Here is a 56020-nt window from a genome sequence, read left to right as displayed (position 1 = left end):
AAAATCAGAAATTTCCACGATTGCGGAAAGTATGATATAATCCAGTTAAGCGGCAGTAATGAAACCGCCGGAAAGGAGCGTGCGCCCATGAAAGGAGCGACAAGCATACAGGAACGCCTTTGGGAACTCCGCAAGGACAAAGGCTTAAATCTGGAAGAATTATCAGAGCTGACGGGCATTTCCAAATCAGCTCTTGGCAGTTATGAAAAAGAGGATTATAAGGAAATCAATCATGGCAACCTTATCACGCTGGCAGACTTCTATGGGGTTTCCGTTGATTATCTGCTGTGCCGGACAGAGAACCGGGAGCAGATCAACACGCCACTAACAGAGCTGCATTTGAATGATGAGATGGTGGCACTTCTGAAAGGCGGTCGGATTAACAACCGTCTGCTCTGTGAGCTTGCCACTCATAAGGACTTTATCAAGTTTCTTGCGGACATTGAGATTTATGTAGATGGGATTGCCACCATGCAGATTCAAAACCTCAACGCCCTTGTCGATACTGTCCGGCATGAAATCATTGAACGGTATCGCCCCGGCGAAGACGACCCGCATTTGAAAGTGCTGCAAGCCGCCCATATCAGCGATGATGAATATTTCAGCCACATGGTTCTTGATGACCTCAATCTCATTATCCGGGATATTCGGGAAGCCCACAAAAAGGACAGCGAGAGTGCGCCCCAGACCACCGTTGCCGATGAATTGAAAGAAAATTTGGAAGCGGTTGAAAATTTCAAGGGCAGTCGGGATGAAAAGCTGGTTGTCCTTTACTGCAAGCAGCTCGGCATCAACTATAAAAATCTGTCAGACGAAGAATTTCGCTGGCTCATTCGGATTCTACAAAAATCAAAGAAAACAGGAACTCCTATCAGTCAAAGGAAAAAACGGTAAAGAAAAACCGCTGTTGCATGGTTGTGTTTGCTTCCATGTAGCAGCGGTTGGTGCTATACTTATTCAGTTAAAATTTCAAAGCGATAAAGTGGAATTTATCTTAGAAATTACAGCAATGTTATTTTGATAAACTTTCAAGAATTGAAATATCATGCTTATCTTTATCTCTTAATTCATAACCTGAATGGAAAACTCTTTGGCCTTTTAAGGATATACAAGGAATTGTTTTTCCTTCAAAAAAAGCACTACCAAAGTAATCTTTTTCAAACTCATACCAGCCACCCTCTAAATCAGCTTGTTTTGAAGTTCCGTCCTCACTTAAAACGAACGGGTGAATGTCTAAGTAACCAAGTTCATCACTATATAACTCTATTCTAACCGGTTTCCAGTCTGTATCAATTTTATAGCCCAGATTCAAAAGCACATTTAACAATTTTTCCGTATGTTGAGCATCAAAATTTATATCTATATCTCTATGAATTCTTGTTTGTTTACCAGCTAAAATATCTACACCCCATCCGCCATCCAACCAGTATGTAATTCCAGTATTTTCGAATAATTCTATTACTTTCATTAAATCTTCTTTTGTTGTTATTTCTTTTCTACCCATACAAAGTCTCCTTTACAACTTCTAATTTGTAATAATCATTCTACCATACCGTTATGAATAAATCATCTCATGTAAAACAATTTCTTCTGCCCGGTTGTGAATGTTATTGCAACGCTGCACCCATTCCATTTGACGGGTACGCTTCAATTCCTCGGTCACGCCCTCGGCAGCTTTCATCTGCTCCATGATGGTGTCTAACCGTTTCTGTGCCTGTTCGTTCAGGTCTGCAAGATATGTCCACAATTCCCCGGTCAGGGTCAATGTGTGTAATCTGGCTGGGCAGACTTCTCTTAAATATTCCCGGTGCATCCGTCCGTACTTTCCGATGGGGCGGTGTTCCTCCGGCAACTTCAAGTCCGGGATGTAGTAATCTCCAACAAGGATATAATCAATTCCGTTTTCTTTTATTCTTGGTTTCAATTCGCTCATGTTCCTTACCTCCTGTGGAAGCAGGCTCGTCTGGTACTAACTCAATCACATCGGTAATCTCACAATTCAGCGTTTCGCAGATACGGGCTAATGTATCCATGCTGATGTGCTTTCCCTCTTTGCTCATGTTGGCAATCATATTTGTTGTCATACCAGCAGCAAGCCTTAAATCCTCTTTCCTCATATCACGCTCTAACAGTGTGTGCCAGAGTGGTTTATAGCTGATGGGCATATTGTTTTCCTGCCTTTCTATCCATACCACCGGGGCGGCTGCCCCGGCAGGAACTTTTCTCTTATTATAGCACCAATCTTGTGAAATCACAATTTATTCTTGTATCCTGCCGCTGATACCGTCTGGATTGGTTTTCCTTTCTTTTTTGTTCCCTTTAATTAGCCATGAACTGCTTCATGCCCTGGCTCTTGGCGCCGGGGTTGTCGTTGCCGTAACCTTCCAGCAGGTTGATAACGCCCCAGATACCGAGACCGGCACCGAGCGCGATAACGAGGGTCTGAAGAACGGTGATTGCCTGTTCAAAAAATGCCATATAGTTTGTTAGCCGGAATCTGATTAAAAAATAGGTTTGTCATGTTTCATAGGCATACAAAAGCCGGAACAATCTGCCGCCCGGTTTCCGGGGGCCTGATTCCGGCTGTCCTCCTTTTTCATTATTTTTTCTCGCGATTGTCCGCTTTGTACGCCAATGGCCCATAGAGGGCAGGTGCGGCGAATAGATAAGATCACTCCCTTCTAAAGCGGAACGAAATTAAGTGCCCTTTGTGTCTACTTCATATACATCGCAGACCTCATTGGGCTTGAGTTTCAGCCTTGCAGACAAGAATGCTTCAATGTCAAAAGCGTTCTTATCATCCGCGTCGGCAGTGTACTTGAAATTGGGGTGCTTGGTGATGTCGTACTTATCCGAAAGGAAAGGACGCACACCGCGCAGCTGGAGGATACACTTGCCTCCATCCATAACAGCAAGCTCATCCTGGCTCATCAGCTCTTTCCCCAATTTTTGATAGTTGAGTGAATGGGAGGTTTCCCTCCCACGGCTCTCTCCGGTATTGTAGGTGTCGATGGTTTCCTTGCCCAGCACGGCAGCCAGCTCTTTGAGGGTAGTCGGCTCTTTACCGCCCAGGAAGATGGATGTATCCATGTTACCGATGATGGTATCTGCGTTATCCTTATAGATCGCCTTGAGCTGACTCTGTGCCTGCAACACCAGACAGGCAGAGATTTCACGGCTTCGGATGGTGGCCACCAGCTTTTCCAGTTTCGGAATCTGCCCGATGTTAGCACACTCATCAATCAAACAGCGCACATGAACCGGAAGCCTGCCGCCATACACATCGTCGGCTTTTTCGCAGAGCAGATTGAAAAGCTGGGTATAACACATGGAGATCAGGAAGTTAAAGCTGTCATCCGTATCACTCATAATGAGGAACAGAGCAGTTTTCCTGTCTCCCAGAGTATCCAGCTCCAGCTCATCATAAGCCGTGACCTCACGCAACTCTGCAATGTCGAACACGGCAAGGCGAGCGCCGCAGGAAATCAAAATCGACTTGGCTGTTTTTCCGGCGGCCAGCTTATATTTCTTATACTGGCGCACCGCAAAGTGGTTTGGCTTCTCGGCTTCTAATGCGTCAAACATCAGGTCTACGGGGTTTTTGAACTCCTCGTCATCCTCACGGACTTCCATAGCGTTGATGAACTCAATGAGGGTGGAGAAGTTTTGTTCCTCCACCGGAGCCTCATAATGGATATAGCCAATAAGCGCGCAGTACAACAAGGTTTCTGCTTTTACCCAGAAATCGTCTCCGGCCTTGCCTTCGCCTTTGGTGTTGGCGATCAGCGTTGTTACCAGCTTCAAGATGTCCTTTTCGCTATGGATATAGGCGAAAGGGTTATAGTGCATGGACTTCTTGAAGTTGATGGTATTCAGGATCTTGATTCGGTACGGCTCATAAATGATCTTGCCGTGCTTATCCTTCATGGGCTTTCCGTCTTTCCCCAACTTGGGTGCGCCCCTTTGGAGCATTTTTCCGCACTCCACCAAAATGGTTCCCTTCGGGTCTGTGACCACATAGGAACTGTGCATCTGCATCAGGTTGGGTTTCAGCCAGAAGCGGGTCTTACCGGAACCGGAGCCGCCAATCACCAGCACATTTTTGTTTCTGGCGGTCTTTGGGTCCTTGGGGCGGCTGTTCATTGTCAGGCTCTCCGTTTTCGTCAGAATCACATTGTTCTGAAATACAGGATCAACGTAAGGTGCAATATCCTCACGGGTTCCCCACCGGGCGGAACCGTATTCCATGCCGTGCCTGTACTTCTTGGCGTTCTTGCTTTTCAGGTACACAGCCAGCCGCAGGCCGCCACCGCAGCACAGGCCCACCAGCAGGTCCAGCGGGTGCAGGCTGGGCCACCAGCTGGTCAGCGCCATCGGCAGCGTGGAGAAGAACGAGAGCATTTTTGCCGAAGCGTCCGCACCCACGGCCATCCGCCACGCTTCACCGAAGTTGGTGGAGAAAAGCCCCATCAGGATATACGGCAGGTTCAGCAAAATGAGCTTTTTGATGTTCAGCTGCTTTTTCATCGTTCCAGCTCCTTCCGCTTGTTCCGGTCCACGACGGCGTGTTTTACCAGTTCTTTGAACTGGCTCAGCTTTGCCAACACAGACGGACGCTCGGATTTCTCCGCCTTCCTGACCTTTTTCCCGGTGTACTCGGTAAAAGCAGCGGTCAGGGCATCCGCATCCCGACCCTTGAAAAAGATCAGGTACTTGGGTGGGGAGCTGCTGCGGTCCTTCTTCACCGCATAGTCCACGCCGTATTTCCGCGCGATCTTCTCAAACTCCTTGATGGAGGGGTCGGTGATCTCGATGTTGGAAACCCCTTGATTCTGACCAATCAGCTGTTTCACCGTCTGCTTGCCCTGGGGCTTCACAGGCGCGTCACGGCTTCTCTGCTTTTGCAGCTTCTTTTCCTTGCGGTGGGCAAGGTACTTGGTGATGGCGGCTTTCATCAACCGCCCGGTAAATTTTGTTCCGCTGACTACCAGCGTCAAAGTCCTGTTTTCCACTTCCTCCTGCATAGGTCATCGCCTCCTTTCCACGGATTTTGCAGGGGTGGCGCTTGATACTAAGGCGGGACCACCAGCCGCCGCAGCAGGTATTTCAGCATGGCAGGCTCCTTTCAGCGCAGCTGGTCGGAGCGTTCATAGTACAGATGGCCCTGGCGCACTTTGGCATGGCTGAGAATCTTGATGTGTCCCTTTTCCTGGTTCTCCAGGCTTTTCTGGTATCCGGCCTCCGTCAGAAACAGGCGGGTTCGTTCACCTTTCCAGCCCACCGGGGAATCGTCGGTCAGCACATCGAAGATAATCATGTGCCGGGTGTCCTCGGCAAACCGCTCCAAATCCATGTACTCATGGCCGTGGTAGTTCTGCGCCCCGGCTTTGAGGCGCATTTCCTCCATCAGCTGGCCCACGGTCTTACGCTCAGGCATGGCGTGCGCCTCCTTTCCTGCGTCCCTGGCCCTTCACGGCCAGGATACCGTCCAGGGTGGTGGCGGTGATCCGCAGGCGCTCGGCGGTGGCAATGTCATTCTTCACGGTCTCGTCGATGCCGTGGCCGCAGACCACCAGCACATGGGACCGGCGCAGGTAGTCCCGCGCCATATCCAGCCCGTCCTTGTGTTCCTGGGGAATCTCGTCTTTGAGGAAGGTAGGCAGGAACAGCACCGGGCAGATGGGCGAATACCCGGCATCGTACACCTGACGGCAGTAGGCCGCAGCGTTCTCGGCGTTCTCATACTGGCTGTTGCTCCAGGGAGCCGTAATGTAGGCAAGAGGTCGTTTCATGGCAAAATCCTTTCTCCCGGTGTTTTCGGGCAGCAGAAAAGCGGCTGTTTACCAGCCGCCTGCGTACATATCGTGGTTAACTTGTGCGGTGTAGTGGTTGCTGATCGTGGTCGGCGCATTAAACAGCACCGCAAGCAGATACTGCTTCATGTTGCGGATTTCGGTGGTATTGTTCCGCAGGCATTCCATGACAAACTCGATGTGGGAGCAATCCAGCTTCAAAAAACGGGAGCGGACCACCTCATGGGGGAAGTCGCTGCCAGCGATCCGGGTGGTTTTCCGCTTGGCGCAGACGGTCTCCACCATCAGCTCCACAATCTCGTCCAGGTCCTCCCGATAGGTGGTAAACTCCCGGCACAGGTGGTCATACTCGATGTTCTCCAGAATCAAATCCCGATAACTTTCCATCTCTGAGACAGACATCGCATCCCTTCCTTTCCGTTCCGGCAGCTGTGCTGCCGCTGGCTCCCGGAAGGGAATAGAATCGGTACTTGATCCATAAGTAATTGTTTTTTCTGTATTTGATTTCTCTATATTTAATTCTGCGGGCTTTTCCGTATCCGGTTTTACCATATCCGGGTTTTCCGTATCTGGTGAAGCCGTATCCGGCTGGGGCGTATCCGGGTTCTTCGGCTGTGGTTGCTCGTAGATAACATACTCGGTATCGCTGATCCGACCCTGCCGGTCTCGCAGCTGATGGCGGACAATGTACCCGGCAGTTTCCAGCTCCCGCAGCGCGCCGCCGATAGCGTCCACGCCCTCTTTGCAGATGGCGGCAAGCCCTCTGGTGGTATAGTTCCAGTCCTCCGGTAAGGACAGCATCATGGAAAGCAGCCCCTTGGCTTTCAGGGACAGTTTCCCGTTGCGTAAATGGTGATTGCTCATCACGGTATAATCTCTGGTTCGTTCAATGCGAAATACGGCCATTGACCTCACTCCTTCCAAATTTCTCAGGGTATGAAAAAAGCCACAATCCTGTAAAAAGAATTGTGGCAGTCAGCTGTTTTGTTCACTTTTTCTGCGCCGGTAGGGGCGCTTGGGAATGGGCGGTCTGTCCAACAGGTCATTTCCCTGAGAGAATGGCAGAGTTTGCAGAACACGGTCAATCTCTATAAATTCCATACCATGCTGGGAATGGCAATCCTCCCGGATTGCTTCCCGGATTTCCTTTACAGTACACATTTCAATCCTTTCCTTTCGCAGTAATGATTTGTTTATGAGTGGCGGCGGTGTTTTCCCGGTTTGAAATCGAGGATATGTCCCTCAATCACACGAGCGTAACGCTTGATCTTGATCTCCCGACGCTGCTGGCTTTGCAGGGCGGCCTGATACCCGTCCTCAGTCAAAAACAGTCGTATTTCCTCTCCGGGGCTACCGTAAGCTGTGCTGGGACGCAGGACGGAAAACTCAATCATCCAGCGGGTGTTATCCCAAAACCTCTCTACGGCGAGAATGTTGTGTCCTTTCAGCTCACGGGCTGAAATATCCCTCATAGGCGGCTCCTTTCATCGTTCCTGGTCTCTCTGACGCTTTTTCTGCCATGCCTCCAGCAGCTTGATGATGGTTTCCTGCATCCGCTGGGGCGTATAGCTTTTAGGGAAATACTTCCGCAAGGTGTCAGAGGTAAATGTCACTCGGTCCAGATCGCTTTTCTTTTCCTCACCCATGATGACGCGCATCATATCGAGGGTCAGATGCCCCTCCTGACTGTATTTCTTGAGCCGCTGGGCTTGAGAAAGAGAAGGGGTAGCCTGTTCGCTGTCCATCGCGTCCAACAGGTCTACCTGTTCCTCCTTTTTGAGAAAGGACAGCTCATAGGCAGGGTTCAGGGCAATCTTCTTTTCATCCACCATATCCAGCAGTTCGGGGATAAGCTCCGTCAGGCGGATAAATCTCTGAATTTGATTTTTACTCTGCCCAACCTGTTCAGCTAAAACATCTCTGGATTTCCTACCATCGGACTTGTGCCCAAGTTGGGCACAAGTTAAATCCACTCGCTCTCCTTGATGTTTCATGGCATCCAGTTTCATTTTATAAGCAAATGCTCTTTCACTGGGGAGCAGACTTTCTCGTTGTAAGTTGCTGTCAACCATAATGATCGTGGCGGCATCATCATCCAAATCCCGAACAATGACCGGCATAGTCTCCTTTTCTGCCAGCTCACTGGCTCTGTGCCGCCTGTGTCCGGCTACCAGCTCATAACCGCCCTCCGGGTCCGGTCGAGCAATCGCCGGAACCAGAACGCCATACTGCTTGATACTGTCAGCGGTCTCCATCATGGCTTCGTCATCCTTGACTTTGAATGGGTGGTTCTTAAAGGGATGCAGTTCAGACAGCGGAATCTCCTGAATCTTTTCCAGCTTTGCATCCTGACGGCCTTCTTCGGTGGAGAACAGATCATCTACCGAGGCCAGCTCTATTTTTTTCGCGCTGCTTTTCAAGTTTCAACACCTCCTTCGTCAGATTTCGATACCCCTCTGCCACCTTGCCGCCAGGGTCATGGGCAAAAATACTTTTTCCCTCGGCGCTGATTTCCTTTGCCCGGACAGAATGGGGAATCTCTGTGCCGAATACTTTGATCTTGCTGCCATAGGTCTCACGCAGGAGCGCGGAGATCTCTTTGGCAAAGTTGGTTCGGCTGTCCACCATCGTCAGCAGGATACCGTCTATCTGGAGCTTGGGGTTGATCTGCCGCTTTACCTTGTTTACCGTGGAGAGCAGCTGTTCCAACCCTTTGGCGGGCAGATACTCCGCCTGAACGGGAATGATGATCCTGTTCGCAGCGGCCAGCGCATTGACCGTGAGCATCCCCAGGGAGGGCTGACAGTCGATGAGAATATGGGAGTATTGCCCCTTCAGCGTGTCCAGATATTGCCGCAAGATAGTCTCACGGCTCATGGCATTTACCAGGGATACCTCCATACCGGATAACTGGATGTCCGCAGGCATCAGGTCAATGCCTTCCGCATGATGCAGAATACCTTCTCCAGTGCGTATAGGCTGATCCATCAGAATTTTGCCCATTGCATCGGACAATGTAAATGGCAACTTGTCCGGTTGCGGATTTCCCAGGCTGATTGTCAGGCTCCCTTGTGGGTCCCCGTCGATCAGAAGGACTTTCTTTCCGGCCTGCGCCAGCCCGATTCCCAAGTTGGCACAGGTCGTTGTCTTGCCAACGCCGCCTTTCTGGTTGGCAATGGCGATGATTTGCGTGTTCATTGACTTCACCTCATTTCTAATTATTGCTGTTGCTTCTGGAAATAGAAAAAGCCGCCACTTCAAAATTAACAGTGAAGTGACGGCTCTTTCTATCGCCGGAATACGAGTTCCTGAAATGAAAAAAGCACCCAGCATTTATACTGTGTGCTACATCAAATTCATATTCAATTATTCAAATTAGCTCAAACTATGCCAAACTGCCACAGCCAAAAAACGAGGGAAAGGAGGGCTGAAAAGCACCCCAAAAATCGGCTCTCGGTTAACCACTTTGGGAACCACTTCCCCCTCTTTTCGCCCTCTTTTTGGCCAGTTAACCACTTGCGGACCACTAAAAATTGGATGAAATCGGCTCTCGTTTTGCCAAATTTGGTCAAACCATATCAGCCCGTTTAGATATAGCAAAAGCCCGGAAAACCTTGATTTTCCGGGCTTTTTGAACCATTTTGATATAGTCTGAGCAGTCGATTATCGCTTGCTGAACTGCGGAGCGCGACGAGCTGCTTTGAGACCGTATTTCTTACGTTCCTTCATACGCGGATCGCGGGTCAGGAAGCCAGCAGCCTTCAGAGCTGCGCGGTACTGGTCGGAATCAGCCTGCAGCAGAGCACGAGCGATGCCGTGACGGATTGCGCCAGCCTGGCCGGTGAAGCCGCCGCCGGTTACGGTGCACTCTACGTCGAACTTGCCCTCGGTGCCGGTTACTTCGAACGGCTGACGGCAAACCATCTTCAGGGTCTCGAGACCGAAGTAGTTGTCGATGGTGCGGTTGTTGATCTTGATCTCACCGGTGCCGCCCGGGAAAAGACGAACGCGGGCAACAGAGGACTTTCTTCTGCCGGTGCCATAGAAATATGCCTTCTTAGGTGTATACATCAGTTAATCCTCCCTTACTTTTCCCAGTTCTCGGGCTTCTGAGCCTGATGATTGTGGTTCTCGCCAGCAAATACCTTCAGACGGGTAGCGGACTGACGGCCGATGGAATTCTTCGGCAGCATGCCCTTAACTGCGAGCTGCATAGCGAACTCCGGCTTCTCAGCCATCAGGGTCTTGTACTGAACTTCCTTCAGACCGCCGACCCAGCCGGTGTGATGACGATAGTACTTCTGGGTGAGCTTCTTACCGGTCAGAACCGCCTTGTCAGCGTTGACGATGATTACGAAATCGCCGCAGTCAACATGGGGAGTGAACGTGGTCTTGTGCTTGCCGCGAAGCAGCATTGCAGCGGTTGCAGCAGTACGACCCAGCGGCTTGCCAGCTGCGTCCAGTACATACCACTTACGCTCGACATTTTCTGCCTTAGCCATAAAAGTAGACATGGTTTTTTCCTCCGTTTATATATATCAAAAATACTTTGACAACTGATCAATCGCTCGAAACGAGCATATTTATTAAAACACATCATTTTGCGCAAGTCAAGCGAAATTTTGAAAAAATATCTTCAATCCAATACATTCTCTTGTTTTCTCTTTTAATCTCTCTTATACTCTCGAATACTCACTTCGCATTTCATTTTTTGCATTTGCGATTTTTGGCGTTTTCTGATAAATTTTAATATGTACGATCAAAAAGGAGACTGTTATGCAGAAAATGCTTTCCTATGTCCGCCGTGCGGTGGACCATTACCATATGATAGATGAGGGCGACAGGATTGCGGTCGGCGTTTCCGGCGGCAAGGACTCGCTCGCGCTGCTCGTGGCGCTCAGCCAACTGAGTCGCTTTTATCCGCACCGTTTTACAGTTGTAGCTATTACATTGGAGATGGGCTATGATGAGATGGACTTCTCCCCTGTACAGACGCTGTGCGACAAGCTGGGCGTCGAGTACATCCGCGTCCCCACCCAGATCGGCCCTATCGTGTTTGATATCCGCCACGAGGAAAACCCCTGCTCGCTCTGTGCCAAGCTACGCCGCGGCGCTCTGCACGATGCCGCCCGCAAGGCAGGCTGCAGCAAGGTTGCGCTCGGCCATCACTTTGACGATGTAGTCGAGACCTACATGCTTTCCTTATTCTATGAAGGCCGCATTTCGTGCTTTTCGCCGGTAACCTACCTCGACCGCGCCGACATCACGCTCATTCGTCCGCTGCTGTATGTGCCGGAGCATTATGTGCGCTCGTTCGCCAAACGGCATGAGCTGCCTATCGTGCACAATCCGTGTCCGGCGGACGGCAACACCAAGCGGCAGGAGATCAAGGATTTGCTGAAAAGTCTCGAAAAGACCATGCCCGGTGTGCGCGAGCGCATTTTCGGCGCCATGCAGCGCTACCCGCTCGAGGGCTGGGAACCGGACAAGACCCGCCGCGATTACAAATGATCTGTTCCCTGTATAAAAAGAAAGGAGATGAGAACCATGATCCAGATTGGCTTCTGCGCGACGATCTCAGTGTGCTCGATGAACTGCACGAGCTGCTCGGCAGCTACCGTGCGGAACACAACGCCGATATCGCCCCGACAGCCTTCCAAAGCCCGTTCGAGCTGCTGGCGTCCATCGAAAAGGGCGCACGCTTTGATATTCTGCTGCTCGATGTGCTCATGCCCGGCGAAAACGGCATCGAAGCCGCCCGCGAGATCCGTCAGTACGACTCCAACGTGAAGATCATCTTTCTCACCTCATCCGCAGAGTTTGCCGTGCAGTCGTATACGGTGGGCGCGTATTTCTATCAGCTCAAGCCGATCTGGCCGGAAAGCTTCTTCCGGCTGATGGATTCGGTCATTGCCGCCTGCTCGCGTGAGAGCAGCGCCAGCCTGATTCTGCGCTGCAGAACCGGCATCACACGCGTTGAACTGGATAAGCTGGAATACTGCGAGGTCATCCGCCGTTCCCTGCTGCTGCACAAGACTGACGGCACTGTGCTCGAGGCCGCCGGCAGCATGGACAGCCTGTGCGAAAGCCTTGCCGAACACAGGAATTTTCTGCGCATTCACCGCTCCTACCTTGTAAATTTAGAGCATATCCAGATGATCACGCCGAAAACGCTTGTTATGTCCAGCCGCGCCGAGCTGCCCATTCCGCGCGGACGCTACAACGACATCAAGGATGCGTACCTTGAACACGCCTTTCAGAAAGAGCAGGTGTTCCTGACATGATCGCACTCGCTGTTGACCTTTGCAACTCCGTTGCCGTTACGCTGTTCGGCATCGCACTCTCTGCAGCATTCTGCAATATCCACTGGACGCCCAAGGCGAAAAAGCGCATGCTGCTGTACACACTGATGATCTTCTGCCTGTCCGGCATCGCCTACCTCGGTGTGGACCCGGGCTTCGGACGCTATCTGTATCCGCTGCACACCCACCTGCCGCTTGTGCTCGCGCTGTGCTCGCTCAGTCATGAACGCCTGTGGCCGGTGATTTCCGTGCTGACGGCGTACCTGTGCTGTCAGCTGCGGCGCTGGCTGGCGCTGATCGCGGTCGCTATCTTCTCCGGCGGAGACACCATGCAGTACGCTGTGGAAATGATCGTCACCGTGCCGCTGCTCATTCTGCTGCTCAAGACCGCACCTGCCATCCGGTCGGTGTCGCAGTATTCGCTGGCGGTGCAGTGTCAGTTCGGCATTGTGCCCGCGGTGTACTATGCGTTTGACTATGCCACCCGCGTTTACACCGACCTGCTGTTCTCCGGTTCGGCCGTAGTCGTGGAGTTCATGCCGTTCGTATGCAGTGCGGCGTACCTGCTGTTCCTGATTCACATTTCCAGAGAGCAGCACGCGCGGCTGCGTTTGGAGGAGCTGAAAAGCAATCTTGACCTGCAGGTGCATCAAGCCGTCCGTGAGATTGAAGCACTGCGTATCTCTCAGCAGAAAACCCGCACCTACCGGCATGATCTGCGGCATCATCTGCAGTACATCACCGCCTGCATCGAGAATGAGCAGTATGAGCAGGCACTGCAGTACATTCACTCCATCAGCGAGGAAATCGAAGCCAGCCGCGTGACCGTTTACTGCGAAAACGAGGCCGCAAACCTGATTCTCTCATCGTTTGCCGACCGCGCCAAGGCGCAGAGCATCCTGCTTGCGGTGCATGCCGTGCTGCCCAATCAGCTGCCGCTTGCCGAGAGCGACCTGTGCGTGCTGCTCTCCAACGCGCTTGAGAATGCGATTCACGCATGCAGCGAGCGCGCGGACGGCATTCCCGGACACATCGAGGTGCAGACATACGAAAAAGCCGGAAAGTTCTTCCTGCAGGTTGTCAACGACTGCACGCAGCCGGTGCAGTTCAGCCACGGCGTGCCGGTCTCCGACTGCGCCGGACACGGCATCGGCGTGCACAGCATTTGCAGCATTGTCGAGCGCTACGGCGGCGTATACAGCTTTTCGGTCAGGAATCAGCAGTTTATCCTGCGAATTTCACTTTAATAATTGCATAAGAAAAAACGCTCTGTTTTCACAGAGCGTTTTCTTATAAACAGTAGCAAACACCGTGCAGAACTGTAGTTCCGCCGACAGCATTTTATCTCTTATTGGAGCGCTTCCAGATACGCATCTTCTCCGCTTCCTGAATCAGCTGCTCACGGAAATCCGGATGCGCAACCGAGATCAGAGCCTCCGCACGCTGCCATGCAGTCAGACCCTTGAGGTTTACCTTGCCGTACTCGGTGACAAACCAGTGCGCGCACGGACGGGCATCGGTAACGACCGAGCCGTTCTCGAGCGTCGGACGAATACGGCTCTCGAGCGTGCCGTCCTTCTTCTTAAAGGTGGACGAGCAGCAGATGAAGCTCTTGCCGCCCTTGGACAGATACGCGCCCAGAACGAAGTCCAGCTGGCCGCCTGCACCGGAAATCTGCTTGATACCGGCACTTTCTGCGTTCATCTGGCCGAACAGATCCACATCCACGATATTGTTGATGGAAATGAAGTTGTCGATCTGTGCGATGGTGCGCGCATCGTTAGTATAGGATACCGGTGCAGACATGCACTCCGGATTATCATTTACAAAATCGTACAGCTTCTGGGTGCCTGCGCCGAACGCGAACACCTGACGGCCGCGGTCGATGGCCTTCTTCGAGCCGTTGATCTTGCCTGCACGGGAGATGTCAACGAATGCGTCAACGTACATTTCAGTATGAACGCCGAGGTCCTTCAGGTCAGACTCCGCGATCATCGAGCCTACGGTATTCGGCATGCCGCCGATGCCCAGCTGCAGGCAGGCGCCGTTCGGGATTTCCTCCACGATCAGCTTTGCAACCGCCTTATCAACCTCGGTCGGCTCGCCGCCTGCGCCCATCTGCGGCATTTCGGTGTCGCTCTCAACGATCATATCCACCTGCGAAATGTGAATGCCGTCCTCAAAGCCGCCGAGGCAGCGCGGCATATACTTGTTAACCTCAACGATGATAACATCGGATACATCGCAGATGGCTTTGAGGTGCGAAGCCTGCGGACCGAAGCTGAACCAGCCATGTGCGTCCATCGGCGCCACCTGAATCATGGCTACATTGACATGACGGACGTTCTCGCGGTACCAGCGCGGCATCTCGGAGTAGCGCAGTGCGCTGTAAAAGCCGAAGCCCTCCATGCATGCCTTGCGCTCAATGCCGGACATGTGCCACGAGTTCCAGGTGATCTTGTCAGCTGCATCCGGAATATCGAATACCGCCGGTCGGCGCATGAGTACACCGCCGCGGAAGTTTACGTCCTCCAGCTCGCCCATGCGGGCAGCAAGTGCCTTGTCCAGTGCAACAGGCGTACCCGTACACCAGCCGTAGTCTACCCAGTCACCCGATTTAACAACTTTAACGGCTTCGTCCGCCGTTGTCAGCTTCTGCTGATACAGTGCAGTATAATCCACGCTGATTCCCTCCGTCTTACTTGTTCTTCATTGTTTATTCTTTAACAATCATGCTTACTTATGATTATAATCTCTTTTGGGGTACAGGTCAACACAGGTTCGCAAAAAAGAGTGAGAATCCATTCAAACCGCTCCCCGCCCTCTTTTCCTTATATTTCACCCTGTTATTTTAATTTTTGCACAAAATACCGCCCGCTTACCCTTCAAAAATACTGAAAATCCGCATGAAAATCAGGGGTTGATTTTCTGCGCTAAAGTGTTATAATAGTAAACAAGATATGAACTGAATTACAGGAGGTTTTCTAAAAATGAAGACGAAGAAACTTCTTGCACTGCTGATGGCAGGCGCAATGAGTGTATCCATGCTGTCCGGCTGCGGCGGCTCTGCTGCCAAGACCGACGACTCGAGCGCCGATGCGGCTGACACCTCAACTTCCGCTGAGAGCGATATTGATTATGTAAAGAGCAACGGCAAGCTGGTCATCGGCATCACGGATTTCGCACCGATGGATTATAAGGAAGACGGCTCGGACGAGTGGGTCGGCTTTGACGCGGACATGGCAAAGGCTTTCGCAGAGAGCCTGGGCGTAAAAGCTGAGTTCATCGAGATCAACTGGGACAACAAGATCATGGAGCTGGATTCCAAGGGCGTTGACGCTGTTTGGAACGGCATGACCCTGACCGATGAGGTCAAGACCTCCATGAACTGCTCCGACCCGTATGCAACCAACGCACAGGTTGTTGTTGTTCCGTCCGACAAGGCTGACGCTGCCAAGGACATCGAGTCCATCAAGGATATGACCTTCGCTGTTGAGTCTGGTTCCGCCGGTGAGGCTGCTGCACAGGCTGCCGGTCTGAATGCAACTGCAGTTCAGTCTCAGGCTGACGCACTGATGGAGGTTGCCGCAGGCACCTCTGATGCCTGCGTGATCGACCTGCTGATGGCAGGCGCTATGATCGGCGAGGGCACCAGCTACCCGAACCTGACCTACACCGTAAACCTCAACGAGGCCAACGGCGAGGAGGACGAGAACTACGTTGTAGGCTTCCGCAAGGGTTCTGATCTGACCGAAGCATTCAACAACTTCTACAAGGGCGCCCACAAGGACGGCGTTGTTCTTTCCTTCGCCCAGAAGTACGGCGTACAGGAAGCAATCGTAGATCCGGAGGCTTAATCTCCCATCCCCCAGTTAATATAAGGCAGAAGGCGGACTACCGTCTTCTGCCTTATGTGTCAAAGGAAATAAAGTAAAAAAGAGGTAAAGAGGAAACGACATGTTTGCCAATGTAACACTCAGCCTGATGGGCGGCTTTGTTACCACCGTACAGCTTTTCTGCCTGACGCTGGTATTCGCTCTGCCGCTCGGCCTGCTTATCAGCTTCGGCTCGATGAGCCGCATTACACCGCTGCGCGCACTCATTAAAATCATCGTCTGGATCGTCCGCGGCACGCCGCTTATGCTCCAGATCATCATCATTTTCTACGGTCCTGCCCTGCTGTGGGATATTTCCCTGCCGCGCTTCACCGCTGCGCTGGTGGCGTTCGTCATCAACTACGCCTGCTACTTCTCGGAAATCTTCCGCGGCGGCATTCAGGGTATCCCGAGTGGTCAGTATGAGGCCGGTCAGGTGCTCGGCATGACCAAGAGCCAGATCTTCTTCAAGGTAACGCTGCTGCAGGTCATCAAGCGCGTTATCCCGCCGATGGGCAACGAGTTTATCAACCTTGTTAAAGATACCGCTCTGGCGCGTACCATCGCGGTATACGAGGTGCTGTGGATGGGCGAAAAGTTCATCAAGAGCGCCGGTATCATCTGGCCGCTGTTCTACACCGCCGTATTCTACCTGCTGTTCAACGGTATTCTGACCCTGCTGTTCGGCTGGATCGAAAAGAAAATGGATTACTTTAAATAAGGAGGAGCCGTTATGCCTATTCTGGAGGTACAGCACCTTTATAAGAACTTCGGCTCTACCAAGGTGCTTAAAGACATCAGTTTTACATTGGAGCGCGGCAAGGCGCTTGCCATCATCGGCTCGTCCGGTTCGGGCAAGACCACGCTGCTGCGCTGCCTGAATTTTCTCGAAACCCCGAATGAGGGTAAGATCATCGTAAACGGCGAGACACTGCTCGACGCTGCCGACCATGCCGCCAAGAGCGATGCGCAGATTCGCAAGAACCGTCTGCACTTCGGCATGGTGTTCCAGTCGTTCAATCTGTTCCCGCAGTACACCGCACTCGAGAACGTCATGCTCGCTCCCCTGCTGCAGGCCAAGGAACGCCCGGACTACAAGCAGAGAAAACGCGAGATTCACGAGCAGATCGAGCACCGCGCCATCGAGCTGCTCGAGATGATGAGCCTCGAGGGCCGCATGAGCCACTATCCGCACCAGCTGTCCGGCGGTCAGCAGCAGCGCGTTGCCATTGCGCGTGCGCTCGCGCTCAAGCCCGATATCCTGTGCTTCGACGAGCCAACCTCGGCGCTCGACCCCGAGCTGACCGGCGAGGTGCTGCGCGTTATCCGCTCACTGGCGGACCAGCACACCACCATGATCATCGTCACCCACGAGATGGCGTTTGCCCGCGATGTGGCCGATCATGTCGTGTTCATGGACGGCGGCACCATCGTTGAGGAGGGCACGCCGACAGAGGTATTTGAAAATACACATAACGAGCGAACCCGCGCATTTTTGAGCCGTTTTTCGCAAAACAGCTAAAGAACGGAAATTTATACAAAAACTTTTCGGTACTTTTCACCATTACCCCATTTACAAATCACAATAAATACGTTAAAATAGTCCCGTAATAAGATTGCGGGACTTTTTATTGTCTTTTTGTACAGGTTTAGTTGGTCAATTTTTGATGAAATTATTGTTTGTTTGTGTTGAAGTTTTGGCGCAAATTTGCTACAATAAGAACACAGGAAAAAACCACCCTGTAAAATCATGTAATAAAAAGCCGCACGGCCTTTTATAAAATTTTTGATTGGAGATGTTTCTACTATGGCTATGGATGCTTTCAGCGCCTCCCTGATGAAGGACAAGAGAGAGATCGTCATTGCCCCGACTATTTACAAGTTTGACACCTTTGGTGCTTTCGCTGAGGAGTTCAAGCTGGGCGAGCGCGACGTCGTTCTGACCAACGAATTCATCTACAAGCCCTTCATGGAAGAGCTTGGCCTCAAGAGCAAGTTCGTATTCCAGGAGAAGTTCGGCGCAGGCGAGCCTTCCGAGGCTATGATCGAGACCATGTACGAGGCTATTCCGTACGATTCCTACGACCGCGTAATCGCAGTAGGCGGCGGTGCTATCATGGACCTTTGCAAGCTGCTCGGCTGCAAGCGCCCGACCTCCGTACATGAGCTGTACTTCAAGCGCGAGCCTGTTGTACATGAGAAGGAAGTTATCGCTATCCCGACCACCTGCGGTACCGGTTCTGAGGTTACCAACATTTCTGTTGCTATCGTTAAGGACGAGAAGGACGGCAAGCTGACCGGCGGCGATACCAAGCTCGGCCTGGTTTCCGACGACATCATCCCGAACAAGGTTTGCCTGGTTCCGGATCTGCTTAAGACCCTGCCGTACAAGCCGTTCGCAGCATCCGCTATCGATGCTCTGATCCACGCTACCGAGTCTTTCCTGTCCCCGCACCGCAAGACTGTTACCTCCGAGATGTTCTCCGTTAAGGCTATGGAGATGATCCTCGAGGGCTTCCGCCGCATCGCTCTGGAAGGCCCGGACGCTCGTATGGATTACCTCGGCGAGTTCGTTCACGCTTCCCTGTTCGCAGGCATCGCATTCCTGAAGGCTGGCTGCGCTACCGTTCACGGTATGTCCTTCCCGCTCGGCGGCACCTACCACGTTCCGCACGGCGAGTCCAACTACGCTCTGTTCGGCAAGATCCTCGAGATGTACGACGAGTACGAGCCGGCTGGCGAGCTGGGCAAGTTCAAGGAGATCGTTGCTCGCTGCCTGGGCTGCACCAAGGAAGACGCTCTGCGCACCCTGAACGTAACCCTGGAGAAGGTTCTGCACCTGAAGCCGCTGCATGAGTACGGCTTCAAGGAAGAGGACGTTAAGGCATTTGCACTGTCTGTTGATGCAAACCAGCAGCGTCTGATCACCAACTCTTACCGTCCGTGGAGCATCGAGCTCAGCGAGCGCGTATACAAAGAGTGCTTCTAATTTCCGTATGTAACGCCTGAATAGGGCGGGGAGTCCCGTCTCCCCGCCCTGTTTTCTTTATTCATGTTATGTGCACCAAATTGTAATGAGAAAGGATACTTGATCACTTATGATGACCAAAGACCAGTACATTGAATCCTTGCGCAAGCTGAACCTCAACCTGTATATGTTCGGCAAGAAGGTAGAGAATCCGGTTGACGACCCGGTTATCCGTCCTTCCCTGAACTCCTTCGCCGCTACCTACGAGCTGGCTGAGGACCCGCAGTATCAGGATCTGATGACTGCTACCTCCCACATCTCCGGCAAGAAGATCAACCGCTTCACCCACATGCATCAGTCCACCGACGACCTGATCAAGAAGGTTAAGATGCAGCGTCTGCTCGGTCAGAAGACTGCAGCTTGCTTCCAGCGCTGCGTAGGCATGGACGCTATGAACGCTGTATTCTCCTCCACCTACGAGATCGACGAGGCTTGCGGCACCAAGTACCACGAGAACTTCCTCAAGTTCCTGACCCGCGTACAGGACGAGGACCTCGCAGTTGACGGCGCTATGACCGACGTTAAGGGCGACCGTTCCCTCGCTCCGTCCAAGCAGGCTGACCCGGATCTGTTCCTGCACGTTGTAGAGCGCACCGCTGACGGCGTATACGTTACCGGCGCCAAGGCTCACCAGACCGGCTTCGTAAACTCTCACGAGGTTCTGGTAATGCCGACCATCTCCATGCGCGAGGGCGACGAGGACTACGCGATCTCCTTCGCTGTACCGACCGATTCCAAGGGCATCACCCTGATCTACGGCCGTCAGTCCTGCGACACCCGCAAGATGGAAGAGTACAACGACATCGACGTTGGCAACAAGGTATATGGCGGCCACGAAGTTCTCGTTATCTTCGACCGCGTATTCGTTCCGAACGACCGCATCTTCCTCAACGGCGAAGTTAAGTTTGCCGGCATGATCGTAGAGCGCTTCGCAGGCTATCACCGTCAGTCTTACGGCGGCTGCAAGGTCGGCGTAGGCGACGTTCTGATCGGCGCTACCGCTCTGGCTGGCGATATGGCTGGCTCCTCCAAGGCTTCCCACGTTAAGGACAAGCTGATCGAGATGACCCACCTGAACGAGACCCTGTACTGCTGCGGTATCGCTTGCTCCTCTCAGGGCACCAAGACCAAGGCAGGCAACTATCTGATCGACCTGCTGCTGGCTAACGTCTGCAAGCAGAACGTTACCCGCTTCCCGTACGAGATCGCTCGTCTGGCACAGGATCTGGCAGGCGGCCTGATGGTAACCCAGCCGTCCGAGGCTGATTACCGCAACCCGGAGCTCAAGCCGTACATCGAGAAGTACCTCAAGGGCGTTGCTTCCGTTCCGACTGAGGACCGTATGCGTCTGCTGCGCCTGATCGAGAACATGACCATGGGTACTGCAGCTGTCGGCTATCTGCCGGAGTCCATGCACGGTGCAGGCTCGCCGCAGGCTCAGCGCATCATGATTGCCCGTCAGTCCAACCTTGAAATGAAGAAGGAACTGGCAAAGAAGATTGCTCGCATCAAGTAATCTCTGAGCAAACTATAGGCACTCATGGAGCACCCGTGAGTGCCTGTGTTTGCGTTATTACCTATTGTTTCCCTATGGTAACATTCGGAAATGATACATAGAAAGGGGTTGTGCGCCTTGCTGCGCTGCACGGTAAAATTCTGCGGCGGCTGCAATCCGCGCTATGAGCGCGGAGACGCCTACAAGGCGATTTGCGCTGCCCTGCAGGACACCGCCTCATTCTCCTATCCGGAGGACGGTGTTCCTTATGACGTACTGCTGATCCTACGCGGCTGCACCGGCTGCCCGTATCTCTATGAGGAGATCGAGGCCGCGCACCGTGTTGTTGTTGCCGCAGCGGATGAGATTCCGCAGGCGATAGATAGAATCAGGTCTTTCACGTCACAGGCGTGACCACTGTAAAACCGGTCGCACTATTATCAGGAGGATTGATAAACATGAAGAAAGTAAGCATCATCACCGCGGAGGAAGCTGCTCTGAAGGTTCAGGACGGCGATACCATTGCTACCGGCGGTTTCGTATCCTGTGCTTGCCCGGAGACCCTGTCCAAGGCTCTCGAGAAGCGTTTTCTTGAGACCGGCCACCCGCAGAACCTGACCCTGTTCTTTGCAGCCGGTCAGGGCCACCGCGATGGCACCGGCGGTGACCATTACGGCCATGAAGGCATGGTTAAGCGCGTTATCGGCGGCCACTGGGACCGTGCTCCGAAGCTCGGCGAGCTGGCTCTGAACAACAAGATCGAGGCTTACAACCTGCCGCAGGGCGTTATCTCGCACATGTACCGCGATATCGCTGCTCACAACATCGGCACCATCACCCACGTTGGCCTGAAGACCTTCGCTGACCCGCGCAACGGCGGCGGCAAGCTGAACGACGTTACCAAGGAAGATCTGGTAAAGATCGTTAACATCGAGGGTCAGGAGCGCCTGCTGTACAAGGGCTTCCCGATCAACGTTGTATTCCTGCGTGCTTCCTACTGCGATGAGTACGGCAACTGCACCGTACATCGTGAGATCGGTCCTCTGGACGTAACTGCTATGGCTCAGGCGTGCAAGAACTCCGGCGGCAAGGTAATCGTTCAGGTTGAGAAGATCGTTCAGGGCGGCTCTCTGGACCCGAAGCTGGTTGCTATCCCGGGCATCTATGTTGACTCTGTTGTAGTCGGCACCGAGGAGGAGAACATGCAGTGCCTCGGCATGCCGTACGACGGCGCGCTGACCGGCGAGTTCCGCATCCCGGTTGACGCTATCCCGCCGATCCCGATGGACGCTAAGAAGATCATCGCCCGCCGCGCTGCTATGGAGCTGCCGCAGGACGCTATCGTAAACCTCGGCACCGGCGCACCGGAGAAGATCGCTAACGTAGCTGCTGAAGAAGGCATCTCCGACAAGATGACCCTGACCGTTGAGGCAGGCTCCATCGCAGGTGTACCGTACGGCGGCACCCAGTTCGGCGCTGCTGCCAACGCACAGTGCATCATCCCGCACAACGTACAGTTCGACTTCTATCAGGGCGGCGGCCTTGACGTTGCATTCCTCGGCCTGGCTGAGACTGCTCCGAACGGCGACCTGAACGTATCCAAGTTCGGCACCCGTCTGGCAGGTGCAGGCGGCTTCATCGACATCACCCAGAACGCCAAGAAGGTTGTTTACTGCGGCACCTTCACTGCAAAGGGCCTCAAGACTGAGTGCAAGGACGGCAAGCTCGTTATCACCCAGGAAGGCGCTAAGAAGAAGTTCGTTAAGCAGGTTGAGCACATCACCTTCTCCGGCGATTACGCTAACGAGGTACATCAGCCGGTTCTGTACATCACCGAGCGCTGCGTATTTGAGCTGCGTCCGGAAGGCGTTACCCTGACCGAGATCGCTCCGGGCATCGACCTGCAGACCCAGATCCTCGACCAGATGGAATTCGTTCCGAAGATGGCTGACGAGATCAAGACCATGGACGCTCGCATCTTCCGTGACGAGCTGATGGGTCTGGCTAACGACTGATCAATTCTATTTGTGCAGATTATGCAAACGGAAACCGGCCTTTTCATATAATTTTACAGAATCGACCAGTTTCCCTTGCATTCTGCCGAATGGTTTGATAAAATATTAACGAACTCAAGAAAATCGAGTTTCCATCACCATGCGGCGGCATAGTTTTTTCGCCGCATCAGTAGAAAAGGAGAAACAGCTAAATGAACGTTTACATCTGTTCCGCTGCCCGTACTGCAATCGGCACTTACGGCGGCACCCTCCGCGATGTACACTCCTCCGAGCTTGGCACCGCTGCTGCAAAGGCAGCTATCGAGCGTGCAGGCGTTGACAAGGAAGCAATCGACGAGGTTCTGTTCGGTCAGGTACTGCAGGGCGGCGTAGGCCAGAACGTAGCACGTCAGGTTTGCCTGAAGTCCGGTCTGCCGATCACCACCCCGGCTATGACCCTGAACAAGGTTTGCGCTTCCTCCATGCGTGCCATCTCCCTCGGCACCCAGATCATCCGTTCCGGCGAGAACAAGATGATGCTGGTAGGCGGCTGCGAGTCTATGTCCGGTGCTCCGTACATCTCCCGCGATACCCGCTGGGGTGCTCGCATGGGCGACAAGAAGCTGGTCGATATGATGGTATACGACGGCGTATTTGATGTATTCAACCAGTACCACATGGGCATCACTGCAGAAAACGTAGCTGAAAAGTACGGCATCACCCGCGAAATGCAGGACGAGATCGCTCTCGCTTCCCAGCAGAAGGCAGCTGCTGCCATCGCTAACGGCCGCTTCAAGGACGAGATCGTTCCGATCGAAGTTAAGAAGAAGAAGGAAACCGTTATCTTTGATACCGACGAGCATGTAAAGCCGAACACCACTCTGGAGATCCTCGGCAAGCTGCGCCCGGCATTCAAGAAGGACGGCGGCACCGTAACCGCAGGCAACGCTTCCGGCATCAACGATGCAGGCGCTGCAATGATCATCGCTTCCGAGGAGTTCGTTAAGGCAAACGGCCTCAAGCCGCTGGCTAAGGTTCGTGCCTGGGGCTCTGTAGGCTGCGATCCGTCCATCATGGGCGTAGGTCCGATCGAGTCCACCCGTCAGGCTCTGTCCCGCGCAGGTCTGACCGTTGCTGACCTCGACCTGATCGAGTCCAACGAGGCATTTGCTGCACAGGCTGCTGCTGTTAACCGTGAGCTTGGCTTTGATATGGACAAGGTTAACGTAAACGGCGGCGCAATCGCTCTGGGTCACCCGATCGGTGCAGCCGGCTGCCGCATCACCACCACCCTGATCCACGAAATGATCAAGCGCGACCTGACCATCGGTCTGGCTACCATGTGCATCGGCGGCGGTATGGGCGAAGCTATCATCGTTGAGCGCGACGAGCTCTGCAAGTAAGTCTTGCTATAGGGGGCTTCAAAAGCCCCCTATATACCAAAATCAGTTCCGTAGAAACTGATTTTGGATACCCGAACGACGCCGCCCACGGCGGCTGGGTCGGGGTGTAAAAACCCACGCGCATGTCGCGGGTTTTTACGAACAGGAACGAGTTCCTGTTCTATTTGATTGCAAACATCCTTTGGATGTTTGATGGCCTCCGAATAGAGGTCAGCCTTGAGCGTTTTACGCTCATAGCACATATTCTGAAAGGAAGTCTTAAAAATGACTGACGTAGTAATCGAAAAAAAGGGTCATGTTGCGATCGTTAAGATCGAGCACATGAAGGCTATGAACGCTCTGTCCACCGACATGTACGCACAGCTGGAAGAGGCATTCGACGAGCTGGCTAAGGATCTGGACGACGTTTATGCAGTAGTTCTGACCGGTTCTTCCACCGTTAACAAGAAGGGCAAGACCGTTAACTCCTTCGTTGCAGGCGCTGACATCTCCGAGATGGCTACCAAGACCTGTGCAGAAGGCAAGCTGTTCGGCAACGAGTCCAACCGCGTTTGCTGGAAGATCGAGAACTTCAAGCGTCCGGTTATTGCTGCCATCAACGGCTTCTGCCTCGGCGGCGGCTGCGAGCTGGCTATGTCCTGCGACATCCGTCTCGCTTCCGAGAACGCTTCCTTCGGTCAGCCTGAAGTTGGTCTGGGCATCACCCCGGGCTGCGGCGGCACCCAGCGTCTGGCTCGCTTCGTAGGCGCAGGCAAGGCTAAGGAAATGCTGTACACCGCTCGCGCTAACTACACCGCTCAGGACGCTCTGGACATGGGCCTGGTTAACTACGTATATCCGCTGGAGAACCTGCTCGATGAGGCTGTAAAGCTGGCTGAGGAGATCGCTGCTCAGGCTCCGATCGCTGTTTCTCTGGTTAAGGAAGCTGTAAATGTTGGCATGCAGACCGACCTGAACTCCGCTCTGAAGTTCGAGGGCAACTGCTTCGCACAGTGCTTCGCTACCGAGGATCAGAAGTACGGCATGGCTTACTTCCTGGACAAGAACCGCGACAAGCCGGCTAAGGAATTCAAGAATAAGTAAGCATTGAGACAGTCGGACCGCACAATTCAAAACCAGATTGTGCGGTTTTGACTAATCAATATTCGCAATACCTGTTCATCCATCCGCAAAGAGTGAGAGAGAGGTTAATTTAGCATGAAAGTTTGTGTATTCGGCGCTGGCAACATGGGCGCACGCATCACTGAGGTATTTCTGAACGCAGGTCATGACGTTACCATGATCGACATCAAGCCGGAGTTCACCGAGCGCGGCAAGACCGTTATCACACACGATTACGAGTTCCTCGTAAGCAAGGGCAAGATGACCGCAGAGCGCAAGGACGAGCTGCTCGCTTCCCTCAAGACCTCGGTTGACCGCAAGGACGCTGCCGATGCTGACTTCATCATGGAAGTTATTCTGGAGCGCATGGATCTGAAGAAGGACCTGCTGGAGGATCTGGACAAGATCTGCCCCGCTCACACCATCTTCGCTTCCAACACTTCCGGTCTGTCCATCACCGAGATGGCTGCCTGCATCCCGCACCGTTCGGATAAGTTCATCGGCTGCCACTTCTTCAACCCGGCTCAGATCATGAAGCTGGTTGAGGTTACCCGCGCGATCCAGACTTCGGACGAAACCTTCCAGACCGCATTTGACCTGATGGCATCCCTGGGCAAGACCCCGGTTGCCGTTAAGGAAGGTCCCGGTTTCGTTGTAAACCGCATCCTGATCCCGATGATGAACGAGGCAATGGGTATCGTTGCTGACGGCATCGCTTCCCCTGCTGATGTCGACGTTGCCATGCAGCTTGGCGCAGGCATGAAGTCCGGCCCGCTGCACACCGCTGACCTTGTTGGCCACGACGTAAACCTCGCAATCATGGAGACGCTGTACCGCGAGACCGGCGACCCGAAGTACCGTCCGCATCCGCTGATGCGTCAGATGGTTCGTGCCGGCTGGCTGGGCGTTAAGACCGGCAAGGGCTTCTTCGACTATGATGGTCCTTTCGGCAAGGAGATCGTGAAGAAGTAATCGCTTTGCAATATAAAAAGCATCTGTGCTTCGGCATAGATGCTTTTTTATATTCTCAGTCTGTAAATTTTTTCACACATTGCACAAATAGTGCAAGTAATGTTTATTTAATTCGCCAATTTTTGTCATAAGCTATGGTAATTTTTTAACATACACGATATAATATTAACTGTATGGGAAATATAATCTAACCAATGCTGCAGAGGCGGTAAATGCTGCCAAATCGCCGCACAATGCCGCAAGAACAGCATATCTGGTTCGGTTTAAACCAAGGTGCCCGCTGTACACGCTGATCGTGTACAGACTGGTTTCCGAGGCTCCCAGCATCACTGCGGCCACGCGTCCGGCATAGCTGTCCGGTCCGCAGCGTCGTATAATTTCACTGCCCATTGCCAGTCCCCCTCCTCCGCTGATCGGCTTCAGCAGGGTCAGGACTGTGCATTCTTTCGGTATGCCCAGTATACGCAGTGCGGGCGCGAGCACGCTTGCCGCAATATCAACGGCACCTGAGGCGCGCAGCATGAACACGACTGTCAGCATCCCGACCATAACAGGCAGTATCTGCACCGCGGTTTTCAAACCGACGGCTGCACCGCGCAGAAAAGTTGGAAATACGTCCACGCCTTTGCACAGCGCATACAGGCTGATTCCTGCCAAAAGTGCCGGAATGAGCGCGTTCTGCAAAATCTGCAATCATCTCCCTCCTTGTATTATTTCCCTTGCTTGGAAATTTTTTGATGATTGTTTGCTTATTCGACAAATTTCTTGCTTTTCATGTGTGATAATACTACTTGTAAGGCGCACTTACCTGTCCCGCTATTCCCCATCCGGAAAAAATGGACGCAGCAGTTTACTGCTGAGCAGCACCGCCGCAACGGAAGCCGCAGAAGCTCCCCACACCGGCAGCATAATATCAAATGGCGCGTGTGCTCCGCAAGCCGCACGAACCGCCGCCACCGTAGACGGAATCAGCTGAATTGAGGTTGCATTCAGCACGATCAGCGTCAGCACGGTATCCGGCGCTCCGCTCCGCCCTGCAAGAACATACAGCCGCTCTGACGCACGCAATCCCAACGGCGTTGCCGCGTTGGATAACCCCAGCAAATTTGCCGTTACATTGGCGCTTACTGCTTCCATCGCCTGCTTATCCTGCGATGCACTTCCGAACAAGGGACGCAGAACAGGTGCCATCAGACGGGACAGCCGCTCTGCCAGTCCGGAAGCCTGCAGCAGCTCCATCACACCGCTCCAGAAGCACATCAGCCCGGTGATACTGATCGCCAGCGTGATCGCTTCCGAAGCCCCTGTGGGTACCGCTGCCGTAACCTCTGCCAGCCTGCCCGTGACCGCACCGCATAGCAGCGCCATACAAAGGAACACCGTCCAGATAACGGACAGCATATCGTGTTCCCCCCTTCCGTCCAACATCCCAAGTGAGTGGGATTTGGTAATACATTTTTTATGATGAAGAAATGGAGTGTGTTGAAAATGAAATCCACCGGTATTGTTCGTAAGGTTGATGAACTTGGTCGCATCGTGCTCCCGATTGAGCTGCGCCGCACTATGGGCATCGAAGTAAAGGACGCTCTGGAAATCTACGTTGACGGCGATCATATCGTCCTCAAGAAGTACGAGCCGTCCTGCGTATTCTGCGGTAACGCAAAGGACATTATCCACTTCAAGGGTAAGAATGTCTGCAGCGATTGCGCACATGAGCTCGGTCTGCTTTAAGCCTTTACATAGCAACACTGTCACGCTGCTTCTGTTTGCCGACTTTCCGCTTGGAAAGTCGGTTTTTTTATTTTTCACCGCGTCGCTGCGCTGCTTCGGCGCGGTATTTCGCCTGTGTGGCTCTGCCGCCGCGTATGTGCCGCTCCTGCTTGTTCACCTGCAGAACGGTCTGTACGCGCTCATACAGCTCGGTATTCAGCTTTTGCAGGCGCGTTGTGATATCCTTATGTACGGTTGACTTGGATATTCCGAACCGTGCCGCAGTCTGCCGCACGGTGGCCTTCTGCTCGATCATGTACTGCGCCAGACGGATCGTGCGCTCCTCCGGTAAGCCCTTCACCGCTGTTTCCCTCCTGCCTGATGAGGTTTCATCTGTGACAGTGTATGTTGGTTCGGGGACGGTTAGAACGCATTTGTATCCGTTTAAGGGCAAAAGAAAACGCGCTGCTATTGCAGCGCGCAGTCTGTCGAAAAAGTCGTATAGTCAGCATTTCGCGCGGCAGCGCGCACGAAACAGCATTTGCTCTGCAAATGCTCAAAAAGGGTGAGCATGTATCACCCTTTTTGAACTTCTGGAGGGAGAAAGTTTCTGTATAGGAACTTTCGGACGACTTTGGAACGGCCCACGGTCCGTTCCTGCTTGTCGGCGAAACTGTAGTTTCGCGACAGCCTCAGCGCTGCTATTGCAGCGCGTGCATTCCCTGTGTGTGATAGGTAATCAGCTGATTCAGTCCGGCACGGACCTCGCTCGGGCGAACGCGGTTCTTGAGGATATGCACCGTCCCGTCCACCAGATTACGTGCCATGATCTGCGCCATCATCGGGCTGTTCTCCTCGTCAGCCAGCATGGGCACGATCTTGGACGCAATCAGCTCAATCATTACCGGCCGCAGGTTTTCATATCGAGTGCCGTTGGCCTGCTCCATGATAAGAAGAAGGCCGTATTTCTCCGCCAGCAGCAGTGAGAGTACCTCCTCGGTGAGCAGCATCCGGAATTCCTGCGCGTCCATGTTCAAGTCAAACCGCATGCTGCGGAAGCGCAGGATCATGCGCTTCAGGCCGTCTGCAGCGCTGTCAGTCAGCTCGTAAAACAGCTCCTCCTTGTTTTTGAAGTAGTGGTAGAGATTGCTCTTGCTGATATTTACCTTGTCCGCGATCATCTGCAGTGAGGTGCGGTCGTACCCACGCTGCAGGAATAAATGCTCGGATTCGAGCAGAATTTTGTGTCGAAGTTCGTCTTTTAGTACCTGCACAATAAGGACCACCCGTTCATTTCTTACATTTATTATAAAACAGGGCGACATAAATTGTCAAGAAAGCATAAAAAATTGAGAATGGAAAATGTAGAATCAGCGTGATGTTTTACCTTTGCGTGGGAGCTCAATGTACTCCCCTTACGGGATATCGTGTGCATACCGTTACAAATTGATTTTCAATTCTTCTCAACCAAAAGAGCATAAAAAAAGAACCCGAAAATTCGGGTTCTTTTGCTTTGTACTTACGCGCCGAATACCTTGAGGACAAAGCCTGCGGCAACAGCGGAGCCGATAACACCGGCTACGTTCGGGCCCATAGCGTGCATGAGCAGGAAGTTTGCCGGATTGGCCTTCTGGCCCTCGACCTGCGAAACGCGGGCTGCCATCGGAACGGCAGATACACCAGCCGAGCCGATCAGCGGGTTTACCTTGCCGCCGGTCAGCTTATACATGATCTTGCCGAACAGCAGGCCGCCGACGGTCGAGAACGTGAACGCGATCAGGCCAAGGATGATGATCTTGATGGTCTCCCAGGTCAGGAAGGTGGACGCAATCGCCTTGCAGCCTACCGACAGACCGAGGAAGATGGTGACGATGTTGCACAGCGCGTTCTGCGCGGTGTCGCTCAGGCGGTCGGTTACGCCGCACTCACGCAGCAGATTGCCCAGCATGAGCATGCCGATCAGCGGAGCGGTATCCGGAATCAGCAGGATAACGATGATGGCAACTGCGATCGGGAATACGATCTTCTCGGTCTTGGAGACCTGACGCAGCTGCTCCATCTTGACCTCGCGCTCCTTCTTGGTGGTCAGCAGGCGCATGATCGGCGGCTGGATAAGCGGTATAAGCGCCATATACGAGTACGCCGCAATAGCGATGGCGGGCAGATAATCCGCTGCCAGACGGGAGGCGACCAGAATGGAGGTCGGGCCGTCCGCACCGCCGATGATGGCGATGGCTGCCGCAACCTTGCCCGGGAAGCCGAGCACAAGCGCGAGCAGGAATGCAGAAAAGATGCCGAGCTGTGCCGCTGCACCCAGCAGCAGCGAGGACGGGCGCGCGATCAGCGGGCCGAAGTCGGTCATGGCACCGATGCCGAGGAAGATGATGGACGGATAAATCGCATGCTGGACGCCCTGATAGAACACCCACAGCATGCCGGGACTGGAACCGTCAACCGGTGCATTAAGCAGGCCGGTCAGCGGCAGATTGGCCAGCAGCATGCCGAATGCGATCGGAACGAGCAGCAGCGGCTCAAACTTCTTGCCGATACCCATGTACAGCAGCACGCATGCAATGATGATCATGATCAGGCTGCGCGGGTCCTCCGCGAAGGACGCGAAGCCCGAGCTTGCCAGAATGCTGCCTAATGCACCGAAAAACGAAAATTGCATAGTACGCGCCTCCCGTTACATCGTGCAGAGTGCTGCGCCGGTCTGTACGGAAGCGCCCTTCTGTACACAGACAGAGCCGACCGTGCCGTCATGCGGTGCGCAGATCTCGTTCTCCATCTTCATGGCCTCGAGAATAAACAGCACATCGCCGCCCTTAACAGCCTGACCTGCCGTGCATCGGATATCCAGAATGGTGCCCGGCATGGGCGCTGCAACGGTCTCACCGCCTGCAGGCGCTGCTGCGGGTGCGGGTGCTGCTGCCGGAGCCGGCGCTGCCGCGGGTGCCGGTGCTGCTGCAGCCGGTGCCGGTGCGGGAGCCGCGCCGGTCGGAACTGCGCTTACCGACCCCTTTTCTACTTCTACTTCAAACTGCTTGCCGTTAAGCGATACCTGATATTTCATGTTTCTTTCTCCCCTTAAACCGCCTTGATGGACTTAAATACAAGCTGATCGAGCGGAATGCCCGTTTCGTGGCTGACGATAGCCATAACGCAGGCCGCCTCCACCTCGCTGACGCCTTCCAGCTTGACCTGCGGAGCAGGTGCCGGTGCTGCTGCCGGAGCTGCAGCCGCCGGAGCCGCTGCACCGACCGAAGCCGGATGCGCGGTGTGCTTTTCGAGCGCGCCCATCACACGGGAAATAACAGCGATGACACCCCAGAGAAGTGCCAGCATCAAAAATACAATAACGATACCGGACAGGGCGATCATGAGCGCGTCCAGTACGCTGATTGGATCGTGTACCATGCTCACTTAACCTCCTTGAACGAATAGCTTGCGGTGAAGGTCTGTTCCCGACGCTCAAAGAACTGCTCTGCCTGCTGCGGGAATGCGATATAGGACAGGACGTCCTCTTCACTGCGGGCATGCGTGCCGAGATGCTCGCGTGCAGCCGGAAATTCCGGCTCGAGCGTATCGGCAAAGCGGCCGGTCATCGGCTGCTCGTCACCGAGCACCTGCTTGGCGAGTTCGGGATTGACTTCGCCCGGTGCCTTGCCGTATTCGCCGCGGATGTAGCTCTTGATCTCCTTGCCGATCGACTTATAACGGCCGCCGAGGAGAACGTTGACCGTTGCCTGTACGCCGACCATCTGCGAAAGCGGCGTTACCAGCGGCGGATAACCCATATCGGCACGCACGCGCGGCGTTTCGGCGAGTACCTCATCGAGACGGTCGATTGCGTTCTGTGCCTTCAGCTGTGCCACCAGATTGGACAGCATGCCGCCCGGGATCTGGTACACGAGCGCATCGGTCTTGGTGGACAGGACATACGGGTCGAACATACCGCTCGCCGCGAACTTGTCCTTGACCGGCACGAAAAATTCGTTGATCTCATGCAGCGTTTTGGAATCCACGCCGCAGTCATAGCCCATCTGCTGGAGCGCGTAGACCATGGACTCGGTCGCAGGCTGGCTGGTGCCGCCCGACATGCACGAGGTTGCACAGTCGATGCCGTCCGCACCGGCTTCCGCTGCCTTTAGATAAGTCATATAACCCAGACCGGTGGTCGCGTGTGTATGCACATAAACCGGAATTTTGATGTTCTGCTTGAGTGCGGTAACCAGGTCATAGCACTCCTGCGGAGACATGATGCCCGCCATATCCTTAATGCACAGCGAGTTGCAGCCCATGGCTTCGATCTGCCTGCCGAGCGAAACGAACATCTCCAGATTGTGGATCGGACTCAGTGTGTAACAGATACAGCCCTGTGCATGGCCACCTGCCTTGAGGCATTCGTCCACAGCGGTCTCGATGTTGCGCAGATCGTTCAGCGCATCAAAAATACGGATGATATCCATGCCGTTCTCGATGCACTTGCGGACAAAACGGCGCACGGTATCATCCGAATAATGGTGATATCCGAGCAGGTTCTGACCGCGCAGCAGCATCTGCAGCTTGGTGTTCTTCATGTGAGATTTGATCTTGCGCAGACGCTCCCACGGGTCCTCATGCAGATAGCGCAGGCAGGAATCAAAGGTCGCACCGCCCCAGCACTCAATCGAGTGATAACCGGCCTGATCCATCTCATCGAGAATGCCCTCGAAATCCTCAAACGGCATTCGCGTCGCAATCAGCGACTGCTGCGCGTCACGCAGCACCGTTTCGGTGATGTGCATTTGTTTCACAAGTATGCCCCCTCCTTCGGGAAATAAATGGGTTTCGTGATTCCCCTCATTAACCCCATATATATAATTGTATCATATCACTTTCTGCACCCGCTTGCAAGAATATGATTCCTTAATTTTGCACAGCTGCACTTTACTTTTTTCACCGCATTCGGAATTGACTTTTTGCTCTCAATGCAGTAATATAAATATATCGCGTGCTGCGACTCCGCACGAAAGAGCCGCTCGCGAAAACTTTTGTTTTTATGTCTCAGTAGCTCAGTTGGATCGAGCGTCCCCCTCCTAAGCATGTGTTTTATCACAGAGAATTTTCTCTGGTCGCGGACCGTTGTTAGATAAAGATACGAATGGATTTTGAAATTTACTCATTCAGAGCCGCGCAAAAACGTGAAATATGATACGAAACAAATTTGTCCTTTAAACACTGCATTTCACGCAAATCACACCATTTTTAATACCTGTCTCAGTAGCTCAGTTGGATAGAGCACATGCCTCCTAAGCGGCAGATTGTTCGATTCCTTCGAGCCTTGAAAATTGCATAAAACTTATAAATGTCTCAGTAGCTCAGCTGGATAGAGCACACGCCTCCTAAGGTTGCGTTACAACGGCCACCTCAAAAAAAACTAAATAAGGGATTGCAGTTCGACTTTGATCGGGCTATAATCATATATCAGACACGTCCATATAGCTCAGCTGGATAGAGCACACGCCTCCTAAGCGTGGGGTCGGAGGTTCAAATCCTCTTATGGACGCCAGTGAACAACGCCGAAAGCCTTTGTTTTCAAGGGTTTTCGGCTTTTCTTATATAAAAAGCTACGAAAAAGCTCTTTCACTGTATGAGATAAAATTCTACTCCAAAATTTGATTTTTGACAACCCCTCCAGAATCGAACGGTTGTTATAAGACAAAATCGCCAGCTAATTTTTAGCAGAAAACGGGCTGTTCTTGCTAATGAAAATGCCCTTCCTGCTAATCAGCCCCAAAATCGTGCCAAAAATCCAGCTAATCAAAAAAGGCGGATGTTTTGAATACCATGCAGTTATAGCAGATAAAATTAAATATCGTTATGTACATAGAGCGTCTATTTGCCCCGCATTGGGGATGGATAGGCGCTCTTTTTTTATGCCCAAACCCATGGGCAAATACAAGAGATTGGAGGTGTTTTATTTGAGCAAGCCTGTTTATACCGCAGACAAGCCGAGCGACTGTCATTACTGCTACTTCTGGACGAATGGCAGAAAGGGCTGCCGTCTGGGTAGAAATAATTGCTACTACTTAATCTCTTTGCCGCCGAAACCCAAGTCGGAATGTGATGGCTGTCCCTATGGGCGAGATCACCCGTGCATTGGTTGGTGTACGAAGAAGGTTATGCGTGAAGTGGGGCTTCGTTGATATGGATGTGTATGAACAGGAATACCGCTTCTACTATTTTGCCCGATGTCCTTACGAAAAGACGGATACGACTTTCCGCAGCATTCCGCTGACAACAGAAAGTTTTCCGCAGAAAGAAGGTGGTGAAGCCGTGTGAGTTTTGATTATTTTTACGGTCAGCAATCCGATCTATTCACATTCTATCGAGTTCCGAAGGTGTTGTTCACGAACGAGAGGTTCTGGAATATTTCTGCCGATGCCAAGATGCTGTATGGCATTTTGCTTGACCGCATGAGCCTGTCTGCCAAGAATGGTTGGATAGATAAAAACGGTAGAGTGTATATCATTTTTACAATCGACGAAGCGAAGATGGCTCTGAACTGTGCTGAACAAAAGGCTATCAAGCTGCTCAGTGAACTTGAGAAGAAAGCAGGATTGATTGAACGTAAGCGCCAGGGTTTGGGAAAGCCCAACCTGATCTATGTGAAGAACTTTATCTCTGCTGTGGATTCACAACTCTTGAATTGTGAAAATCACAATTCTGGAACAATGGAAATCACAACTCAAGAACTTCCGAAATCACAATGTAATAATACTGATATTAAAAATACTGAATTTAGTGATACTGATTCTATCTTTCCTTCCGGAAATGGTGGAATGATGGACGAGAATGACCGGTATCAAGAATACTTTGATTATTTCTCGGATCAGCTCAGTATGGATTTGTTGAAGAAGGATTACCCTTACGATTCCGAAATGCTGGATAACATTCTGGAGTTGATCGTTGAAACAGTTTGCACGAAGCGACCGTTGATTCGCATTGGTGCAGAGGAGCGTCCGGCAGAAATTGTCCGCAGTCGGTTTATGAAACTGAATGCCGAACACATTCGATATGTTATGGACTGCTTCAAGGAGAACACCACAAAGATTAGAAATATCCGTCAGTATATGCTGACTACGATATACAATGCGCCGACGACAATAGACACCTACTACGATGCTCTTGTTCGGCACGATATGTCACACGGATATTTGGAAGGAGGATTTAAGAAATTGAAAATGAAGCGAGAGGAAGGAGAGTGACGATAAATGTCGAAAAAAGCAACCATCATTGCGGTGGTCAATCAGAAAGGAGGCACTGGAAAGACCACCACCACCGAGAATCTGGGCGTTGGCTTGGCTCTTGAAGGAAAAAAGGTGCTTCTGGTAGACACCGATCCCCAGGCTTCCCTGACGGTCAGTTTGGGCAATCCCTGCCCGGATGATCTGTCTCCGACACTTTCCGATCTGATGGGAAAGATTATGATGGAAAACCCTATTACTCCCGATGAAGGGATTCTTCATCATCCGGAGGGCGTTGATTTGGTGCCGTCCAACATCGAACTCTCAGGTATGGAGGTAGCACTGGTCAATGCCATGAGCCGGGAAACCATTCTCCGGCAATACCTGGATACAGTCAAACAGAATTATGATTACATTCTTCTTGACTGTATGCCGTCTTTGGGTATGCTGACCGTCAATGCGTTGGCAGCTGCCGACAATGTGCTGATACCGGTTCAGGCAGCATACCTTCCTGCAAAGGGTCTGGAACAGCTGCTTGGAACCATCAACAAGGTCAAGAGGCAAATCAACCCGAAACTGAGGATTGAAGGGATTCTTCTGACGATGGTGGACAGCCGCACCAACTACTCCAAAGACATCAGCAATCTGATTCGGGAGAGCTACGGCGGAAAGCTGAAGGTTTACAAGACCGACATTCCCCGCTCTGTCCGTGCAGAGGAAATCAGCGCAGAGGGAACCAGTATCTTCAAGCATGATCCCAAAGGCAAAGTTGCCGAAGCCTATAAAATTCTGACGAAGGAGGTGTTAAACAATGCAGAAAAAAGGCGCAAACATCAGCTTGAAGGGGTACGATGATATTTTCTCCACCGATCAATCCAGAGCTGAAGCCCAGCAGGAGCGTGTGCAGGAAATTCCGCTTTCTGAGCTACACCCCTTTGAGGGACACCCCTTCCGTGTGGTTGATGATGAAGAAATGATGAAAACGGCAGAGAGCGTCCGAGATTTCGGAGTTCTCACTCCTGCGATTGTCCGTCCTGACCCCGACGGTGGTTATGAAATCGTTTCTGGTCACAGGCGGCACCGGGCATCGGAGCTTGCGGGTAAGGAAACCATGCCTGCGATTGTTCGTGACCTGGACGATGATGCAGCCATTATTTTGATGGTTGATGCGAATTTGCAGAGGGAGAGTATCCTGCCGAGTGAAAGAGCATTTGCTTATAAGATGAAGCTGGATGCGATTAAACATCAAGGTCAACGCACCGATTTAACTTCATCCCAAGTTGGGATGAAGTTGCAGGCAATGGATATAGTCGGTCAGGAGGCAGGAGAAAGCAGAAATCAGGTACACCGTTATATCCGTCTGACCGAACTGATTCCGGAACTGCTGGATATGGTAGATACGGGTCAGATCAAATTCAATCCTGCGGTGGAGCTTTCCTATCTGGCAAGTGAAGAACAGAAGGATTTTCTTTCTGCAATGGATTATGCTCAAGCAGCTCCTTCCCTTTCGCAAGCACAGCGAATTAAAAAGCTCGCACAGGAGGGCGAGTGTACGCTGGATGCGATGTGCGAGATTATGAATGAAATCAAGAAGGGAGAGCTGGACAGAGTAACCTTCAAAACGGATTCGTTGCGAAAATACTTCCCGAAGTCCTATACCAACAAGCAGATGGAGGATAAAATCATTCAGCTTTTGGAGCAATGGCAGAAAAAAAGAGAAAAATCAATGGAAAGGTAAGGTAAAAAATGTTTACACCCAAAAACATTCAGGGCGCTTTGGAAGAACTCTACGACCTTTGCGATCCTGATTATATGGTAGATATGCTCGTAAACTACAGTGAGGAGTTCGATGATATTTCTCCTGCGCTTCTGGCAAAGTCGTTTCAGAAAAATGCCGAGATGATTAGCGAGTATCGAGTATTGTCCTCTGCTGGTGAGGGTATCGACTATCAGGGAAAGGTACTTCTGAACAGCAGAGCCGTGCGGCTTCTGTCCTATGTAGAAGATATGAGCGGCGATGAAAAAGTTCGCACGATTCAGAGCAAGGAGCTGTGGTTAGCAGAAGATATGACATTCTATGTGGTGTCCTGTATGTCTACGATCACGATGGACAAGGAAGAAGCCATTTGTCTTAACGAACACCGCAGCGTGGTTACTACGGTGGAATGCGAGGACGATATTTTCTTCGACATGGGTTCCCTGATTTGCGAACTGGACGATATTTGCTTGTTCGAGCTTTTAGCCGATGTGGATGCGACTATTTATGAACTGTAACAGGTTCATGGATGGTCGCTTTTCTTATTTCCAAAGAAACGGAGGTATCGAAACTTGAAAGAATACGATGTGAAGATCACCGAAACCTTGGAGAAAACGGTTACGGTGCAAGCAGAATCTCACGATGCGGCAGAGGAACAGGTTAGAGCCGCTTATTACAATTCGGAGTACATTCTGGACTCCGAAAACTTTACCGGTGTTGCGTTCGGCACGACCGAGGAACGGGAGGTTCAGAAAGAACAGGCAGATACCATGAATGTGTTGCTGGTAAAGCCGTTCATGTATCCGCAGGCTGTGCAGATCGGCTGTGAGCTGGAGGATTTGCAGAAAGCCGTAGGTGGCGATATTGAGGCAACTTATCCGTTCAATGAGCCGGTTGCACTGGTGATGCACGACGAAGGTAAACTCGTAGGCAAAGAACTGAACCGTGCGCTGCGTGATGATGACGGCGATATTTATGACATTATCGCCGGTGATTTTCTGGTTGTGGGATTGGGCGAGGATGATTTTTGTTCTCTGTCCCCGGAACTGATGAAGCAGTTTGAGGAACACTTTCATCAGCCTGAGACTTTTGTACGCATGGGGCGCAGCATTATGGCGCTTCCCCTGCCGGATGACATGGTGAAGAAAGAAGATGCACCTGTCAAAGCTGATTCGGTTCCCCACAAAAGTAACCCTGACCGAGATGTTCTGTAAGGAGGTTCTTATGCAAAGAAATTCGACGATTGGAGAGCTGATGGAGCGAAAGCGGATTCAGGATGGTGCCAAGGAGTACCAGGGACATACCTATATGGACTTGGCACGATTTGATGACGCCACCAAGCACATGATTATTTTCGATGTGCTGACCGATGAATCGCCTGTCGGTTGGAAAGGCGAAAGAAATCGCCTGTATTTGAGCGATGTGGGTTATCAGAAGGCTCTGGATAACCAGAAAGCTGGCAATATCAAGATTATCAGCCATGCCGCAGTTGCCAAGGGCAATCTGTATTACGACCACAGAGATATGGCACGATAATCTGTTCACTCTACTGCTTGCAGGAGGTGATGAATCATGCAGGAAGAAGTTGAAAACAGAACAGTAAACCTGGCGATCAGCACAACCAAGCTGACGGGGCGCACTATCATTGCCGGTATCCGCAAGTATTTGCAGCACCGGGAAAAAGTGAAGATGAAAAAGGCACGAGACCCTGCCGTTCATGGAAAGCAATCCGTGAAACAGCTTTTGGGACAGAATCAGGGTGCTACGAATGTTGAGATCGACAAAGAGAGTATCCGTGATTTTGAAAAGCTCGCCAAGAAGTATGGCGTGGACTTTGCCGTAAGAAAAGATAAGTCCGTTGATCCTCCCCGGTTTCTTGTTTTTGTCCGTTCTAAAGATGCAGATGCTTTGGATGCAATCTGCAAGGAACATCAGGCAAGGGCATTAACCAAGAATGAAAAGCCGAGCGTTCTGGCGCAGCTGAAGAAGTTCAAGGAAATTGTCGCAGCGATTCCGAAGAAGGTTCGAGAGAAGAAACAGGAGCGTGATCTGTGATGGATAAGAGAAAAATGAAAAAGCTCCTGATTCTGAATTTACCGTATTTTCTGGTAGGGTTGTTCGCTACGAATTTAGGAGAAGCATGGAGATTGGCTGAGGGGGCAGATTCATCTGCGAAAATCCTCAGCTTTTTTCATGCCCTTCCGATAGCCCTGAACAATCCGTTTCCCAGCTTTCACCCGTTGGATTTGCTGATTGGTATTCTCTGCGGCGCAGGACTTCGGCTGGCTGTCTATCTAAAAGGCAAAAACGCAAAGAAGTACCGACACAATGTTGAGTACGGTTCTGCTCGTTGGGGAACGGCAAAAGATATTGAGCCGTTTATTGCACCAAAGTTCGAGGACAATGTGATCCTGACGAAAACGGAGCGGCTGATGATGAGCAATCGCCCGAAGAATCCTGCCAATGCCCGAAATAAGAATGTTCTGATTATCGGCGGTTCGGGTTCCGGTAAAACTCGCTTTTGGTTGAAGCCAAACCTTCTCCAGATGCACAGTTCCTATGTGGTCACTGACCCGAAAGGCAGCATCGTGATTGAGTGCGGCAACGCCCTTTTGAAGCATGGCTACACCATCAAGATTTTCAACACCATCAACTTTCAGAAGTCGATGCACTATAACCCATTTGCCTATATCCATTCAGAAAAAGACATTCTGAAACTGGTGACAACGCTGATTGCCAACACAAAGGGTGATGGAAAAGCCGGTGATGAGTTCTGGACGAAGGCGGAAACGCTGCTCTACTGTGCCTTGATCGGATATATCCACTATGAAGCTCCGGTTGAGGAACAGAATTTCTCCACCCTGATTGAGTTCCTGAACGCAATGGAGGTGCGGGAAGATGATGAGGAGTTCCAGAACCCGGTGGATCTGATGTTTGAAGCCCTGGAAAAGAAAAAGCCGAATCACTTTGCAGTCCGTCAGTATAAAAAATACAAGCTGGCTGCCGGCAAGACCGCTAAGTCGATTTTGATTTCCTGCGGCGCTCGTCTGGCTCCTTTTGATATTCAGGAGGTCAGAGATGTGACTGCCTATGACGAGTTGCAGTTGGATACTCTCGGAGATAAGAAAACGGCGCTCTTTCTGATTATGTCAGATACGGATGCGACGTTTAATTTTTTGATCTCCATGATTTACACACAGCTGTTCAACTTGTTGTGCGAGAAAGCAGATGATGTGTACGGCGGCAGACTGCCGGTTCATGTGCGCTGCTTGATTGATGAGATGGCAAACATCGGTCAGATTCCCAATCTGGAAAAACTGGTAGCGACAATCCGAAGCCGTGAAATATCGGCTTGCCTTGTTCTCCAGGCACAATCACAGCTGAAAGCCATTTATAAAGACAATGCCGATACCATCATCGGCAACATGGATTCCCGAATTTTCCTGGGTGGTTCTGAGCCAACCACGCTCAAAGAACTGAATCAGGCATTGGGAAAAGAAACTATCGACACCTACAACACCTCCAACACCAGAGGTAACAGCCCGTCTTACGGCTTGAATTATCAGAAGTTAGGCAAAGATATGCCATAATTCATGGTGACGAGTTCAGTTGCCTTGAATAACAGATGAACAGGGACACGATCAACTGGATTCGGATAAAACGAAAACAGGAGGTCGCTATGGAGAAATTGAAAAAGCATATCCATGATGACAGTAACGGTCTGGACTATGTTCTGGTCGGAGACTACTATATTCCAGACTTACAGCTGCCGGAGGAAAGCCGCCCAATCGGACGGTGGGGACGGATGCACAGGGAATATCTGCAAGAGTATTGTCCCGACCGGTACAATGAATTGCTTCTGTCTGGAAAGCTGTGGACATATCTTGCCGATCTGGATGAGCAGGCACAGAACCGTCTGGATTGTATCATTGCCCAGATAAAAGAAACAGAGGGAGTCACGGAGGAATTGAAAGCAAAAGACCAGCTTGCATGGGTCGGTCACATGAACAGCATACGCCACCGGGCAGAGGAAGTCATTCGGTCTGAGATGATTTTCGTCTGAGAAGGTGGAAAAACTGAGGCCATTCACTTTTATAGTGGATGGCCTTTTTGCTACCTGCGCTTTTTCTTTTTTGGCATATAATACGGCTGTGACTTGGCTTTTCCCCGCATATTGTTTGGGTTTTTAAGCAGTTTGGACAGGCTCAGTATCCGCAGAAAAGCCGAAAAGTCCTCGGATGAAATTTTTTCAAAAGGAATCTGCATTTTATCACAGAACTCATGGATCATAGCTTCTGTGTCGGTTCCCATCTGTATGGCCTGTTCAAAATTCTCTTTGACCTCATCCAGTGTTGGCTGTGGGTCGGCTGTGGTCTTGTCTTTCAAATGGGCTTCCCGTATATCCCGGACAATGCTGTCCAGATCATCATGAAGGATATGGCTGTAAAAATCGTTCTCCTGTACCTGACCCAATTCCAGCGTCCGCATATACAGATCATTTTCTCCAGGTGCGTGTTCTTTAAGAATGGTCTGCCGGGTAGCTTCCAGAATCAGATTCATCTGGTTCACCCGCATATCAGCGATCTGGTCAATAAAGATTTCCATATCAACCATCAGCCGCAAAAAATTTGGATGAGTCGCCAGTTCACAAAGCAGGCGGTTGTTGATCTTTCCGCTGCTCAAAAGTTCCACCATAGCGTCACTCAGATGCAGAGCTTGAAGCTCCGTGTTTGGGTGATTTTTATTTTCTGACACGCCCATCAGATAATCAGTGGACACTCCGTAAAACTTTGCCAGTGTCGCAATCGCAAATGGGCTGATGTCTTTGTAGTCATCGCTCTCATATTTCCCCAGTGCCGACTTAGACAGGCCGGTCTGTTCTGCCAGCTGTTCCAGCGTCAGGTGCTTATCCACCACTCGCAGGTCTTTGAGCCGTTCCGGGATTGACAGTTTTGTGTACATCAAAGCACCTCCTTGCCATCGGTTTTTGTTTTTCATTATAGCACATTTCCGAGAGCGTGGAAATATGCGGTTTTCATGTGCTTTTCCTGCGTCTTGGACATACGGGAGCAGCCCTCTTTTTTCGGTAAACTGGTTCTTGTCAGGAGACATAGAACCTTGAAAAATGAATGACCGACTGCAAGGGGGACGACCTCCGGGGAAGTGACGCCACGATAAGAGCGCACCAAAGAGGACAATACGCTGGGAGAGAATCCGGGCAGGAATATTTTGCAGACAGACCGGCAGACAGAAAAATAAACGATGCGGAACATACCGCATCAAATGAATGGAGGTAGATCATTATGAAACTGAATATGAAGGAAAAGAAAATTCTTTACGCTTACGCCTGCCCCAGCCATCACAACACAGTGACAAGGCTGAAATGGCTGACAGCATTGACTGTTGACCCGGAGGCGAAAAGCCAGATGCTTCATCTTGCTCGTAAAATTGAGACAGAGACAGAGGAAAGGTGGTACGAAGCCTTTTACCATCATCTGCGTATGGAGATGGACGAATACCGCCGGATTAGACGCAGTCTGCGTGCGCTGAAAGCAAACACCGATTATGAGGAGGAACTGTATGAGGAAGCTGTCTAAATATGAAAAAGAAACCATCATCAACTGGAATGAGGGCGAGACGATTGCCAGTATCTACACCTTCAATGCCAGCTTGAAACGCAGACTGGAGGATTTCAGCCGGAAGTACCCTCTGCTGTGCCGCTTGGAACGCAGTACGCCGGAAGGTAGCGTGACCTATGTGATGGACAAGTCACGACTTTCGATCCGGCTGGTGCCGCCGTACAGCGAAGAACGGCTGGCAGCTGCAAGGGAGTACGCAAAAGAGCATGGCTTTCAGGTCATACAGACAGAAGAAAAAATCGCTTAAAATGAGGGCGATTTACGAAAAAATATCGGGTCTGCACCCGCTGTTTTGATCGGCAATTTCCGCAGGCGTATTCTGTATCCACTTCTCGCCTATGGGCGTAAATGTACGGATACGGAGCCGGTGAAACTGGCAAAAACCGCTTCTGCGGTGAAGGCCAGCTTCGCCGGTGCGGGAGTACAGAGGGCAGCCAGCCCTTTGTGCCGGGGTGCAGGGGCGGCAGCGCACTGCTGGGGTCAAGGGGCAATGCCCATTGGCGGGTTGAGGGCAGCCAGCCTCATCGGGTCAAGGGTGAAACGCCTTGCCCAGGGAAAGTTGATGCCTGCGTCAACTTATACTGGGTATTACCTGACGCAAAACTTCGCAGGTCTGGCGGCTTTGCCGCCCTCCCCAGCCCAGAACATCTTTGCAGGAAGGAGGAAAAATGTTTGAAATTAACAAGACACAATGGACGATCTGGGAAGCATGGCACTTACAATCCCCGGCACAATGACCGTCGGTTCGATGTAGAAAATAGCGAACACATTGACGCTGAGCGTGCCAGACAAAATGTGTACTGGGATTGTTACCGGGGCTTTACCACCCACGACTTTCGGGAAAACCCAGAGCAGCCGGATTTCAGCTTTGAGGAAATTGAACGGATGTATTACTACGAGCATTATGCCGACCATGTCAATGCTCAGAACGCCCGGAACGAGAAAACCCGGCACATTGAGCGCAATCGCACTGTGGATGATCTTTTGAAAAATAACAAGACCTGTCCAGAAGAAAGCATCTACCAGATCGGCACTATGGAAGAATCCGTTCCGCCAGAGACTTTAGCGCTCATTGTCAGTGAATTTTATGAGGAATTTGAAAACCGTTTCGGTTCTCATATCCACATTTTAGACTGGGCGCTCCATCTGGATGAAGGAACTCCGCACATCCATGAGCGCCATGTATTTGACTGTGAAAATCGGTATGGAGAGCTGTGCCCCCAGCAGGAAAAGGCGTTGGAGGAACTGGGTATCCCTCTCCCTAAACCGGAACAGCCAAAAGGAAAGCACAATAACCGGAAACAGACTTTTGATGCAGTCTGTCGGATAATCTTATTTGACGTTGCCAAACGGCATGGGCTGCATCTGGAACAGGAGCCGTCTTATGGTGGGCGTGACTATTTGGAAAAGCAGGATTATATCCTGATGAAGCAGAAGGAGCAGCTGGCGACACAGGAACAAAAGCTGGAGGAACTGACGCTAAAAATTGAGGATGTAGAAACCTTGCTGGAAGATGTTTCCGGTGCAGCCTATGACAAGGCGGTGGAGGTTGTGACCGACAAGGTTCGGGAACAAACCCAGCTTGAAGATATGGAAGTAATTGAGAAATATCGAAAGAGCGTGGTATCGCCCAATGCCAAAAATTCGCCAGAAGTTGTGAAGATAGCGAACACTCTGCTGAGTAGGGTGCGAGAAAAATTACAGCAGTCTGCTGAAAAAGTTCTCAAAAAGGTACAGGCGGTGCTGTTAAAACCGGAGGTCAAACAGGCTGGCAAAGAGCAGATCAAAAATAAAGCCAGAAAATCCATTAAGGAGAAGCTGGCACAAGGCAAACTGGACGCTGATCGGGAGAACCGGGAGCGCTGGGAGCGTGAAGGACGGATTGCTCCAACAAGAAAACAGGATATGGAATTGTGAGGCATCTGATTTTCTATGGAAACCGGATGCCTTTTGCATTGTTTGGAGGTGGAAGAAACGAATGTATTTGAAGCAGTAAAACAGTCTGTTACCACAAGGCAGGCTGCTTTGGTTTATGGAATTTCAGTAGGACGCAACGGGATGGCTTGTTGCCCGTTTCACGATGACAGGCATCCCAGCATGAAGGTGGACAGACGGTTCCATTGTTTTGCCTGTCAGGCAGATGGAGATGTGATTGATTTCACTTCCCGTCTTTTTGGACTAAGCAGTAAAGAAGCTGCCTTAAAGCTGGCAGAGGACTTCTCAATCAGCTTTGACCGCAAAGGCCACGATCCGCCACAAAAGAGAGTAATCAAAAGAAAAATCAGCGAGGAAATGCGATACCGGCAGGCAGAGCAGAAATGCTTTCGGGTGCTGTGCGACTACCTGCGTTTGCTGGAACGATGGAAAGAAGAATATGCGCCCAAACAACCGGAGGATGACTGGAATCCTTTGTTTGTGGAGGCTCTGCACAGGCAGCCATATATCGAATATCTGTTGGATCTTCTTCTGTCTGACAGCATAGAAGAACGAGCTTTTGTAGTTGCGGAGTATGGAAAAGAGGTGAGGAAAATTGAACAGCGAATATCAGAGTTTATCGCCAGCCACCCAGCAGGCTGTGATGAGCGCAGCCGAAGCCATAGCGCCGGAACAGAGCGTTGATAAGGTGCGGCAGAGCCTTTCTGTTACCGACAAGGGAAAAACAGCCAACACCATCGACAACTGCCGGATTGTGTTCTGCTGCGATCCACTCCTGCGGGATGCCATCCGGCTTAATCTCCTGACAGACCGGGTAGACATTGTACAGGACTTGGGCTGGCGCAGGAATACCAGCGCTCTGACGGATACTGATGTGAAATATCTTCTCCTCTATTTTGAGAGAAACTATGAGCTGACCAGTGAGAAAAAGATCACGGCTGCCCTTTCTATCGTAGCAAACGAAAATTGTTACCATCCAATTCAGGATGTGCTGAACAGTCTTGTCTGGGACGGTACACCACGCATCCGATCCTGTCTGCACCATTTTCTTGGTGCTGATGAAAGTGACTATGTGGAAGAAATGCTGAAACATTTCCTGCTGGGTGCTATACGCCGGGTATTCCGTCCCGGTTCCAAATATGAAGAAATGCTTTGTTTGGTGGGCGGTCAGGGTGCCGGGAAGTCCACATTCTTCCGACTGCTGGCGATCCGGGACGAATGGTTCTCTGATGACCTGAAGAAGTTGGATGACGACCGGGTATTCCAAAAGCTACAAGGTCACTGGATCATTGAGATGTCAGAGATGCTTGCCACCAGCAGCGCAAAGAGCATTGAAGAAATCCGTTCCTTTATTAGCCGACAGAAGGAAACCTACCGGACACCTTATGAATCTCAGCCTAAAGACCGGCTTCGGCAGTGCGTGTTCGGTGGTTCCTCGAATACCCTGGACTTTCTGCCGCTGGATCGAGCCGGGAACCGGCGCTTTCTCCCAATCATGATTTACCCGGAGAAGGCAGAGGTTCACATTTTGGAGGACGAGGACGCTTCCAGAGCGTATCTGTTGCAGGTATGGGCAGAAGCTATGAGCATTTACCACAGCGGCAAGTATTCCATGAAATTCAGCAAGTCCATCCAGCGTCAACTGGTGGAGGTGCAGAAAGACTTCATGCCGGAGGACACCGAAGCTGGACAGATACAGGGATTTCTGGAACACTACACCGGAAACATGGTCTGCTCAAAACAGCTGTTCAAGGAGGCGCTGGGACATACCTTTGATGAGCCGAAGCGGTGGCAGCTCCACAATATCAATGAGATCATGAACACGGTCGTGACCGGTTGGAAGCCTTTTTCCAATCCCCGGATGTTTGCCGGATATGGCAGACAAAAGGGCTGGGAACGGGACACTTCCGGCAACGAACTACCCAGCAACGAAGGTGGATTTGTAGAACTGAGTGAAGAAGAATGCCGTCAGCTGGAACTTCCGCAGGAGTGGATCGCCTGACAAGGACGGTCTGTTGCCGGGATAGTTGCCAGTTGGTTGCCGGGTTCGTTGCTGATAAATTTATGGTTTTGATATGGAAAAAGCCCGTAAATAAAGGATTTTTATTATCTATCTATGTTTCCGGCAACGAAAGCAACGAGATTTTACAAGAAAATTTGAAAAGTAAGAAATCAGGGTCAGACGATAGTTTACAGGTTTTTTGATGTCCGTTGCCGGACTTCGTTGCCACAGCTACCGTCTGATCCCCTATTCTATGGAGGTAGCCTATGGAGAAAAACAAGAAGCAGAATAAAAAAGTCCAGTTTGTAGTGGTTCGTGAGTTTTCTGGGGACAAAACCATGCGGGAAGCCTTTGAGCAGCTGATCGAGCGTCAGACCTGCGAACACTTCGAGGAATGGTTAGAGCATCAGGAAATGGCACGAAAAGCGGCGTAAAGCAGTTGAATCATGGACAGGGGCATGGTATTATAATGGTATCGTGTCCCTGTTCATAGAAGGAGAACACTATGAGCAGGAAAAAACAAGTGAATCAGAAAATCACAGCCCTTTATTGCCGTATCTCTCTGGAGGATGGCGGCGATAATGAGAGCATGAGCATCAGCAACCAGAAACTTATGCTCCGGGACTTTGCCGAAAAAAACGGAATGTTCCAGTATGAGTATTATGTGGATGACGGTTATACAGGCCGCAATTTCAACCGCCCTTCTTTTCAGCGCATGATTGCCGATATTGAGGCGGGAAAGATCGGCTGCGTTATCACCAAAGACCTGTCCAGACTGGGCAGGAATTATATCGAAGCTGGCAGCTATATCGAAATCTTTTTCCCAAAACACAATGTACGCTATATCGCCATTACAGACGGAGTGGACAGCCTGACCCGTCAGGAAATGGACATTACGCCGTTTAAGAATATCCTGAACGATATGTACAGCCGGGATATTTCCAAAAAGGTGCTGGCAGGGCGTATGACCCGTTCCCGGCAGGGGAAGTTTTGTGGTGGGCAGCCGCCCCTCGGTTTGATGCGTGACCCGGAGGATAAGGGGCATTTGATCCGTGACCCTGAGACAGCACCGGTAATCCGAAAAATCTATGATATGGCGCTGGATGGCTGGGGATGTATGCGGATTGCAAAGCAGCTCATGGATGATAAAGTCCCAATCACCAGAGTAAAAAGTAACACAGAATGTGATGTAAATTACTATTCATGGGGAAGTGCAAGAATCAGCCATATCCTGCGGAATCCCTTTTATAAGGGCGCACATCTGGTCTGCCGGACACATCAGAAAGGGATTCGCTCCAACACCTATGATATTATCCCTCGTGAGGACTGGGAAATTATCGAGGATTGCCATGAAGCAATCATCTCCCCGGAAGAATGGGAGCAGGTGCAGGAAATCATTGACCGCAGACCAACCATTATGAAGGGCAACTCCTGCCCCTTTTATAACCTGTTCCACGGTATCATTTATTGTGCGACTTGCGGAAAGTCCATGCAGGTGCGGTATGAAAAGGTTGGCAGAACCGGAAAGAACCGTTTTACCGGCGAACAGCGGGAACCGATTGATAAGGCGTATTATATCTGCCAGACCTATAACAGGCTGGGCAAGAACGCCTGTACCAGCCACAAGATCGAAGCCAGAGATTTATACAATCTTGTGCTGAAAGATATTCAGGAGCTGGCAAAGACTGCTCTCAAAGATGCCGATGCTTTTTATCAGCGGCTGAGCAACCGGATGGAGCGCCGGTATCTTCTGGACGCTTCCCAGACACAGAAGGAATGTCAACGACTGGAAAGCAGGAATCGTGAAATTGATGAGATGTTTCTGAGCCTATATACCGATAAGGCAAAAGGAATCTTGACTGAGCAGCGTTTTATGAAGCTGACAGCAACACTGGAGCAGGAGCAGGAAGCTAACCAGAAGCGCCTGCGAGACCTGCTGTTGATGATGCGCCACTCTGACGAACAGGAAAATGAAGTCCGCACCTTTATCAAAGAAATCCGGCGTTATGCAGCCATTGAAGAACTGGATGAAGCGGTGCTGAACCGGCTCATCAGCAAAATTTTGGTGGGCGAAGTCAAGAAGATTGACGGACAGAAGGTGCAGGAAGTCAGAATCGTTTATAACTTTGTCGGAGAAATCCCGGAGATTACAGCATAATCATTTCGCCTCATCTTTCAATCAGCGAGGGATGAGGCTTTTCTTTTTGTAAAATTGCAATAGATATATTCATAATTTATTTACAATTAAATTCCTAGCCGTACAGCAGAAAAATGATGACGAAAGATCATGCAAATGCTATAATGTTTGCATATAGATATGACAATTTGACCATATCGGAATCTTTATTCAAACAGATGATTGGAGATATTGCTATTATGAGAAATCCATGGCCAATTTTCAGCATTGCGGCTCTCTCCGGAGCTGCGTGCTTGATTTATGATCACTTTTTTTCTTACGAGACTATGTGGATTGCTGTTGTAGTGTTCCTTGTGCTGCTGGCTCTATGCTTTTTCGCATATTGCAAATATGAACACTGGCTGGCAAAGAAACTTAACCCCTATGTGGTGGCATATCAAAGCGATCACAACCTTGAGAATTTGAAACATGGATTGGATCGCTGGCGTCCTTGGGCACTCAGCAAGCATTCCAAAAACATCATTACAGCGAACTGGTTCTCCGCTCTGCTGGAACAACAGCGCTGGACAGAAGCGGAAGAAACTTTGGAGCAGTTTTTGCACCGAGCAAAAAATACGCAGGATAAACTGGGGTATCACCTACTTCGTGAAGATTACGCAAGGGCGATCGGAGACACTGAATTAGAGAAGCAGGAACGACTTCTAAGCGAACAGCTAAAAACCCAGCTTGGAAATAAAAAGGGAGAATCAAGAATACCCGCAAGCGCCAAAGAGAGTAAATATGCTTTCTTTTGCTGGCTCTCTTTCAGCGTTGGTCTGGCACTGTTCGGAATCATCAGCAATATCGCCACCGGGGACTCAATCCTTGGATCGTTTGGAGCCGGAGTTTTTATTTTGGGCTTGTTCTCGTTCCCAGTCTGCTTGATCTGGCTGATTCTCTGGTTGATCCGGCGCAGAAAGGAGGCTGCTAAATGACTTATATCCTCCCGGTACTCTATGTAATTGTGTCTTATACATTCTTTCTTTTGGCAGTTCATTTTGGCAATGCAATCACATTGCAGATAGTATCGATCCTTCTGCCCTTTATTATGGGGATCGTCAATTTGATTGTTGTGCTGACCGTAGGAAGAAAGTGGTCGAGAAAAACATTGCTGAACTGCACTTTGATCATCAAGTATGGACTAATCCCGTTCTACCTGATCGGAGGGAGCATCACTGTATATGTAACGCTGATGGCATTCTTCCCATTGCCGCTGATGGCGTTGTTCGGACTGGTAACCATTGTTTTTTTGATTTTGGGATACGGGATTCTATTAGGGGCAGCTCCCTATGCTATCGCTTATCTGATAAAGTCATGCAAAGACGGCATACATCCGAAATGGTTGGCGGTTTTAGCTGGAATCTGCCAGTTCTTCTTTTCCTTTGATGTACTTGCAATGATGGTTCTGACATTAAAGGAGCGGCACAGGGTCAAAACGACGATTGCCGTTTTCTGTGCAATGTGTCTTGCGCTCCTGCTTATCGTACTCTATGTGGTCATGACGCTGATAGGGGCATAATCGACCTTTATATAGGATATGAGTTGTTCATACATAAAACAAATTTGATAGAATCGCAGAAAGGATTTACGCTTATGAAAAAACAATGGATTGCTTTACTGACAGGATGTGTGCTGGTATGCAGTATGCTGGCCGGATGCGGCTCAAAACCTCAGACATCAGCTCCGGCAGCTGCGGGCAGCGATAAAGGCTGTACGGATGAGGCCATTCTGTCTCAGCTGAAAAATGACGGGACACCTGAGTTCGTACTGGATGGTACTTACTATACGCTTCCTTTGGAAACTTCCCAGCTGATACAAGCCGGCTGGAGTTTGGAAACGGAAGAATATGATGCAGCAGAGGTTTCTCTGCAACCCGGCGAGCGTATTTATGGGGAACTTTCCAAAGACGATCAGGAAATAGATGTTGCAATCGTAAATGCCGGGACAGAGCCATGCAAGCCTGCTGAGGGCGGAACGGTGGTAGAACTGGAATACTCTGCCGATAAGGATCAACCAAATCCTGATTTCTTTGTAACGCTCAATGGGATCAACTGTGCGATGTCCAACGCAGCTTTACAAAAGGCGCTGGAAGGTGTAGACGGATATAAACTGAATTCCGCAGGAAATATCGACATCAATCGTACTGATGATGATGATGAAATTGCTGTTTATAAAGTCATTCTGGATGATGACTACACAGCAATCACGCTTGCTTCGGACAATGTTTTTGAATACAAGGATTATCAGCCGCAAGAGGTAAAAGAACAGGCATCTAATGAAAAGATTGCCGCTTACAAGGATACTACAAAAGCCGAGATGGAGCCGTATGCTCAGGATTTCAATGCGATCATCGAGGGATATGAAGAAAATATGGTCGTTGGATTTTACAGTGAAGGTACTATTTGGGGCGAAGAAGTCGGTGAATATAAATCTATTGCCGGAACGCCGCTCGCTTCGGATGTGTCTCTCTACATCGCAGAGGATACAACCGGCCAGCTCTACTGTATTGCTAACCAGATTTTGAATGAAGATGGTACTGTAAGCACTGCCATTGAGCTTGAGGAAGGCGATCAGGTCAAGGTTTGGGGTTATGCTTCACAGTATCTGGAATTGCAGGAAGGTCTGAAAATCGTCGTGGTTCAGCCTGGTATCATTGAACGCAACGGCGAACTGGTGATCCTGGACAAAAATTTGAAAGCAGACTAATGCTTTTGAACGCCGGGTGCATCTATCAAAGGATTGCATCCGGCGTTCTCAACTTAAAACAATAATTAGGAGGAACAATTATGCTTACAATGAATGAAAAAGATAAAAATGAAATGCTGGAAGCCATTTTGAAGGAAAACGAAGCCTATCAGTGCAAGTTATGGGCGGTCATCATGGCCGGAGCTGATACCTATGCACTGATTGGAGGACTTTCTACACTGACGGGGGGTGCTGCCGCTGCATTAGGCGCACTGAGCAATGCTTACTGCTATCTGGGAGTTACCGAGAAACACCTGAATATGGTCATTGTAAATTCCGTCAATGTCTCAAAAATTGAAAACCGGCTTTCTCTGCCCTTAAGCAGCATAACAAAGGCAGAAGTCAAGGGTGGGCTGCTGCCCGGAAGAAAAGTCGTAATGCTGCATTTTGGAAAAGAAAAAATGAAAATTTCTTTGATGAACAATGCGATTGGCTCTGATATTCAGGGGCAGAAAGAAAATGTTGAGATGTTCTGCCAGATTGTTTCCAAACTCGGATAACCAGTATTATAAAGTGAGAGGAATCAGAGTATGAAAAAAATCTTAATTGTGTTATTAACTATGGTGCTGCTCCTTGCTGGATGCGGCAAAAATGGGGCTTCATCGCCGCAATCTCCCTCTGATGAATCTGTGGCGGATCAGCAGGAACCTTCTTCTTCCGAAACCGAAATATCATCTGAAGATCACGCGATTCCCGGAAGTTATACCGTCCCGGATGGATGGGAGAAATCTGAGAAGCATTCTACTGATTCGCAGATTTTCTATATAGAGGAAGGCCACGAAAATGATGAAAAGCCGGACAACATCTCCATCCATGTAGGAAAGAACAAATATAGTCTGGATGAGCATGAGCAGTTTCGGGATGCGATCGTCCAACAGATTTTGATGCAGCTGGATGGTATTGAAGCACAACTGAACGGGGATGGAACCTATACCGAGCAGGGGGATCTGCTTTATATCTTTACCATCGACGAGGGCGATATTGTCACCACGCAATACTATATTGTAAAGGATTACGGGTTCTGCCTGATCCAGCTTACAAATTTCAGCGGATCAGAAACCACTGAACAGGCCGCCAGGGACATGGTAGATAGCTTTGTTTGGGATACAGAAGGATAAATTGATACAGGAACAGTGATTTTATAGGAAAACGACGAAGATGGAGAAACGAAAACTTTCAGGAAAAACAATTTTGAAGCTGGCAGGGGCACTTTTGGCTCTGGCTTATTTGGGATTCTATTTTTATGTAGGTATTACAGGAAAACTTCCTTATATGCACGAAACTGTACATATCATGCGATACGGAGATCGTAAAAAATGGGTGGCAGGTGGTATGACAGCAGCCATGATTCTTGGTATATGTATCAACTCTGCGCTTAATGACTTAAATCTCAAGAGGATACGCAAGGAGTCATTTCTACCCTTGTTTTTCACTATGATTTTTCCGATTATCCTCCTTCTGCTTCTGGAAGCTTTTCTGGATAATGGCTGGCTTGGGATTGGCATTTATGCCAGTGTTGCAATCTTCATGTGTGCGACTGCATGGATTCCACTGATCCTAAGAAAATGGATCACCCATCTACTTTTGCGTGGCAAACCTATGAGTGGCAAACAGCAAGTGCGGATCATTGAGTGGATTCATTTTCATCCACTGAGAAAGTTGCTGGTTTTCGGGCTGTGGGGCTTTGGCGTTGTACTGGTTCTGCGTGGCATCTGGGTAACGGCAACCGGGAAAATCGAAATGGATGGAGAGCTTTTTCTGTTTTTACTTGGCACAGCAGTTCTGGTTGTAGCGCTGTTTCAGAAAATGAGACGCTATATCTGCACGCCTTACCGGAACATACCGGTACTGAATCAGATTCTCAGCAAAAATCAGCTGGAACAGCTGCTGGATGGAGAACATTTTGAACCAATAGAGTTTGAAGATGAGGGCATGAAAAAGTATCTGGAAATATACCAAAGCCAGAACTGGATGCTGATTGGCGGTAAGCTACTCTCAAAAAAGCTGGCTTTATGGTTCACAATGAATCGGTTCAGGAACCATACTTCCCTGAAGGTACTTTACCTTAACGGCATGACTGCCAAAGCAAAGGTCGATCTGGATATTCGAGGGGACCGGTACACGGAGTTTACTGCTGTGCTGAAAGAATTGATTGGATACGAAGGCACACTTAAACTGTATGAAAAAGAAGAACAGCTGGCACAGAAATTTGCGTCCTTTTTCCCAGAGCAAACTTCCGAACAAGATCGTGTCGCTGCTTTTCTTTCTCAGGATGTGACGCTGATCTGGCAGGATTACATTCAGACCTTCTCTCCGCCGCCAGATCCCCGAAAGAAAAAACGGAGTAGACGGGAACGGGAATAAAAGATTTTCTTCATTTTTCAATGGAGAAAGGCTTACGAAAATAAAGAGGATATAACTTGGAGGTTACCTATGAACTATGATATGAATATGATTAAATACCGCAAAAGTGGGTTTTTCAGAATTGCAGCAGCTATTCTGATGATCTGTTTTACACTACTTTGGCTTACCGCTTGCGCCGGTACTACTGACAGCAAAGATAATAACGATGATAATGCACTGATACAAGGGACATGGGAAATAGATACCGGCTCTGGTGCTGGTTATAAATTCGTTGACGATAAGTTTATGTGGTTAAAATCCATCGAGAATGTTAACGATAACTACTGGTACGGAGATGTTGAGTATTATAAAGGTGCTGAAGCAATGGAAATAGCAGGACTAACAGAGGAGGAACTTAAGAGCAGCCTGCCAGGTCTTAAACCTGAAAACATTTTTGTAACAAAATTAGATCCCGAAAAAATCATTACCGATGGTGAGGATAAAACTGCTACCAATATGAACGACCAAACCTTATGGACTCGCTTATGGCTTATTGAAGAAAATGAGGACAGTGTTGCTGCGGTAGTGTTTGATTTAGAAACTTTTAGTATGGAGAGCTACACTAAAGTTAAGTAAAACCAGAAATTTGAAGTTGTGTAATTGAAATGTCACAGATGTATTGGGAGAAAGAGTTATGGTTATAAAGAACTAGGAAGGAGAAATATTATGGCTGTTGATAACGCAAGTCAGATTGATGCAATCGCAAACGATAAAGAAAATGCTTGTTTGGTACTCCTTATTACCGACCATTTGAATTGGGACAATGAGTTTGAACACTTGAAGATTTTACAAGATAAAATCAATGCGTATGTGGCTTTTATCGAAAGCGAACAGTACGATGAAATATACCCCAATGCTGATTTTAAGATGGCTATGATAGAAATCCATTTCAAGTATGATATAACAGATAACTGCCAGAAATTTTTGCAAGTAGTTCAAGATCAATTAGGACGGATAGGGATAAAAATCAAGGCACAGATTAGCTAACAGTTTCCAGTTTGTAGAACTTAGTAAAACAAAATTCAGTTTGCATAGCAGGCAGCCCAACCACAATTAAATCTTCACAGCTTTACTAAGCAGGAGATCCGAAAGGTCTCCTGCTTTTTTGCACCCTAAATTAAATGTATCACAGCTAAAACTATCGAAAACAAAATAGGCAGATACCATAAAAGAAGTTTTTCTTTGGATAGTGCTTGTCTTTTTTGAATTCATCACTTGACATTGTGGCAAAGACCTTGCGAGCGTAGATGAGCTTGCGGTTCTGGATGGCAGCAAGTGTATTTTGCAGTTGCGTGGTGTCAGACCGTTTCTTTCTGACAAGTACGATCTGACGCAGCACCCCAATTATAAGTACACATCAGACTTTGATAAGAGAAATGAGTTCAACATTGAGCAGTTTCTGAGTCGAAGGTTGAAGCTCAAGGCAGGTGATGAGTTTGTGGTAGTCGATGCGGATTAAGGAGGTTTCTGTTTGGAAAATCTGAAAACGGTATCTGCCCTGGTTAAGAACATCTTGGAACACGACCACAAGGCAAGAAATACCGACAATCATTTGTACCTGATGGTACTGGAACACTATTCCGGTCTGTGTGGCATCGACATTCATGCCATGACGGTTCCTGTGTTTTTGAAGGAACTGGATAGACGCAGCTTTCCGGGGTTTGAAACTGTCCGCAGAAGCAGACAGAAAGTGCAGGCAACCTACCCTGACCTTGCTCCCAGTGAAGCCGTAGGCAAGCGCAGAGCAAAAAATGAGGTTGTATATCGAGAATTTGCAGAAAGCGAGGTGTAAAAAAAATGACTTGGTGGATCACGGATACCTCTATTGGGCAGCGATTGAAGTTCGTTAGACGATTTCGCCGCCTTACCCAGAAAGAGCTTGGACTCCTGATGGGGTATTCCGAGAAAACAGCGGATGTCCGTATTGCTCAGTATGAGAAAAACGCTCGAACCCCTAATGCAGAAACCACAGCGAAACTCGCAGAGGTTCTGAAGGTTTCACCTGTCGTTTTTTCACCGACAATCTGTGCTTCTCGTGAAGATTTGTTGCAGTCAATGTATTGGCTGTTTCTTATGAAAGGTGGTGGTGATATATATGATTGTGAAACTGAATATGCAAGAAGCAGAATGGAACAGAAACTTGGCGTGATAACCGTCGAGGAGTTCCTTGAAAAGATTCTCGTAAACTAAGCCTTCCGTCCGGTTTTGATGCCGGTAGTACGGAGGGCTTTTTCTATTCTCAAAACAATTTCAAATTTTAGGAGGAAAATATTATGGCATTTTTCAATAGCGCAGTAACCGTTCTTCAGACTCTCGTTATCGCTCTGGGCGCAGGTCTTGGCATCTGGGGTGCAATCAATCTGCTTGAGGGCTACGGCAACGATAACCCCGGCGCAAAGTCCCAGGGCATGAAGCAGTTCATGGCTAATTAAAGGGAACAAA

General features: G+C 50.4%; 65 protein-coding genes, 1 tRNA gene and 4 pseudogenes. 46 read left to right on the top strand and 24 right to left on the bottom strand.

The genetic code is table 11. From position 1 onward, the window contains the following. Nucleotides 1-87 precede the first annotated feature (87 nt). Nucleotides 88-894, top strand: coding sequence for a helix-turn-helix domain-containing protein (locus tag DWZ82_RS12450; protein ID WP_002584331.1), 807 nt, complete (start codon nt 88-90; stop codon nt 892-894). 118 nt (nt 895-1012) lie between these two features. Here DWZ82_RS12450 and DWZ82_RS12445 read toward each other — a convergent pair whose 3' ends face one another. The 14 genes and pseudogenes from DWZ82_RS12445 to rplM all read right to left on the bottom strand — a co-directional run bounded on the left by DWZ82_RS12445 (nt 1013) and on the right by rplM (nt 10327). Next, complete coding sequence (locus DWZ82_RS12445) at nt 1013-1504, bottom strand: nucleotidyltransferase domain-containing protein (protein ID WP_002584332.1); 492 nt, start codon at nt 1502-1504, stop codon at nt 1013-1015. 51 nt (nt 1505-1555) lie between these two features. Continuing rightward, nucleotides 1556-1933, bottom strand: coding sequence for a TnpV protein (locus DWZ82_RS12440; protein ID WP_002584333.1), 378 nt, complete (start codon nt 1931-1933; stop codon nt 1556-1558). Continuing rightward, nucleotides 1893-2255, bottom strand: a complete 363-nt coding sequence (locus DWZ82_RS12435) for a helix-turn-helix domain-containing protein (RefSeq protein ID WP_442861237.1) — start codon at nt 2253-2255, stop codon at nt 1893-1895. The genes DWZ82_RS12440 and DWZ82_RS12435 overlap by 41 nt, the downstream gene beginning before the upstream one ends. 70 nt (nt 2256-2325) lie before the next feature. Then, nucleotides 2326-2478, bottom strand: a pseudogene (locus DWZ82_RS12430) (Maff2 family mobile element protein); the annotation flags it as partial. Nucleotides 2479-2697: 219 nt separating this feature from the next. Then, entirely contained in the window at nt 2698-4527 is a 1830-nt protein-coding gene (locus DWZ82_RS12425; RefSeq protein WP_118481073.1) for a VirD4-like conjugal transfer protein, CD1115 family, read from the bottom strand. Further along, complete coding sequence (locus DWZ82_RS12420) at nt 4524-5024, bottom strand: PcfB family protein (RefSeq protein WP_050005939.1); 501 nt, start codon at nt 5022-5024, stop codon at nt 4524-4526. Before DWZ82_RS12420 ends, DWZ82_RS12425 begins: the two co-directional genes overlap by 4 nt. Before the next feature lie 101 nt (nt 5025-5125). After that, nucleotides 5126-5437, bottom strand: a complete 312-nt coding sequence (locus tag DWZ82_RS12415; protein WP_117509619.1) for a DUF5720 family protein — start codon at nt 5435-5437, stop codon at nt 5126-5128. After that, nucleotides 5430-5792, bottom strand: a complete 363-nt coding sequence (locus tag DWZ82_RS12410) for a DUF7768 domain-containing protein (protein ID WP_118481072.1) — start codon at nt 5790-5792, stop codon at nt 5430-5432. Before DWZ82_RS12410 ends, DWZ82_RS12415 begins: the two co-directional genes overlap by 8 nt. A 48-nt stretch (nt 5793-5840) precedes the next feature. After that, nucleotides 5841-6719 (bottom strand): DUF6017 domain-containing protein, encoded by an 879-nt coding sequence (locus DWZ82_RS12405; RefSeq protein WP_117509620.1) that lies wholly within the window; start codon nt 6717-6719, stop codon nt 5841-5843. A 287-nt stretch (nt 6720-7006) separates the two neighbouring features. After that, nucleotides 7007-7285 carry a DUF5720 family protein gene (locus tag DWZ82_RS12395; protein ID WP_118481071.1) on the bottom strand — a complete coding sequence of 93 codons (279 nt, stop codon included), beginning with the start codon at nt 7283-7285 and terminating at the stop codon, nt 7007-7009. Between the two features lie 12 nt (nt 7286-7297). Further along, complete coding sequence (locus DWZ82_RS12390) at nt 7298-8233, bottom strand: ParB/RepB/Spo0J family partition protein (RefSeq protein WP_097772908.1); 936 nt, start codon at nt 8231-8233, stop codon at nt 7298-7300. Next, nucleotides 8190-9011 (bottom strand): ParA family protein, encoded by an 822-nt coding sequence (locus DWZ82_RS12385; protein WP_003525135.1) that lies wholly within the window; start codon nt 9009-9011, stop codon nt 8190-8192. Before DWZ82_RS12385 ends, DWZ82_RS12390 begins: the two co-directional genes overlap by 44 nt. Nucleotides 9012-9476: 465 nt before the next feature. Then, nucleotides 9477-9884, bottom strand: a complete 408-nt coding sequence (rpsI, locus tag DWZ82_RS12370; RefSeq protein ID WP_110437409.1) for a 30S ribosomal protein S9 — start codon at nt 9882-9884, stop codon at nt 9477-9479. A gap of 14 nt (nt 9885-9898) precedes the next feature. Beyond that, nucleotides 9899-10327, bottom strand: coding sequence for a 50S ribosomal protein L13 (rplM, locus tag DWZ82_RS12365; RefSeq protein WP_116704844.1), 429 nt, complete (start codon nt 10325-10327; stop codon nt 9899-9901). Nucleotides 10328-10589: 262 nt separating this feature from the next. Between rplM and DWZ82_RS12360 the strand changes: the two genes are divergently transcribed. Genes DWZ82_RS12360 through DWZ82_RS12350 form a run of 3 tightly spaced genes read left to right on the top strand, consistent with a single transcriptional unit; the run spans nt 10590 to nt 13362 of the window. Then, on the top strand, nt 10590-11324 hold the full coding sequence (locus DWZ82_RS12360) for a tRNA lysidine(34) synthetase (RefSeq protein ID WP_118481070.1): 735 nt from the start codon (nt 10590-10592) through the stop codon (nt 11322-11324). Continuing rightward, entirely contained in the window at nt 11321-12097 is a 777-nt protein-coding gene (locus DWZ82_RS12355) for a LytR/AlgR family response regulator transcription factor (protein ID WP_243022949.1), read from the top strand. The genes DWZ82_RS12360 and DWZ82_RS12355 overlap by 4 nt, the downstream gene beginning before the upstream one ends. After that, the gene (locus DWZ82_RS12350) at nt 12094-13362 is read left to right on the top strand and encodes a sensor histidine kinase (protein ID WP_118481069.1); all 1269 of its coding nucleotides are present in this window, start codon (nt 12094-12096) and stop codon (nt 13360-13362) included. Before DWZ82_RS12355 ends, DWZ82_RS12350 begins: the two co-directional genes overlap by 4 nt. A gap of 94 nt (nt 13363-13456) precedes the next feature. Here the strand turns inward: DWZ82_RS12350 and DWZ82_RS12345 are convergent, their stop codons facing one another. Continuing rightward, a complete protein-coding gene (locus DWZ82_RS12345) occupies nt 13457-14797 on the bottom strand; it encodes a butyryl-CoA:acetate CoA-transferase (RefSeq protein ID WP_118481068.1) in 1341 nt (446 codons plus the stop codon). 308 nt (nt 14798-15105) lie between these two features. Between DWZ82_RS12345 and DWZ82_RS12340 the strand changes: the two genes are divergently transcribed. The 10 genes from DWZ82_RS12340 to DWZ82_RS12295 all read left to right on the top strand — a co-directional run bounded on the left by DWZ82_RS12340 (nt 15106) and on the right by DWZ82_RS12295 (nt 25983). Continuing rightward, nucleotides 15106-15972 carry a transporter substrate-binding domain-containing protein gene (locus tag DWZ82_RS12340; RefSeq protein WP_118481067.1) on the top strand — a complete coding sequence of 289 codons (867 nt, stop codon included), beginning with the start codon at nt 15106-15108 and terminating at the stop codon, nt 15970-15972. 100 nt (nt 15973-16072) lie between these two features. Further along, nucleotides 16073-16711: an amino acid ABC transporter permease gene (locus DWZ82_RS12335; RefSeq protein ID WP_117492066.1), complete on the top strand. Its 639-nt coding sequence runs from the start codon at nt 16073-16075 to the stop codon at nt 16709-16711. A gap of 12 nt (nt 16712-16723) precedes the next feature. Continuing rightward, a complete protein-coding gene (locus DWZ82_RS12330; RefSeq protein WP_118481066.1) occupies nt 16724-17512 on the top strand; it encodes an amino acid ABC transporter ATP-binding protein in 789 nt (262 codons plus the stop codon). Nucleotides 17513-17797: 285 nt separating this feature from the next. Beyond that, nucleotides 17798-18979, top strand: a complete 1182-nt coding sequence (locus tag DWZ82_RS12325; protein ID WP_227600691.1) for a 4-hydroxybutyrate dehydrogenase — start codon at nt 17798-17800, stop codon at nt 18977-18979. Nucleotides 18980-19088: 109 nt separating this feature from the next. Next, on the top strand, nt 19089-20534 hold the full coding sequence (locus DWZ82_RS12320) for a 4-hydroxyphenylacetate 3-hydroxylase family protein (RefSeq protein ID WP_118481065.1): 1446 nt from the start codon (nt 19089-19091) through the stop codon (nt 20532-20534). Nucleotides 20535-20651: 117 nt separating this feature from the next. Continuing rightward, entirely contained in the window at nt 20652-20927 is a 276-nt protein-coding gene (locus tag DWZ82_RS12315; protein ID WP_110437399.1) for a hypothetical protein, read from the top strand. A 44-nt stretch (nt 20928-20971) separates the two neighbouring features. Further along, on the top strand, nt 20972-22528 hold the full coding sequence (locus tag DWZ82_RS12310; RefSeq protein ID WP_117555204.1) for an acyl CoA:acetate/3-ketoacid CoA transferase: 1557 nt from the start codon (nt 20972-20974) through the stop codon (nt 22526-22528). 191 nt (nt 22529-22719) lie between these two features. Beyond that, the gene (locus DWZ82_RS12305; RefSeq protein WP_118481064.1) at nt 22720-23910 is read left to right on the top strand and encodes an acetyl-CoA C-acetyltransferase; all 1191 of its coding nucleotides are present in this window, start codon (nt 22720-22722) and stop codon (nt 23908-23910) included. A 264-nt stretch (nt 23911-24174) separates the two neighbouring features. Continuing rightward, complete coding sequence (locus DWZ82_RS12300; RefSeq protein ID WP_118286159.1) at nt 24175-24993, top strand: enoyl-CoA hydratase-related protein; 819 nt, start codon at nt 24175-24177, stop codon at nt 24991-24993. Between the two features lie 114 nt (nt 24994-25107). Continuing rightward, nucleotides 25108-25983, top strand: a complete 876-nt coding sequence (locus tag DWZ82_RS12295; RefSeq protein WP_117492169.1) for a 3-hydroxyacyl-CoA dehydrogenase family protein — start codon at nt 25108-25110, stop codon at nt 25981-25983. Between the two features lie 165 nt (nt 25984-26148). Here the strand turns inward: DWZ82_RS12295 and DWZ82_RS12290 are convergent, their stop codons facing one another. Both DWZ82_RS12290 and DWZ82_RS12285 read right to left on the bottom strand, forming a co-directional pair. Next, nucleotides 26149-26676 carry a spore maturation protein gene (locus DWZ82_RS12290; RefSeq protein WP_330423321.1) on the bottom strand — a complete coding sequence of 176 codons (528 nt, stop codon included), beginning with the start codon at nt 26674-26676 and terminating at the stop codon, nt 26149-26151. A gap of 123 nt (nt 26677-26799) precedes the next feature. After that, on the bottom strand, nt 26800-27384 hold the full coding sequence (locus tag DWZ82_RS12285; RefSeq protein ID WP_118481063.1) for a nucleoside recognition domain-containing protein: 585 nt from the start codon (nt 27382-27384) through the stop codon (nt 26800-26802). Nucleotides 27385-27471: 87 nt separating this feature from the next. On the opposite strand from DWZ82_RS12285, the gene DWZ82_RS12280 reads away from it, so the two are divergent. Next, on the top strand, nt 27472-27714 hold the full coding sequence (locus tag DWZ82_RS12280; RefSeq protein ID WP_110437393.1) for an AbrB/MazE/SpoVT family DNA-binding domain-containing protein: 243 nt from the start codon (nt 27472-27474) through the stop codon (nt 27712-27714). A gap of 67 nt (nt 27715-27781) precedes the next feature. On the opposite strand, the gene spoIIID is transcribed toward DWZ82_RS12280, so the two are convergent. The 6 genes from spoIIID to DWZ82_RS12250 all read right to left on the bottom strand — a co-directional run bounded on the left by spoIIID (nt 27782) and on the right by DWZ82_RS12250 (nt 32480). Next, entirely contained in the window at nt 27782-28054 is a 273-nt protein-coding gene (spoIIID, locus tag DWZ82_RS12275) for a sporulation transcriptional regulator SpoIIID (protein WP_117492171.1), read from the bottom strand. 340 nt (nt 28055-28394) lie between these two features. Then, on the bottom strand, nt 28395-28967 hold the full coding sequence (locus DWZ82_RS12270) for a TetR/AcrR family transcriptional regulator (RefSeq protein WP_158557297.1): 573 nt from the start codon (nt 28965-28967) through the stop codon (nt 28395-28397). A 245-nt stretch (nt 28968-29212) separates the two neighbouring features. Then, entirely contained in the window at nt 29213-30364 is a 1152-nt protein-coding gene (locus tag DWZ82_RS12265; RefSeq protein ID WP_118481062.1) for a sodium ion-translocating decarboxylase subunit beta, read from the bottom strand. Nucleotides 30365-30379: 15 nt separating this feature from the next. Continuing rightward, nucleotides 30380-30766, bottom strand: coding sequence for a biotin/lipoyl-containing protein (locus DWZ82_RS12260; RefSeq protein ID WP_118481061.1), 387 nt, complete (start codon nt 30764-30766; stop codon nt 30380-30382). 14 nt (nt 30767-30780) lie between these two features. Beyond that, nucleotides 30781-31110, bottom strand: coding sequence for an OadG family protein (locus tag DWZ82_RS12255; protein ID WP_118481060.1), 330 nt, complete (start codon nt 31108-31110; stop codon nt 30781-30783). Between the two features lie 2 nt (nt 31111-31112). Further along, nucleotides 31113-32480 (bottom strand): pyruvate carboxylase subunit B, encoded by a 1368-nt coding sequence (locus DWZ82_RS12250; RefSeq protein WP_243022950.1) that lies wholly within the window; start codon nt 32478-32480, stop codon nt 31113-31115. Between the two features lie 687 nt (nt 32481-33167). On the opposite strand from DWZ82_RS12250, the gene DWZ82_RS12245 reads away from it, so the two are divergent. The 12 genes and pseudogenes from DWZ82_RS12245 (at nt 33168) to DWZ82_RS12190 (ending at nt 40741) form a co-directional block, all read left to right on the top strand. Beyond that, nucleotides 33168-33244, top strand: a tRNA-Arg gene (locus DWZ82_RS12245). A gap of 412 nt (nt 33245-33656) precedes the next feature. Further along, on the top strand, nt 33657-33881 hold the full coding sequence (locus DWZ82_RS12240; protein ID WP_021632741.1) for a hypothetical protein: 225 nt from the start codon (nt 33657-33659) through the stop codon (nt 33879-33881). Nucleotide 33882: 1 nt separating this feature from the next. Then, the gene (locus DWZ82_RS15885; protein ID WP_265113830.1) at nt 33883-34017 is read left to right on the top strand and encodes a hypothetical protein; all 135 of its coding nucleotides are present in this window, start codon (nt 33883-33885) and stop codon (nt 34015-34017) included. Continuing rightward, nucleotides 34014-34943: a DUF6017 domain-containing protein gene (locus DWZ82_RS12230; protein WP_002304312.1), complete on the top strand. Its 930-nt coding sequence runs from the start codon at nt 34014-34016 to the stop codon at nt 34941-34943. The genes DWZ82_RS15885 and DWZ82_RS12230 overlap by 4 nt, the downstream gene beginning before the upstream one ends. Before the next feature lie 6 nt (nt 34944-34949). Then, nucleotides 34950-35777, top strand: a complete 828-nt coding sequence (locus DWZ82_RS12225; protein WP_002304313.1) for a ParA family protein — start codon at nt 34950-34952, stop codon at nt 35775-35777. After that, complete coding sequence (locus tag DWZ82_RS12220) at nt 35734-36660, top strand: ParB/RepB/Spo0J family partition protein (RefSeq protein WP_002304314.1); 927 nt, start codon at nt 35734-35736, stop codon at nt 36658-36660. Before DWZ82_RS12225 ends, DWZ82_RS12220 begins: the two co-directional genes overlap by 44 nt. 8 nt (nt 36661-36668) lie before the next feature. Then, nucleotides 36669-37196, top strand: a complete 528-nt coding sequence (locus DWZ82_RS12215) for a hypothetical protein (RefSeq protein ID WP_002304315.1) — start codon at nt 36669-36671, stop codon at nt 37194-37196. Between the two features lie 54 nt (nt 37197-37250). Beyond that, entirely contained in the window at nt 37251-37892 is a 642-nt protein-coding gene (locus DWZ82_RS12210) for a DUF3846 domain-containing protein (protein ID WP_002588969.1), read from the top strand. Between the two features lie 10 nt (nt 37893-37902). After that, nucleotides 37903-38214 (top strand): DUF5720 family protein, encoded by a 312-nt coding sequence (locus DWZ82_RS12205; RefSeq protein WP_002304317.1) that lies wholly within the window; start codon nt 37903-37905, stop codon nt 38212-38214. 36 nt (nt 38215-38250) lie between these two features. Then, nucleotides 38251-38733, top strand: coding sequence for a PcfB family protein (locus tag DWZ82_RS12200; RefSeq protein WP_002304320.1), 483 nt, complete (start codon nt 38251-38253; stop codon nt 38731-38733). Next, a pseudogene (locus DWZ82_RS12195) lies at nt 38733-40262 on the top strand (VirD4-like conjugal transfer protein, CD1115 family); the annotation flags it as partial. The gene DWZ82_RS12200 and the pseudogene DWZ82_RS12195, both read left to right, overlap by 1 nt. Before the next feature lie 95 nt (nt 40263-40357). After that, nucleotides 40358-40741, top strand: coding sequence for a TnpV protein (locus DWZ82_RS12190; protein ID WP_002593334.1), 384 nt, complete (start codon nt 40358-40360; stop codon nt 40739-40741). Between the two features lie 50 nt (nt 40742-40791). Here the strand turns inward: DWZ82_RS12190 and DWZ82_RS12185 are convergent, their stop codons facing one another. Then, nucleotides 40792-41640 carry a helix-turn-helix domain-containing protein gene (locus DWZ82_RS12185; RefSeq protein ID WP_002594259.1) on the bottom strand — a complete coding sequence of 283 codons (849 nt, stop codon included), beginning with the start codon at nt 41638-41640 and terminating at the stop codon, nt 40792-40794. 341 nt (nt 41641-41981) lie between these two features. Here DWZ82_RS12185 and DWZ82_RS12180 point away from each other — a divergent pair, with 341 nt between their 5' ends. The 19 genes and pseudogenes from DWZ82_RS12180 to DWZ82_RS12090 all read left to right on the top strand — a co-directional run. Further along, nucleotides 41982-42275: a hypothetical protein gene (locus DWZ82_RS12180; protein ID WP_002594258.1), complete on the top strand. Its 294-nt coding sequence runs from the start codon at nt 41982-41984 to the stop codon at nt 42273-42275. Beyond that, a complete protein-coding gene (locus tag DWZ82_RS12175) occupies nt 42259-42564 on the top strand; it encodes a hypothetical protein (protein WP_055271589.1) in 306 nt (101 codons plus the stop codon). Before DWZ82_RS12180 ends, DWZ82_RS12175 begins: the two co-directional genes overlap by 17 nt. Nucleotides 42565-42989: 425 nt before the next feature. Continuing rightward, complete coding sequence (locus DWZ82_RS12165) at nt 42990-44234, top strand: serine/arginine repetitive matrix protein 2 (protein WP_118437749.1); 1245 nt, start codon at nt 42990-42992, stop codon at nt 44232-44234. 15 nt (nt 44235-44249) lie between these two features. Beyond that, nucleotides 44250-44936 carry a CHC2 zinc finger domain-containing protein gene (locus DWZ82_RS12160; RefSeq protein WP_004612786.1) on the top strand — a complete coding sequence of 229 codons (687 nt, stop codon included), beginning with the start codon at nt 44250-44252 and terminating at the stop codon, nt 44934-44936. Beyond that, nucleotides 44896-46254, top strand: a complete 1359-nt coding sequence (locus DWZ82_RS12155; RefSeq protein ID WP_118359278.1) for a virulence-associated E family protein — start codon at nt 44896-44898, stop codon at nt 46252-46254. The genes DWZ82_RS12160 and DWZ82_RS12155 overlap by 41 nt, the downstream gene beginning before the upstream one ends. Before the next feature lie 266 nt (nt 46255-46520). Next, nucleotides 46521-46688, top strand: a complete 168-nt coding sequence (locus DWZ82_RS15415; RefSeq protein WP_004612784.1) for a hypothetical protein — start codon at nt 46521-46523, stop codon at nt 46686-46688. A gap of 71 nt (nt 46689-46759) precedes the next feature. Continuing rightward, nucleotides 46760-48412 carry a recombinase family protein gene (locus tag DWZ82_RS12150; RefSeq protein WP_118437748.1) on the top strand — a complete coding sequence of 551 codons (1653 nt, stop codon included), beginning with the start codon at nt 46760-46762 and terminating at the stop codon, nt 48410-48412. Between the two features lie 116 nt (nt 48413-48528). Continuing rightward, nucleotides 48529-49365 carry a hypothetical protein gene (locus DWZ82_RS12145; protein ID WP_227166639.1) on the top strand — a complete coding sequence of 279 codons (837 nt, stop codon included), beginning with the start codon at nt 48529-48531 and terminating at the stop codon, nt 49363-49365. Next, nucleotides 49362-49949: a hypothetical protein gene (locus DWZ82_RS12140; RefSeq protein ID WP_004613375.1), complete on the top strand. Its 588-nt coding sequence runs from the start codon at nt 49362-49364 to the stop codon at nt 49947-49949. Before DWZ82_RS12145 ends, DWZ82_RS12140 begins: the two co-directional genes overlap by 4 nt. 74 nt (nt 49950-50023) lie before the next feature. Beyond that, the gene (locus DWZ82_RS12135; protein ID WP_118365217.1) at nt 50024-51136 is read left to right on the top strand and encodes a hypothetical protein; all 1113 of its coding nucleotides are present in this window, start codon (nt 50024-50026) and stop codon (nt 51134-51136) included. 80 nt (nt 51137-51216) lie between these two features. Beyond that, entirely contained in the window at nt 51217-51675 is a 459-nt protein-coding gene (locus tag DWZ82_RS12130; protein WP_002592082.1) for a hypothetical protein, read from the top strand. A gap of 30 nt (nt 51676-51705) precedes the next feature. Continuing rightward, nucleotides 51706-52293, top strand: coding sequence for a hypothetical protein (locus DWZ82_RS12125; RefSeq protein ID WP_118365216.1), 588 nt, complete (start codon nt 51706-51708; stop codon nt 52291-52293). A gap of 40 nt (nt 52294-52333) precedes the next feature. Next, entirely contained in the window at nt 52334-53539 is a 1206-nt protein-coding gene (locus tag DWZ82_RS12120; protein ID WP_118437746.1) for a hypothetical protein, read from the top strand. Nucleotides 53540-53608: 69 nt separating this feature from the next. Further along, nucleotides 53609-54154, top strand: coding sequence for a hypothetical protein (locus DWZ82_RS12115; RefSeq protein ID WP_118365215.1), 546 nt, complete (start codon nt 53609-53611; stop codon nt 54152-54154). Nucleotides 54155-54244: 90 nt separating this feature from the next. Then, nucleotides 54245-54565 carry a DUF6572 domain-containing protein gene (locus DWZ82_RS12110; RefSeq protein ID WP_025489039.1) on the top strand — a complete coding sequence of 107 codons (321 nt, stop codon included), beginning with the start codon at nt 54245-54247 and terminating at the stop codon, nt 54563-54565. A 238-nt stretch (nt 54566-54803) separates the two neighbouring features. Beyond that, nucleotides 54804-55037 (top strand): annotated as a pseudogene (locus DWZ82_RS15710) (VirD4-like conjugal transfer protein, CD1115 family); the annotation flags it as partial. A gap of 12 nt (nt 55038-55049) precedes the next feature. After that, on the top strand, nt 55050-55370 hold the full coding sequence (locus DWZ82_RS12100; RefSeq protein WP_118481057.1) for a hypothetical protein: 321 nt from the start codon (nt 55050-55052) through the stop codon (nt 55368-55370). A gap of 5 nt (nt 55371-55375) precedes the next feature. Further along, nucleotides 55376-55768 (top strand): helix-turn-helix domain-containing protein, encoded by a 393-nt coding sequence (locus DWZ82_RS12095; RefSeq protein WP_002304334.1) that lies wholly within the window; start codon nt 55376-55378, stop codon nt 55766-55768. A gap of 83 nt (nt 55769-55851) precedes the next feature. Further along, nucleotides 55852-56004, top strand: a pseudogene (locus tag DWZ82_RS12090) (Maff2 family mobile element protein); the annotation flags it as partial. Nucleotides 56005-56020: the final 16 nt, after the last annotated feature.

It is taken from the genome of Butyricicoccus sp. AF35-5AC (assembly GCF_003477715.1).
In the GTDB taxonomy this organism is placed as follows: Bacteria; Bacillota; Clostridia; order Oscillospirales; family Butyricicoccaceae; genus Agathobaculum; species Agathobaculum butyriciproducens.
This window is presented reverse-complemented; position numbering and strand designations above follow the sequence as displayed.

Coding starts and splice junctions, on each gene's coding strand:
- DWZ82_RS12450 (WP_002584331.1), top strand. CDS start 88: ATGAAAGGAGCGACAAGCATACAGGAACGCCTTTGGGAACTCCGCAAG.
- DWZ82_RS12445 (WP_002584332.1), bottom strand. CDS start 1,504: ATGGGTAGAAAAGAAATAACAACAAAAGAAGATTTAATGAAAGTAATA.
- DWZ82_RS12440 (WP_002584333.1), bottom strand. CDS start 1,933: ATGAGCGAATTGAAACCAAGAATAAAAGAAAACGGAATTGATTATATC.
- DWZ82_RS12425 (WP_118481073.1), bottom strand. CDS start 4,527: ATGAAAAAGCAGCTGAACATCAAAAAGCTCATTTTGCTGAACCTGCCG.
- DWZ82_RS12420 (WP_050005939.1), bottom strand. CDS start 5,024: ATGCAGGAGGAAGTGGAAAACAGGACTTTGACGCTGGTAGTCAGCGGA.
- DWZ82_RS12415 (WP_117509619.1), bottom strand. CDS start 5,437: ATGCCTGAGCGTAAGACCGTGGGCCAGCTGATGGAGGAAATGCGCCTC.
- DWZ82_RS12410 (WP_118481072.1), bottom strand. CDS start 5,792: ATGAAACGACCTCTTGCCTACATTACGGCTCCCTGGAGCAACAGCCAG.
- DWZ82_RS12405 (WP_117509620.1), bottom strand. CDS start 6,719: ATGGCCGTATTTCGCATTGAACGAACCAGAGATTATACCGTGATGAGC.
- DWZ82_RS12395 (WP_118481071.1), bottom strand. CDS start 7,285: ATGAGGGATATTTCAGCCCGTGAGCTGAAAGGACACAACATTCTCGCC.
- DWZ82_RS12385 (WP_003525135.1), bottom strand. CDS start 9,011: ATGAACACGCAAATCATCGCCATTGCCAACCAGAAAGGCGGCGTTGGC.
- rpsI (WP_110437409.1), bottom strand. CDS start 9,884: ATGTATACACCTAAGAAGGCATATTTCTATGGCACCGGCAGAAGAAAG.
- rplM (WP_116704844.1), bottom strand. CDS start 10,327: ATGTCTACTTTTATGGCTAAGGCAGAAAATGTCGAGCGTAAGTGGTAT.
- DWZ82_RS12360 (WP_118481070.1), top strand. CDS start 10,590: ATGCAGAAAATGCTTTCCTATGTCCGCCGTGCGGTGGACCATTACCAT.
- DWZ82_RS12355 (WP_243022949.1), top strand. CDS start 11,321: ATGATCTGTTCCCTGTATAAAAAGAAAGGAGATGAGAACCATGATCCA.
- DWZ82_RS12350 (WP_118481069.1), top strand. CDS start 12,094: ATGATCGCACTCGCTGTTGACCTTTGCAACTCCGTTGCCGTTACGCTG.
- DWZ82_RS12340 (WP_118481067.1), top strand. CDS start 15,106: ATGAAGACGAAGAAACTTCTTGCACTGCTGATGGCAGGCGCAATGAGT.
- DWZ82_RS12335 (WP_117492066.1), top strand. CDS start 16,073: ATGTTTGCCAATGTAACACTCAGCCTGATGGGCGGCTTTGTTACCACC.
- DWZ82_RS12330 (WP_118481066.1), top strand. CDS start 16,724: ATGCCTATTCTGGAGGTACAGCACCTTTATAAGAACTTCGGCTCTACC.
- DWZ82_RS12325 (WP_227600691.1), top strand. CDS start 17,798: ATGGCTATGGATGCTTTCAGCGCCTCCCTGATGAAGGACAAGAGAGAG.
- DWZ82_RS12320 (WP_118481065.1), top strand. CDS start 19,089: ATGATGACCAAAGACCAGTACATTGAATCCTTGCGCAAGCTGAACCTC.
- DWZ82_RS12310 (WP_117555204.1), top strand. CDS start 20,972: ATGAAGAAAGTAAGCATCATCACCGCGGAGGAAGCTGCTCTGAAGGTT.
- DWZ82_RS12305 (WP_118481064.1), top strand. CDS start 22,720: ATGAACGTTTACATCTGTTCCGCTGCCCGTACTGCAATCGGCACTTAC.
- DWZ82_RS12300 (WP_118286159.1), top strand. CDS start 24,175: ATGACTGACGTAGTAATCGAAAAAAAGGGTCATGTTGCGATCGTTAAG.
- DWZ82_RS12295 (WP_117492169.1), top strand. CDS start 25,108: ATGAAAGTTTGTGTATTCGGCGCTGGCAACATGGGCGCACGCATCACT.
- DWZ82_RS12285 (WP_118481063.1), bottom strand. CDS start 27,384: ATGCTGTCCGTTATCTGGACGGTGTTCCTTTGTATGGCGCTGCTATGC.
- DWZ82_RS12280 (WP_110437393.1), top strand. CDS start 27,472: ATGAAATCCACCGGTATTGTTCGTAAGGTTGATGAACTTGGTCGCATC.
- DWZ82_RS12265 (WP_118481062.1), bottom strand. CDS start 30,364: ATGCAATTTTCGTTTTTCGGTGCATTAGGCAGCATTCTGGCAAGCTCG.
- DWZ82_RS12260 (WP_118481061.1), bottom strand. CDS start 30,766: ATGAAATATCAGGTATCGCTTAACGGCAAGCAGTTTGAAGTAGAAGTA.
- DWZ82_RS12255 (WP_118481060.1), bottom strand. CDS start 31,110: ATGGTACACGATCCAATCAGCGTACTGGACGCGCTCATGATCGCCCTG.
- DWZ82_RS12250 (WP_243022950.1), bottom strand. CDS start 32,480: ATGCACATCACCGAAACGGTGCTGCGTGACGCGCAGCAGTCGCTGATT.
- DWZ82_RS15885 (WP_265113830.1), top strand. CDS start 33,883: ATGGATGTGTATGAACAGGAATACCGCTTCTACTATTTTGCCCGATGT.
- DWZ82_RS12225 (WP_002304313.1), top strand. CDS start 34,950: ATGTCGAAAAAAGCAACCATCATTGCGGTGGTCAATCAGAAAGGAGGC.
- DWZ82_RS12220 (WP_002304314.1), top strand. CDS start 35,734: ATGCAGAAAAAAGGCGCAAACATCAGCTTGAAGGGGTACGATGATATT.
- DWZ82_RS12215 (WP_002304315.1), top strand. CDS start 36,669: ATGTTTACACCCAAAAACATTCAGGGCGCTTTGGAAGAACTCTACGAC.
- DWZ82_RS12205 (WP_002304317.1), top strand. CDS start 37,903: ATGCAAAGAAATTCGACGATTGGAGAGCTGATGGAGCGAAAGCGGATT.
- DWZ82_RS12200 (WP_002304320.1), top strand. CDS start 38,251: ATGCAGGAAGAAGTTGAAAACAGAACAGTAAACCTGGCGATCAGCACA.
- DWZ82_RS12190 (WP_002593334.1), top strand. CDS start 40,358: ATGGAGAAATTGAAAAAGCATATCCATGATGACAGTAACGGTCTGGAC.
- DWZ82_RS12185 (WP_002594259.1), bottom strand. CDS start 41,640: ATGTACACAAAACTGTCAATCCCGGAACGGCTCAAAGACCTGCGAGTG.
- DWZ82_RS12180 (WP_002594258.1), top strand. CDS start 41,982: ATGAAACTGAATATGAAGGAAAAGAAAATTCTTTACGCTTACGCCTGC.
- DWZ82_RS12175 (WP_055271589.1), top strand. CDS start 42,259: ATGAGGAAGCTGTCTAAATATGAAAAAGAAACCATCATCAACTGGAAT.
- DWZ82_RS12160 (WP_004612786.1), top strand. CDS start 44,250: ATGGAAACCGGATGCCTTTTGCATTGTTTGGAGGTGGAAGAAACGAAT.
- DWZ82_RS12155 (WP_118359278.1), top strand. CDS start 44,896: ATGAGCGCAGCCGAAGCCATAGCGCCGGAACAGAGCGTTGATAAGGTG.
- DWZ82_RS15415 (WP_004612784.1), top strand. CDS start 46,521: ATGGAGAAAAACAAGAAGCAGAATAAAAAAGTCCAGTTTGTAGTGGTT.
- DWZ82_RS12150 (WP_118437748.1), top strand. CDS start 46,760: ATGAGCAGGAAAAAACAAGTGAATCAGAAAATCACAGCCCTTTATTGC.
- DWZ82_RS12145 (WP_227166639.1), top strand. CDS start 48,529: ATGACGAAAGATCATGCAAATGCTATAATGTTTGCATATAGATATGAC.
- DWZ82_RS12140 (WP_004613375.1), top strand. CDS start 49,362: ATGACTTATATCCTCCCGGTACTCTATGTAATTGTGTCTTATACATTC.
- DWZ82_RS12135 (WP_118365217.1), top strand. CDS start 50,024: ATGAAAAAACAATGGATTGCTTTACTGACAGGATGTGTGCTGGTATGC.
- DWZ82_RS12130 (WP_002592082.1), top strand. CDS start 51,217: ATGCTTACAATGAATGAAAAAGATAAAAATGAAATGCTGGAAGCCATT.
- DWZ82_RS12125 (WP_118365216.1), top strand. CDS start 51,706: ATGAAAAAAATCTTAATTGTGTTATTAACTATGGTGCTGCTCCTTGCT.
- DWZ82_RS12120 (WP_118437746.1), top strand. CDS start 52,334: ATGGAGAAACGAAAACTTTCAGGAAAAACAATTTTGAAGCTGGCAGGG.
- DWZ82_RS12115 (WP_118365215.1), top strand. CDS start 53,609: ATGAACTATGATATGAATATGATTAAATACCGCAAAAGTGGGTTTTTC.
- DWZ82_RS12110 (WP_025489039.1), top strand. CDS start 54,245: ATGGCTGTTGATAACGCAAGTCAGATTGATGCAATCGCAAACGATAAA.
- DWZ82_RS12095 (WP_002304334.1), top strand. CDS start 55,376: ATGACTTGGTGGATCACGGATACCTCTATTGGGCAGCGATTGAAGTTC.